The organism is Paraburkholderia sp. GAS206C (assembly GCF_050435645.1).
GTDB classification, from domain to species: domain Bacteria; phylum Pseudomonadota; class Gammaproteobacteria; order Burkholderiales; family Burkholderiaceae; genus Paraburkholderia; species Paraburkholderia phenazinium_B.
Window position 1 is genome coordinate 57302 of record NZ_JBNDKR010000003.1, and the last position, 55852, is coordinate 113153.

Annotated in this window: 56 protein-coding genes (2 of these 56 cut by a window edge); 32 read left to right on the forward strand and 24 right to left on the reverse strand. The window is 62.8% G+C overall.

What is annotated here, in order from left to right:
- The 3 genes from can to P3T20_RS08545 form a co-directional block, all read right to left on the reverse strand.
- A protein-coding gene (gene can, locus P3T20_RS08535; RefSeq protein WP_074263188.1) for a carbonate dehydratase crosses the window boundary here: on the reverse strand, window positions 1-594 show its 5' portion. The gene continues 183 nt to the left of window position 1, outside the view; 594 of the gene's 777 nt are visible here — the first part of the coding sequence; the start codon lies at window positions 592-594; its stop codon lies beyond the left edge, outside the window.
- Between the two features lie 83 nt (window positions 595-677).
- Window positions 678-2561, reverse strand: coding sequence for a bifunctional isocitrate dehydrogenase kinase/phosphatase (gene aceK / locus P3T20_RS08540; protein WP_429286700.1), 1884 nt, complete (start codon window positions 2559-2561; stop codon window positions 678-680).
- A complete protein-coding gene (locus P3T20_RS08545) occupies window positions 2558-2983 on the reverse strand; it encodes a MerR family transcriptional regulator (RefSeq protein ID WP_074263189.1) in 426 nt (141 codons plus the stop codon). The genes aceK and P3T20_RS08545 overlap by 4 nt, the downstream gene beginning before the upstream one ends.
- Window positions 2984-3140: 157 nt before the next feature.
- On the opposite strand from P3T20_RS08545, the gene P3T20_RS08550 reads away from it, so the two are divergent.
- Window positions 3141-4214 carry an MBL fold metallo-hydrolase gene (locus tag P3T20_RS08550; protein ID WP_429286701.1) on the forward strand — a complete coding sequence of 358 codons (1074 nt, stop codon included), beginning with the start codon at window positions 3141-3143 and terminating at the stop codon, window positions 4212-4214.
- A gap of 99 nt (window positions 4215-4313) precedes the next feature.
- On the opposite strand, the gene P3T20_RS08555 is transcribed toward P3T20_RS08550, so the two are convergent.
- The 5 genes from P3T20_RS08555 to argS form a co-directional block, all read right to left on the reverse strand.
- Complete coding sequence (locus P3T20_RS08555; protein WP_429286702.1) at window positions 4314-5909, reverse strand: ABC transporter substrate-binding protein; 1596 nt, start codon at window positions 5907-5909, stop codon at window positions 4314-4316.
- A gap of 217 nt (window positions 5910-6126) precedes the next feature.
- Entirely contained in the window at window positions 6127-6897 is a 771-nt protein-coding gene (locus P3T20_RS08560; protein ID WP_429286703.1) for an SDR family oxidoreductase, read from the reverse strand.
- Between the two features lie 16 nt (window positions 6898-6913).
- Window positions 6914-7552: a thiol:disulfide interchange protein DsbA/DsbL gene (locus tag P3T20_RS08565; protein ID WP_074263193.1), complete on the reverse strand. Its 639-nt coding sequence runs from the start codon at window positions 7550-7552 to the stop codon at window positions 6914-6916.
- 150 nt (window positions 7553-7702) lie between these two features.
- A complete protein-coding gene (locus P3T20_RS08570) occupies window positions 7703-8440 on the reverse strand; it encodes an SPOR domain-containing protein (RefSeq protein ID WP_074263194.1) in 738 nt (245 codons plus the stop codon).
- A 79-nt stretch (window positions 8441-8519) separates the two neighbouring features.
- The gene (gene argS, locus P3T20_RS08575) at window positions 8520-10310 is read right to left on the reverse strand and encodes an arginine--tRNA ligase (RefSeq protein ID WP_074263195.1); all 1791 of its coding nucleotides are present in this window, start codon (window positions 10308-10310) and stop codon (window positions 8520-8522) included.
- A gap of 274 nt (window positions 10311-10584) precedes the next feature.
- Here argS and P3T20_RS08580 point away from each other — a divergent pair, with 274 nt between their 5' ends.
- On the forward strand, window positions 10585-10911 hold the full coding sequence (locus tag P3T20_RS08580) for a DUF1840 domain-containing protein (RefSeq protein WP_074263196.1): 327 nt from the start codon (window positions 10585-10587) through the stop codon (window positions 10909-10911).
- Between the two features lie 242 nt (window positions 10912-11153).
- Here P3T20_RS08580 and P3T20_RS08585 read toward each other — a convergent pair whose 3' ends face one another.
- The 7 genes from P3T20_RS08585 to P3T20_RS08615 all read right to left on the reverse strand — a co-directional run bounded on the left by P3T20_RS08585 (window position 11154) and on the right by P3T20_RS08615 (window position 19388).
- A complete protein-coding gene (locus tag P3T20_RS08585) occupies window positions 11154-11357 on the reverse strand; it encodes an acid-shock protein (protein WP_074263197.1) in 204 nt (67 codons plus the stop codon).
- 168 nt (window positions 11358-11525) lie between these two features.
- Window positions 11526-14243: a methionine synthase gene (gene metH / locus P3T20_RS08590; RefSeq protein ID WP_429286704.1), complete on the reverse strand. Its 2718-nt coding sequence runs from the start codon at window positions 14241-14243 to the stop codon at window positions 11526-11528.
- A 59-nt stretch (window positions 14244-14302) separates the two neighbouring features.
- On the reverse strand, window positions 14303-15373 hold the full coding sequence (locus tag P3T20_RS08595; protein WP_074263199.1) for a homocysteine S-methyltransferase family protein: 1071 nt from the start codon (window positions 15371-15373) through the stop codon (window positions 14303-14305).
- A gap of 294 nt (window positions 15374-15667) precedes the next feature.
- Entirely contained in the window at window positions 15668-15925 is a 258-nt protein-coding gene (locus tag P3T20_RS08600) for a BTH_I0359 family protein (RefSeq protein WP_074263200.1), read from the reverse strand.
- Window positions 15926-16043: 118 nt separating this feature from the next.
- The gene (gene pcaD / locus P3T20_RS08605) at window positions 16044-16832 is read right to left on the reverse strand and encodes a 3-oxoadipate enol-lactonase (RefSeq protein ID WP_429286705.1); all 789 of its coding nucleotides are present in this window, start codon (window positions 16830-16832) and stop codon (window positions 16044-16046) included.
- 216 nt (window positions 16833-17048) lie between these two features.
- Window positions 17049-18383, reverse strand: a complete 1335-nt coding sequence (locus tag P3T20_RS08610; RefSeq protein WP_429286706.1) for a DUF3108 domain-containing protein — start codon at window positions 18381-18383, stop codon at window positions 17049-17051.
- 138 nt (window positions 18384-18521) lie between these two features.
- Window positions 18522-19388, reverse strand: coding sequence for an IclR family transcriptional regulator (locus tag P3T20_RS08615; RefSeq protein WP_429286707.1), 867 nt, complete (start codon window positions 19386-19388; stop codon window positions 18522-18524).
- A 163-nt stretch (window positions 19389-19551) separates the two neighbouring features.
- Between P3T20_RS08615 and P3T20_RS08620 the strand changes: the two genes are divergently transcribed.
- The 6 genes from P3T20_RS08620 to rfaE2 all read left to right on the forward strand — a co-directional run bounded on the left by P3T20_RS08620 (window position 19552) and on the right by rfaE2 (window position 25729).
- Window positions 19552-20544, forward strand: a complete 993-nt coding sequence (locus tag P3T20_RS08620; RefSeq protein WP_074263204.1) for a fumarylacetoacetate hydrolase family protein — start codon at window positions 19552-19554, stop codon at window positions 20542-20544.
- 218 nt (window positions 20545-20762) lie between these two features.
- Window positions 20763-21653 (forward strand): enoyl-CoA hydratase/isomerase family protein, encoded by an 891-nt coding sequence (locus tag P3T20_RS08625; RefSeq protein WP_074263205.1) that lies wholly within the window; start codon window positions 20763-20765, stop codon window positions 21651-21653.
- 109 nt (window positions 21654-21762) lie between these two features.
- Window positions 21763-22530 carry a PhaM family polyhydroxyalkanoate granule multifunctional regulatory protein gene (locus tag P3T20_RS08630; protein ID WP_074263206.1) on the forward strand — a complete coding sequence of 256 codons (768 nt, stop codon included), beginning with the start codon at window positions 21763-21765 and terminating at the stop codon, window positions 22528-22530.
- A gap of 34 nt (window positions 22531-22564) precedes the next feature.
- A complete protein-coding gene (locus tag P3T20_RS08635; RefSeq protein ID WP_074263207.1) occupies window positions 22565-23755 on the forward strand; it encodes a patatin-like phospholipase family protein in 1191 nt (396 codons plus the stop codon).
- 500 nt (window positions 23756-24255) lie between these two features.
- Entirely contained in the window at window positions 24256-25128 is an 873-nt protein-coding gene (locus P3T20_RS08640; RefSeq protein ID WP_074263208.1) for a ferritin, read from the forward strand.
- 118 nt (window positions 25129-25246) lie between these two features.
- Entirely contained in the window at window positions 25247-25729 is a 483-nt protein-coding gene (gene rfaE2, locus P3T20_RS08645; RefSeq protein WP_074263209.1) for a D-glycero-beta-D-manno-heptose 1-phosphate adenylyltransferase, read from the forward strand.
- Between the two features lie 9 nt (window positions 25730-25738).
- Here rfaE2 and P3T20_RS08650 read toward each other — a convergent pair whose 3' ends face one another.
- From P3T20_RS08650 to P3T20_RS08660, 3 genes are read right to left on the reverse strand one after another with little or no spacing between them, the layout of a single operon-like run.
- Window positions 25739-25978, reverse strand: coding sequence for a hypothetical protein (locus tag P3T20_RS08650; RefSeq protein WP_074263210.1), 240 nt, complete (start codon window positions 25976-25978; stop codon window positions 25739-25741).
- Between the two features lie 47 nt (window positions 25979-26025).
- Window positions 26026-26949 (reverse strand): type III pantothenate kinase, encoded by a 924-nt coding sequence (locus P3T20_RS08655; protein ID WP_074263211.1) that lies wholly within the window; start codon window positions 26947-26949, stop codon window positions 26026-26028.
- Entirely contained in the window at window positions 26946-27851 is a 906-nt protein-coding gene (locus P3T20_RS08660) for a biotin--[acetyl-CoA-carboxylase] ligase (protein ID WP_074263212.1), read from the reverse strand. Before P3T20_RS08660 ends, P3T20_RS08655 begins: the two co-directional genes overlap by 4 nt.
- A 117-nt stretch (window positions 27852-27968) precedes the next feature.
- On the opposite strand from P3T20_RS08660, the gene P3T20_RS08665 reads away from it, so the two are divergent.
- The 8 genes from P3T20_RS08665 to P3T20_RS08700 all read left to right on the forward strand — a co-directional run bounded on the left by P3T20_RS08665 (window position 27969) and on the right by P3T20_RS08700 (window position 34729).
- Window positions 27969-29102 carry an MlaE family ABC transporter permease gene (locus P3T20_RS08665; protein ID WP_074263213.1) on the forward strand — a complete coding sequence of 378 codons (1134 nt, stop codon included), beginning with the start codon at window positions 27969-27971 and terminating at the stop codon, window positions 29100-29102.
- On the forward strand, window positions 29099-29977 hold the full coding sequence (locus tag P3T20_RS08670; RefSeq protein ID WP_074263214.1) for an ABC transporter ATP-binding protein: 879 nt from the start codon (window positions 29099-29101) through the stop codon (window positions 29975-29977). The genes P3T20_RS08665 and P3T20_RS08670 overlap by 4 nt, the downstream gene beginning before the upstream one ends.
- A 15-nt stretch (window positions 29978-29992) precedes the next feature.
- Window positions 29993-30955, forward strand: a complete 963-nt coding sequence (locus P3T20_RS08675; RefSeq protein WP_074263215.1) for an MlaD family protein — start codon at window positions 29993-29995, stop codon at window positions 30953-30955.
- 18 nt (window positions 30956-30973) lie between these two features.
- Window positions 30974-31669, forward strand: a complete 696-nt coding sequence (locus P3T20_RS08680) for an ABC-type transport auxiliary lipoprotein family protein (protein ID WP_083611345.1) — start codon at window positions 30974-30976, stop codon at window positions 31667-31669.
- A 173-nt stretch (window positions 31670-31842) separates the two neighbouring features.
- Window positions 31843-32166, forward strand: a complete 324-nt coding sequence (locus P3T20_RS08685; protein ID WP_074263216.1) for a (2Fe-2S) ferredoxin domain-containing protein — start codon at window positions 31843-31845, stop codon at window positions 32164-32166.
- Between the two features lie 8 nt (window positions 32167-32174).
- Window positions 32175-32819, forward strand: coding sequence for an alpha/beta hydrolase (locus tag P3T20_RS08690; protein ID WP_074263217.1), 645 nt, complete (start codon window positions 32175-32177; stop codon window positions 32817-32819).
- Between the two features lie 324 nt (window positions 32820-33143).
- Entirely contained in the window at window positions 33144-34367 is a 1224-nt protein-coding gene (locus P3T20_RS08695; RefSeq protein WP_074263218.1) for a D-alanyl-D-alanine carboxypeptidase family protein, read from the forward strand.
- 92 nt (window positions 34368-34459) lie between these two features.
- Window positions 34460-34729: a DUF493 family protein gene (locus P3T20_RS08700; protein WP_074263219.1), complete on the forward strand. Its 270-nt coding sequence runs from the start codon at window positions 34460-34462 to the stop codon at window positions 34727-34729.
- A 33-nt stretch (window positions 34730-34762) separates the two neighbouring features.
- Here the strand turns inward: P3T20_RS08700 and P3T20_RS08705 are convergent, their stop codons facing one another.
- Complete coding sequence (locus P3T20_RS08705) at window positions 34763-35719, reverse strand: transcriptional regulator GcvA (protein WP_074263220.1); 957 nt, start codon at window positions 35717-35719, stop codon at window positions 34763-34765.
- Between the two features lie 98 nt (window positions 35720-35817).
- On the opposite strand from P3T20_RS08705, the gene P3T20_RS08710 reads away from it, so the two are divergent.
- Genes P3T20_RS08710 through lipA form a run of 3 tightly spaced genes read left to right on the forward strand, consistent with a single transcriptional unit; the run spans window position 35818 to window position 38043 of the window.
- The gene (locus P3T20_RS08710; RefSeq protein ID WP_074263221.1) at window positions 35818-36144 is read left to right on the forward strand and encodes a DUF2917 domain-containing protein; all 327 of its coding nucleotides are present in this window, start codon (window positions 35818-35820) and stop codon (window positions 36142-36144) included.
- 59 nt (window positions 36145-36203) lie between these two features.
- The gene (gene lipB, locus P3T20_RS08715; RefSeq protein WP_429286708.1) at window positions 36204-37025 is read left to right on the forward strand and encodes a lipoyl(octanoyl) transferase LipB; all 822 of its coding nucleotides are present in this window, start codon (window positions 36204-36206) and stop codon (window positions 37023-37025) included.
- Between the two features lie 13 nt (window positions 37026-37038).
- Window positions 37039-38043, forward strand: a complete 1005-nt coding sequence (gene lipA / locus P3T20_RS08720) for a lipoyl synthase (RefSeq protein ID WP_074263223.1) — start codon at window positions 37039-37041, stop codon at window positions 38041-38043.
- A 114-nt stretch (window positions 38044-38157) separates the two neighbouring features.
- Here lipA and P3T20_RS08725 read toward each other — a convergent pair whose 3' ends face one another.
- A complete protein-coding gene (locus P3T20_RS08725) occupies window positions 38158-38298 on the reverse strand; it encodes a hypothetical protein (RefSeq protein ID WP_167379370.1) in 141 nt (46 codons plus the stop codon).
- 51 nt (window positions 38299-38349) lie between these two features.
- Entirely contained in the window at window positions 38350-38796 is a 447-nt protein-coding gene (locus P3T20_RS08730; protein ID WP_074263224.1) for a hypothetical protein, read from the reverse strand.
- A 278-nt stretch (window positions 38797-39074) separates the two neighbouring features.
- Here P3T20_RS08730 and tauA point away from each other — a divergent pair, with 278 nt between their 5' ends.
- From tauA to P3T20_RS08745, 3 genes are all read left to right on the forward strand, one after another.
- Window positions 39075-40100 carry a taurine ABC transporter substrate-binding protein gene (tauA, locus tag P3T20_RS08735; protein ID WP_074263225.1) on the forward strand — a complete coding sequence of 342 codons (1026 nt, stop codon included), beginning with the start codon at window positions 39075-39077 and terminating at the stop codon, window positions 40098-40100.
- Window positions 40101-40168: 68 nt separating this feature from the next.
- Entirely contained in the window at window positions 40169-40966 is a 798-nt protein-coding gene (locus tag P3T20_RS08740) for a taurine ABC transporter ATP-binding protein (RefSeq protein ID WP_074263226.1), read from the forward strand.
- Entirely contained in the window at window positions 40963-41874 is a 912-nt protein-coding gene (locus P3T20_RS08745; protein ID WP_074263227.1) for an ABC transporter permease subunit, read from the forward strand. Before P3T20_RS08740 ends, P3T20_RS08745 begins: the two co-directional genes overlap by 4 nt.
- 15 nt (window positions 41875-41889) lie before the next feature.
- Here P3T20_RS08745 and P3T20_RS08750 read toward each other — a convergent pair whose 3' ends face one another.
- Complete coding sequence (locus tag P3T20_RS08750; RefSeq protein ID WP_429286709.1) at window positions 41890-42573, reverse strand: HAD family hydrolase; 684 nt, start codon at window positions 42571-42573, stop codon at window positions 41890-41892.
- Between the two features lie 206 nt (window positions 42574-42779).
- Here P3T20_RS08750 and P3T20_RS08755 point away from each other — a divergent pair, with 206 nt between their 5' ends.
- Window positions 42780-44447: a Na/Pi cotransporter family protein gene (locus P3T20_RS08755; RefSeq protein WP_074263229.1), complete on the forward strand. Its 1668-nt coding sequence runs from the start codon at window positions 42780-42782 to the stop codon at window positions 44445-44447.
- A 12-nt stretch (window positions 44448-44459) separates the two neighbouring features.
- Here the strand turns inward: P3T20_RS08755 and P3T20_RS08760 are convergent, their stop codons facing one another.
- Window positions 44460-45233, reverse strand: a complete 774-nt coding sequence (locus tag P3T20_RS08760; protein WP_429286710.1) for a DeoR/GlpR family DNA-binding transcription regulator — start codon at window positions 45231-45233, stop codon at window positions 44460-44462.
- Between the two features lie 432 nt (window positions 45234-45665).
- On the opposite strand from P3T20_RS08760, the gene ugpQ reads away from it, so the two are divergent.
- The 6 genes from ugpQ (at window position 45666) to P3T20_RS08790 (ending at window position 51195) form a co-directional block, all read left to right on the forward strand.
- Window positions 45666-46448 (forward strand): glycerophosphodiester phosphodiesterase, encoded by a 783-nt coding sequence (gene ugpQ, locus P3T20_RS08765; RefSeq protein WP_429286711.1) that lies wholly within the window; start codon window positions 45666-45668, stop codon window positions 46446-46448.
- A 119-nt stretch (window positions 46449-46567) separates the two neighbouring features.
- The gene (locus tag P3T20_RS08770; protein WP_429286712.1) at window positions 46568-47680 is read left to right on the forward strand and encodes an ABC transporter substrate-binding protein; all 1113 of its coding nucleotides are present in this window, start codon (window positions 46568-46570) and stop codon (window positions 47678-47680) included.
- Window positions 47681-47749: 69 nt separating this feature from the next.
- Window positions 47750-48682, forward strand: coding sequence for an ABC transporter permease (locus tag P3T20_RS08775; RefSeq protein ID WP_074263233.1), 933 nt, complete (start codon window positions 47750-47752; stop codon window positions 48680-48682).
- The gene (locus P3T20_RS08780) at window positions 48679-49482 is read left to right on the forward strand and encodes an ABC transporter permease (RefSeq protein WP_429286713.1); all 804 of its coding nucleotides are present in this window, start codon (window positions 48679-48681) and stop codon (window positions 49480-49482) included. The genes P3T20_RS08775 and P3T20_RS08780 overlap by 4 nt, the downstream gene beginning before the upstream one ends.
- Before the next feature lie 19 nt (window positions 49483-49501).
- On the forward strand, window positions 49502-50572 hold the full coding sequence (locus tag P3T20_RS08785; RefSeq protein WP_429286714.1) for an ABC transporter ATP-binding protein: 1071 nt from the start codon (window positions 49502-49504) through the stop codon (window positions 50570-50572).
- A gap of 161 nt (window positions 50573-50733) precedes the next feature.
- Window positions 50734-51195 (forward strand): TerB family tellurite resistance protein, encoded by a 462-nt coding sequence (locus P3T20_RS08790; protein ID WP_429286715.1) that lies wholly within the window; start codon window positions 50734-50736, stop codon window positions 51193-51195.
- Here the strand turns inward: P3T20_RS08790 and P3T20_RS08795 are convergent.
- Window positions 51168-52049 (reverse strand): LysR family transcriptional regulator, encoded by an 882-nt coding sequence (locus P3T20_RS08795; protein WP_429286716.1) that lies wholly within the window; start codon window positions 52047-52049, stop codon window positions 51168-51170. The two genes, P3T20_RS08790 and P3T20_RS08795, sit on opposite strands and share 28 nt — an antisense overlap.
- Before the next feature lie 407 nt (window positions 52050-52456).
- On the opposite strand from P3T20_RS08795, the gene P3T20_RS08800 reads away from it, so the two are divergent.
- The 3 genes from P3T20_RS08800 to P3T20_RS08810 form a co-directional block, all read left to right on the forward strand.
- Window positions 52457-53746 carry a dicarboxylate/amino acid:cation symporter gene (locus P3T20_RS08800; RefSeq protein WP_429286717.1) on the forward strand — a complete coding sequence of 430 codons (1290 nt, stop codon included), beginning with the start codon at window positions 52457-52459 and terminating at the stop codon, window positions 53744-53746.
- Window positions 53747-53836: 90 nt separating this feature from the next.
- Entirely contained in the window at window positions 53837-55768 is a 1932-nt protein-coding gene (locus P3T20_RS08805) for a sensor histidine kinase (protein ID WP_429286718.1), read from the forward strand.
- 48 nt (window positions 55769-55816) lie between these two features.
- Window positions 55817-55852, forward strand: the beginning of a protein-coding gene (locus tag P3T20_RS08810) for a sigma-54-dependent transcriptional regulator (RefSeq protein WP_429286719.1). The gene runs 1317 nt beyond the window's last position; the window shows 36 of its 1353 coding nt (coding positions 1-36); its start codon is at window positions 55817-55819; the stop codon falls past the right edge of the window.

Consider the following 55852-nt stretch of genomic DNA (forward strand, 5'->3'; position numbering starts at 1 on the left):
GCGCACCTTGCCGTCGTGCACGCCATAGGCCCAGCCGTGCACGGTGAGTTCCTGGCCGCGCGCCCAGGCGTCGTTGACGATGGTCGTGCGGCATACATTGACGACCTGTTCGATCGTGTTCAGCTCCACGAGACGCCGGTGACGCGCTTCGCCCATTGGCCATTCTTCGAGCAGCGTCGCGTGTTTGGTGCGCACATCCTGCACGTGATGCAGCCAGTTGTCAGCCAGACCGACACGCCGGCCGTGCAGTGCGGCGCCCACGCCCGAGCAGCCGTAGTGGCCCACCACCATGATGTGCTTGACCTTCAGCAGATCGACCGCGAACTGGATCACGGAGAGGCAGTTCAGATCGGTGTGCACGACGACGTTCGCAATGTTTCTATGGACGAACACTTCGCCCGGCGGCAGGCCGATGATCTGGTTGGCCGGCACGCGTGAATCCGAGCAGCCGATCCACAGGTATTCAGGCGTCTGCTGGTGGGCAAGGCGCGAGAAATACTCGGGGTCCTCGGCGAGTTGGCGGGCTACCCACTTGTCGTTGTTGTCGAACAGGTGAGAGAGCGGGTTGGGCAGAGAAGAAGCGTTTGCGTTCATGGTGAGTCGAGTCGGTTGTTGGACCGATGGACCGGTCGGTGTCGTTGCAGGAGGGGCGGGCGTAGAACGGGGTCCATGTTCGTTCACGCCGCGCGAGCGGCAGATTCGCGCGTTGCCGTTGTGTCGTTTGTGTTGTTTGCGTCGCTTGAGCCGCTTGAGTCGTTTGCACCGGCAGCGTTCTGCACGCCGGTTCCGGGAGCGAAACGCTCCGGATAGCGGATGCAGAAGCGCACACTGCTGTCGTAGGGAAAGAAGTCGGGCAGTTCGCCTTTCAGTAAGTGATCCTTATGTCGTTGCCACAGCGCCGGATCGAAGAAGTCTGCGTGATGCTGCATGAAAGCGCGGCGCACGCGTGGGTCGCCGAGCAGGAAGGTACCGTAGGTTTCGGGAAAAATGTCATGCGAGCCAACCGCGTACCACGGCTCGCCGGACATCTCGTCTTCCTCGTTGCGCGGCGGCGGCACCGCGCGCACATTGCAATCGGTCAGGTATTCGATCTCGTCGTAGTCGTAGAACACGACGCGGCCATGACGTGTCACGCCGAAGTTCTTGTACAGCATGTCGCCGGGGAAGATGTTCGCCTGCATCAGCTCCTTCACCGCGTCACCGTATTCGCGGATGCCGTGATCGACGTCCTCGTCGCTGCCATTTTGCAGATAGAGGTTCAACGGCATCATGCGGCGCTCGATGTACAGATGGCGGATCACGAGGTTGTCGCCCTCGTATTCGAGCATCGACGGCACTTCCTTTTCGAGTTCGTGCAACAGCGCTTCGTCGAGGCGCGAGACAGGCAGCGCCACGCTCGAATACTCCAGCGTATCGGCCATACGTCCTAAACGGTCGTGTCGTTTGACGAGCTGATATTTGCCCTGAATCTGTTCGCGCGAAGTTTCCTTGGGCGGCGGGAAATTGTCCTTGATCAGCTTGAACACATAGGGAAACGAGGGCAGCGTGAACACCAGCATCACCATCCCTTTGATGCCGGGCGCGATGATGAACTGATCGCTCGAATGCGACAGGTGATGCAGCAGGTCGCGATAGAACAGATTCTTGCCCTGCTTCTGCAAGCCGAGCGAGGTATAGATTTCCGCCTTGGGCTTGCCCGGCATGACGGTGCCGAGAAACTCCACGTACGCGGACGGCACTTCCATATCCACCAGAAAATATGAGTGCGAGAAGCTGAAGATGATCAGCAACTGGTCGCGCTTGAGCAGCACGGTGTCGAGCGCGAGCAGACCGGGCTTTACGTGACGCAGCGGCACGGCGAATGGGAGCAGCGCGTCACCGTTGATGATGCGCCCCACGATATACGCCGACTTGTTGCGATAGAACAGCGACGACAGCACATGAATCTGGAAATTGGCGGCTTCGTCGAAGGTGCCGAACGCGCCGTGAATGGACTGCATCACGCAGCCGACATCGCGCTGCAGATCCTCAAATGGGGGTTCCAGCTGGAAGTTGGTGACGACGCGCTCGAGCGTTGCAGCGAGACCGTCCTTACCAGGGTAATACGCGCGATAGGTCGGTTTGGCCGCGGGTTCGTCGTTCTCGATGTATTCGGTCGAGATGGCGGGCCGCACAAAAATAAAGTCATTGTTGAAATACGAGCGATGCAGAATCTTGCAGCACACCGAATTGAAAAACGTTTCTGCGCACTCGGGCTGATGATGCGTGGTCAAGAGGCCGATGTAGTGCAGCTTGATCTGCTGCCACACCTCGTCGTCGATATTTTCGGCATCGTATTCGTCTTCGAGCAGTTTGACGCATTCCGCGACCCGTTCGTCATACGAAGTAATCCGTTCCCGCGCAAGGCGTTGCAGGCCATGCCAGTCACCGGCTTCGAACAGGGCCTTCGCGTGAATTGCGGCCTCGCGGAAGACGCGGTAGTGGCGATCGAACCCTTCGAGCATCGTCTGCGCAAGATCGAAGCCAATCTGTGACGACAGCAGTTTGGGAAAGTGATTCATGTCGAGCGGGCGTCCGACACCAACCCTTGCGGCTCGCGTTCGCCGCTTTCAAGCAGCGCGCGCGCCTGGGCTTCGTATTGCGCGAGGTCTTCGAGCGTCGCGTTCAGGTCTTCGAGCTGGCGCTCCAGCACTTCGCGATGCCGTGTCACCGTGGCGAGAAACGCGTGCAATTGCGGAGCCGTGTCGGTCGGCGATTCGTACAGATCGAGCAGATCGCGGATTTCCGACAACGTAAAGCCGAGCCGCTTGCCCCGCAACGTGAGTTTCAGACGAGTCCGGTCGCGGCCCGAGTAGACGCGCCGCAGTCCGCTCGACCCTTCACGGCTTGGTGAGAGTAAACCCTGGTCTTCGTAGAAGCGGATCGCTCGCGGGGTGACGTCGAATTCACGCGCGAGCTCGGTGATGGTGTATTGCGTGTTCATGGGACGCCCCGTGGCCGGGCAGAAAAACCGATTGGACGATAGAATCGACGTTTACGTTATCGTCAACTTGAGTAAAGCGCAACCAGGGCGCGCGGCGACGAAGTGGCGGCTATTGCCGCGACTCCGACCGCATGACCGATGGAAAAAGACCCCCACAATGAATGCTCTCGAACACCAGCTCGACTACCCGTTCAACGACACCTTGCCGGACGCCGGCCACGCATTCGAAGTGACGCCTGGCGTGTTCTGGCTGCGCATGCCGCTGCCGTTTGCGCTGGACCACATCAACCTGTGGGTGCTGCGCGATGAGATCGATGGTCAGAAGGGTTGGACGGTGATCGATTGCGGCATCACCTCGGACACGATCAAGGCAAACTGGGAGCAGGTGTTCGACACGGTGCTCGAAGGCCTGCCGGTGCTGCGTGTGATCGTCACGCATTGCCATCCGGATCACATCGGTCTTGCACACTGGATCTGTAAGGGCGGCGACAAGCAGCGCTGGGACGTGCGTCTGTGGATGACGCTTGGCGAATACATGCAGGCGCGCGTGATGGCGTCAGGCGACGGCTCGAACGCGGGTGGCGCCGGCGCAGCGCGCCACTTCGCACTGCATGGGCTCACCGACGAGGCCTCACTCGACAAACTGCGCAATCGCACGAGCTACTACTCGAACCTCGTTCCGGCGATACCGGGCCAGTATCGGCGCGTGCGTGAAGGACAGGGCATCGATATTGGCGGCAAGACGTGGCGCGTCGTGACCGGCTTTGGTCACTCGCCGGAACACTGCGCGCTGCATAACGAAGCGGACGGCGTGCTGATTTCGGGTGACATGGTATTGCCGCGTATCTCTACCAACGTTTCGGTGTTCGACATGGAGCCGGAAGGTACGCCGCTGGCGCTATATCTGGAATCGCTCGGCCGCTACGAGACGATGGCTGAGGATACGCTCGTACTGCCGTCGCACGGCAAGCCGTTTCGCGGCGTGCGAACCCGTATCAGGCAACTGCGCGAACATCACGATGCCCGGCTCGCCGAAGTGCGCGAAGCCTGTGCGCGGAAGCCGCAAAGTGCCGCGGATATCGTGCCGTTGATGTTCAAGCGGCAGCTCGATATCCATCAGATGACGTTCGCCATGGGCGAGGCGCTCGCGCATTTGCATCTGCTGTGGCTTGCGGGCGAGTTGAAGCGCACGCACGACGCGGACGGCGTGATCCGGTTCTCGCCGCTCTAGACTCTTTGCTGGTCTGGTCCACGAAAAGAGAAAGGCCCGGTGCAACGCAACCGGGCCTTGTTGTTTGTGCTGGCAGCTTTTCGGCTCGGCGCCGCAGTCTTACTGCACGACCACTGACGTAAAGTTCTGCCGCCCAAACGGACTCACGTGATACCCGCTCACATCGGTCCGTGTGATAGCCGCAGCCGTCGGATACCCAAGCGGAATCCACAACGCCTGATCGTGGATGAGCTGCTGCGCAGCTTCATATGCCTTCGCGCGTTTGGCCTGATCCGGCGTGGCCTTCGCATCGGCGATCAGCTTGTCGAGATCGGCGTCGCAAAAGCGCGCGAAGTTGATGCCCGACTTCACCGCGTTGCAGCTAAACAGCGGCGACAGGAAGTTGTCCGGGTCGCCGTTGTCGCCGGCCCAACCCATAAACAGCGTGTCGTGCTGGCCCTGCTTGGCTTCCTTGATCAACTCGCCCCACTCGATCACCTTCACCTCCGCCTTCACGCCGATCTTCGCGAAGTCGGCCTGCAGCAGTTCGGCGCCGGCCTTCGGATTCGGATTGAGCACGCTGCCCGTCGGCCGCACCCAGATGGTGGTCGAGAAGCCGTTCGGAAAGCCTGCCTCGGCGAGGAGGTTCTTCGCCTTCACCGGGTCGTACGGCCACGCCTTGACTGATTTGTTGTAGCTCCAGGTGTTCGGCGGATACGGATTCACAGCCGGCGTCGCCGTATTGTCGAACACGGTCTTCAGATACGTCGTGCGGTCGAACGCCATGTTCAGCGCGGCGCGAACCTTCTGGTTGTCGAGCGGCTTCTTGTCCGTATTCAGCGCGACGAACGCCGTCATGAACGCGGGCGTCTGCACGATCGCGAGCGACTTGTCAGTCTTCGCGTCGGCCACATCCTGCGGCTTCGGCGAGAGGGCGATCTGGCATTCGCCGGTCTTCACCTTCTGCGCCCGCACCGTGGCATCCGGCGTGATCGCGTAGATCAGACGGTCGACCTTCGGCTTGGGACCCCAGTACGTCGGATTCACGTCATAGCGGATCACGGCGTCCTTCGTGTAGCTCTTCAGCACGAACGGCCCGGTGCCAATAGGTTTGGCATTCAGGTCGACCTGCTTGCCCGCTTTCAGCAGCTGATCGGCGTATTCGGCGGAGTAGATCGAGGCGAAGCCCATCGTCAGGATCGAAACAAACGTCGCGTCCGGCTGGTTCAGCTCGAACTTCACCGTGTTGTCGTCGACCTTCGCGACCGATTTGATCAGCTTCGGCAGCCCCATCGATTGCGCGTGCGGGAAACCGCTCGCTCCCGTCACCTTGTGCCACGGGTTGCTGTCGTCGAGCATCCGGCTGAAGGTGAACACGACGTCGTCGGCATTCAGCGCATGGGTGGGCTTGAAGTAGTCAGTGGTCTGGAACTGCACGTTGGGGCGCAGATGGAACGTATAGGTGAGGCCGTCGGCGCTCACCTCCCAGTTCTGCGCCAGCGCGGGCACCACCTTCTTCGCGGCCTCGTCGTAGGCGACCAGCGAGTTGAAAATCACGTCGGCTGACGCATTGGTCGTCACGAGCGAATTGAACTGGACGACATCGAAACCGTCGGGGCTCGCTTCGGTGCAGACGGTCAGCGGTTTGGCCAGCGCGAGCGCGGGCGCCGTGACGAGTAGAGCGGCGATTACGGCGACGGGCAATTTAATGCGCATAGGATCTCCCATAACAAGCGCGGCCGGGCACGCGGCCTGCGCGGACCACCGACTTCATTGTGATACGTTTCCGGCGCTGGCGCAGGTCGTGCCTGCGCGAAACCGCCAGCGCGCAAGCTTATCGAACGGTGGTTGTGCCGACAACAACCGAATCGGCATATCCATATGGACGCAGCGCCGCGGCTTTGAACACTTTCGCGCTCACGGCCTGCCTACCCTATTCGGCGGCGCGCGGCTTGCGCGGGGCCCGTTCGAAGGCGCGGTCGTAGATCCAGCGCGGCAGCACGTGCAACAGCATGGCCACGACGCGCATCTGCCACGGGAAAATCGCGAAGCGCGTGTTACGCGCAACTGCGTCGGCGACCTTCGCGGCAAAGCGGTCGGCGTCCATCAGAAACGGCATGCGATACGGATTGTGCGCGGTCATCGGCGTGCGGATGTAGCCGGGAGCGATCGTGACCACGTTGACGCCCTTGGGCCGCATCTCGACGCGCAGCGCCTCGAGATACCTGAACGCGGCGGCCTTGGAGGCGCTATAAGCGCCCGAACCGGGCAAGCCGCGCACGCCGGCCACACTCGCCACGCCGACCAGCGAGCCCTTGCCTGCCGCCATCATGGCGGCCGCGAACGGCTCGAAGGTGGCGACCATGCCGAAGTAGTTGACGTCCATGACCTCGCGGAACGCGCGCAGGTCGCCATGTCCGGTGAGCGCGCCGCGGCTGACGCCGGCATTGGCGATCACGATGTCGGGGCAGCCGTACTGCGCGATGAACTGCGCAGCGGCGGCCGCGAGCGCATCGGCGTCGCGCACGTCGGCGGGGTAAATCGAGATGGGATGATCCGGATGGGACTGCTGGAAGCTGGCGAGGGCGTCGCCGCGACGGGCAACCAGGCCAAGAATCGCGCCGCGCCGCGCGTATTCGGCGGCGAGCGCGAGGCCGATGCCACTGGAAGCGCCGGTGATAAAAACCTTGAGAGTCGTACTCATACCGGCGCCTCAGGCTTTACATCTTCTTTGCGCGGACCTGTGCGACGAGATAATCGAGGACCTGGAGCGTGCCCGGCAGGCTGTTGGTCGCAGCCGGGCCGGTTTCATACTTGCCCTGTACGGCCAGCGTCGGCACACCGTCGATCTTGTAGTCGTCCAGCATCTTCTTGTCGCGCTGGATCTCGCTTTGCGTCGAGAACGAGTTGTACGCGTCCATGTACTTCTTCGGATCCACGCCGTTCTTGGCAAGGAATTTCTGCTGGTCTTCCGGCGTCAGCAGATAGTCCTTGTTGACGTGGATTTCGTTGAAGACCACCGGCGTGAGCTTTTCTGCAAGACCTAGCGCGTCGAGCGCGTGGTACATCTTCGAATGGGGGATGAAGTCGTCGCGGAAGGCCACCGGCACACGTTTGAACACGACGTCGGGGCCTTGCTTCTTGATCCACGTTTCGAGGTACGGGTTGAATTCGTTGCAGTGCGGGCAGCCGTACCAGAAGAATTCGGTGACTTCGATCTTGCCGGCCGGCACGTCCACCGGCTGCGCCTGCGGCAGCACGGTGTAGTCCTTACCGGCGACCGGAGCACCAGGAGACGCCTCTACGGCCGCACTGACGAGGCCGATAGAGAGAAAGAGAATGCTCAGCAGTTTTTTCATGTCTTGTTGACCCAATTAGGCGGAGTAACGATGCGACGGCGGTGCGGTGACCGTCCAGGCCGCTCCGTTATGAGGTTTTGGCGGCAGGCCTCTAAGGTGCTTGAGACTCGCGCCGCACGCTGAGGTTCAGCGGCGGCGCATGACGGAACATTACTGCTTGGTAAAGCGGATCACGGCGGTATCGACTCCGGCGTCGGACAGACGCTGGCGGGCCGAATTCATGTCCTCGAACTTCGAGAACGGTCCAATGCGCACGCGGTAGTACGTGACTCCGCCGGCATCGCGCTGCGTGACCTTCGATTCGAAGCCCTGGAAGGCGAGGCGGGCACGCTGCTGCTCCGCATCCGCCGACGTCTTGTACGCGCCAACCTGCAGGAAATAGCCGCTGTTCGCATCGGCTGCGTTCGAGGCCGGCGCGGCCGCCGTGCTGGGCGGAGCGCTAGTGGCCTGCTGAGGTTTCTTCACGGTACCGGAGGCGGCCTGATCCTGTGCGGGCTGCGGCGCAACCGCGACGCCGTTGTTCGCTGCCGGGCTGCTGGCCGGCGGCACTTCGACGATTTGCGGTTCCTGCAACATGCCGCCCGGCGGATTCACGCCATTGGTCTGGCCCGGCGCGGTGTTCGGCGGCGCCGGCTGGTTAGCCTGCGGCACCGGCTGGCCTGGCGTTTTGCCTTGCAGCGGACGGTTCGGATCGTATTGCGCATCGCTCGCGCTGGTGTCGGAAGCCGCAGGCGGGGCAACCTTGGCGACGAATGGCGTAGGCGCCCGGGTGATATATAGCGCCACCACTACCGCGATTGCCAGGCCGACAATCAGGCCCAGTACGATGCCGAGAAATGTGCCCCCGGTTTGTTTCGACTGCTTTGTTGTGCGGCGTGGTTTTGCCATCGTCTAAATCACCTGCAAAAAGAATCCTGGAACGGTCGTCGATTATAACGACGGCCGAGTGCATGTCGTGCCGGAGGACTTACATCTTTTCGGGAGCAGAGACGCCGATCGTCGCAAGGCCGTTTGCCAGCACCTGGCGCGTGGCGGCGAGCAATGCAACGCGGGCGTTACGCGCCGCTTCGTCGTCGACGAGGACGCGTTCAGCCTTGTCATTGTAGAACGAGTGGAATTCGCCCGCGAGGTCGCGCAGATAGAAGGCGACCGCGTGCGGCGCGAGTTCGTCGGCGGCGTGTTGCAGCATGTCGGGGAATTCCGCGAGTTTTTGCAGCAATGCCATGGCGCGCTCGCTGGTCAGCAACGATACGTCCACCGACGGCAGAATGGCCTCGTCGGCGTTGTAGCGCGTCTTCCACTCGCTGATGACCGAGCATATCCGGGCGTGCGCGTATTGCACGTAGTGCACCGGATTTTCGTCGTTTTGCTTGAGCGCCAGGTCGATATCGAACACAAATTCCGTGTCGGCTTTGCGCGAGATCAGGAAGAACCGCACGGCGTCGCGGCCACGGCGAATCGTTGCTTCGTCGAGCAGATCCGGCGAGGTTTCCGAGCCCGGCGTTGCGCCGCCCGACCATTCGATCAGGTCGCGCACCGTCACATAGCTGCCCGCGCGCTTCGAAATCTTCACTTCCTCGCCATCGCGCATCACCGTGACCATCTTGTGCAGGATGTAGTCGGGATAGCCCTTCGGAATGCCGATGCCGAGACCCTGCAGACCGGCGCGCACGCGAGCGATCGTGCCGTGATGGTCCGAGCCCTGCACGTTGATGACCTTGGTGAAGCCGCGTTCCCACTTGGCTACGTGATATGCGACGTCCGGCACGAAGTAGGTATAGGTGCCGTCGGTCTTGCGCATGACGCGGTCTTTGTCGTCGCCGTCGTCGGTCGTGCGCAGCCACAGCGCGCCTTCCTGCTCGTAGGTCTTGCCGGCGGCGATCAGCGCCTTCACCGTTTTCTCGACGCGGCCTTCCGCATACAGCGACGATTCGAGATAGTACTGGTCGAATTTCACGCCGAAGGCCTGCAGGTCCATGTCCTGCTCGTGGCGCAGGTAGGCTACCGCAAAGCGGCGGATGGCCTCCAGGTTGTCCACGTCGCCTTCGCCCTTGACCGGCTCGACGTCTTTCGCGGCGACCGTTTCACCGTTCATGTAGTCGTGCGCAATATCGGCGATGTAGTCGCCGTTATAGGCCGACTCCGGCCAGCCGGCATCGCCCGGCTTCAGGCCGCGCGCACGCGCCTGGGTGGAGACGGCCAGCGTATGGATCTGCACGCCCGCATCGTTGTAGTAGAACTCGCGATGCACGCCGTAGCCCTGCGAAGCGAGCACGTTAGCGAGCGCATCGCCCAGCGCCGCCTGGCGGCCATGACCGACGTGCAGCGGGCCAGTTGGGTTGGCCGAGACGAATTCGATCAGCACACGCTTGCCGGCATCGCGCTGCGAGCGGCCGAACGCTTCATGTTCCGCGAATACGGCGGCGATCACTGCCTGTTTGGCCGCGGGCGAAAGGCGCAGGTTGATGAAGCCGGGGCCGGCCACTTCTGCGGCTTCCACGAGACCTTGCGCTTGCGGATGGGTGAGCACTGCATCGACGATCTGCTGCGCGAGCTGGCGCGGATTCGCGCGCAGCGGCTTGGCGAGCTGCATCGCGACGTTGCAGGCGACATCGCCGTGAGCGGCGACCTTCGGGCGTTCCAGCGTGATGGTGGGGGCGACGAAGGCGGCTTCGGCCGTGCCTTGGGTCGCTTCGGCGACCTGCTTCACGGTGTCGGCGAGGAGTAGTTCGAGCGTTTGTTTCTGTGCGGGCAGCATGCTTGTTGCGAGTCCAGTGAGGCAGTGCGGTGAAACGGGAGCAGCGCGCGAGGCGGGGGCAGACCACGGCCGATCGGCCGCGCGAACCATGGTCCGGCACGGAGCGGCGCGCTTTTGCGTCAGGACGGATTTTAGCAGGTGCTAATATGTCCAATGAGATGCCCAACACAGGGCCGTGGCCGCCGGCGCTCGCCGGCCCGCCAACGAAACGCACGCTGACGGTCGTCCCACGGCCATCGGCGCGTAAATCAAACAAATGAAAAAGGGAACTGTCATGCTGATTACTTTCAAATGCCGCGCCGCTCCGGACGTGATGATGCTGGAAAATCTGGCGCAATACCTTGTTGGCATTGTCGGCAAACGTCTTGGTGAGCGAGGGGTCATCATGCACGATGAACTGGGCGAAGCAATCACCAAACTGGAATCGGCCATCAGTTCCGACAAGCAGGAACGTGCCGAGCACGAGGGCCACTTTCACGAAGGCGAAGAGGGCCACGAGCACCACGAGATTCCGGTCGGTCTGGCGCAACGGGCCTATCCGTTCCTCGACATGCTTCGCGCCGCGCAAAAGGAAAACGCCGATATCGTCTGGGGCGTTTGACGGGCGTCAGCGCGCTGCTGCGGCGTTGCCGCGCGGCTCCTGCGCGATAGCTCCGAGGTCGGCGCCTGGGCCGGACCTTGCCCCGCGTAATCGACACATCCAAACACAAGAGCCCGCTTCAAGCGGGCTCTTGTGTTTTATGCAACCGCATAAGCCAGCTATCCGTCTCGCTGCAACAACAACGAGCGTGACAGCGACGGGCTGCGGGCGCGCGACTGTCCAGCCTTTCGGGCCGGCGCGGCTTATTGGCTGGCGGCCGGTGCGGGTGCTGCGGACGAGGCACCCTTCTTCATCTTCTGCTTCTTCGGCTTTTTGACGTGCTTCTGGGTAGGCGGCGAGTACGAGCTGACCGCACTGCTGCCACCCGGAGCGGCTGTCTGCGCGAAGGCTACGGAAGTGCCGACTGCAAGCGAAAGACCAGCCAAAATCAACGTCAGCTTTTTCATGCGAGATTCTCCGTGTCGGTTGCAAGTAGTTGAGCCGACGCGTTTTATGGCCGCGTCTGGCAGGTAAAGCGCTTGCAGTCTACAAAGCCGAAAATCTGCCTGCCTGAAATATTCAGCCTTACGTTCTGGATATAGTGGGGCGATTTTTGGCGGTGCTATGCCGCGACCTTACAGCAGCGGGGCCAAGGCCCGTTCCGCGTCCTGCTTCGACAAGGCCATCCGTTTCGCGAAGTCTTCCACCTGATCCGCGGCAATCTTTCCGACCGAAAAATAGGTGCTTTCCGGATGCGCCAGATAAAAGCCCGAGACGCTCGCTGCCGGCAACATGGCGAGCGATTCCGTGACGCTCATGCCGATTTCGCTCGCATGGAGCACCTCGAACATGTCGCGTTTCACGAGGTGATCCGGGCAGGCCGGGTAACCGGGCGCGGGACGGATGCCGCGATACTTTTCACCGATCAGCTCGTCGTTGGAGAGCGTTTCGTTCGTCGCGTAGCCCCACAGGTCGCGGCGCACGCGGGCGTGCATCGCTTCGGCGAAGGCTTCTGCGAAGCGGTCGGCGAGCGCCTTCAGCATGATTGCGCTGTAGTCGTCGTGATCCTTTTCGAACTGCTTTTCCTTCACGTCGACGCCGAGTCCCGCCGTCACCGCGAACATGCCGATGTAGTCGGCGACGCCCGAATCCTTTGGCGCAATGAAGTCGGCGAGCGCCCGGTTCGGCCGCATCACGCCGTCCACCACTGGCCGCACGCTTTGCTGGCGCAGGTTGCGCCACGTCAGCGCGACTTCCGAGCGCGATTCGTCCGTGTAGATCTCGATGTCGTCGTCGTTCACCGTATTGGCCGGCAACAACGCGATCACACCATTGGCCTGCAGCCAGCGACCCTGGATCAGGCGTGCGAGCATCGCCTTGCCGTCGGAGAACACGCGCCGCGCCGATTCGCCGACGATCTCGTCATTCAGAATCGCAGGGTATGGGCCGGCCAGATCCCAGGTCTGGAAGAACGGCGCCCAGTCGATATAGTTCGCCAGCTCGCTGAGGTCGAAATTCTTGAAGACGCGACGGCCGATGAACTTCGGCTTGACCGGCTGGTAGCTGGCCCAGTCGATCTTCGTCTTGTTGGCGCGAGCTTCGGCCAGCGTGACCATAGGCTGCGCCTTGCGGTTGGCGTGCTGGTCGCGGATACGGTCGTAGTCGGTCTTCAGTTCTTCCAGGTATCTTGCGGCGCCTTCGTCGGACAGCAGGCTCGAGGCCACCGAGACCGAGCGCGACGCGTCGGGTACATATACCACCGGCCCTTCGTAGTGCGGTGCGATCTTCACGGCCGTGTGCACGCGCGAGGTCGTTGCGCCGCCAATCAGCAGCGGAATCTTCTTGATGCGGAAGTAGTCGTCGCGCTGCATTTCCGATGCGACGTACGCCATTTCTTCGAGGCTCGGCGTAATCAGACCGGACAGCCCGATGATGTCCGCGCCTTCGACCTTCGCTTTCGCGAGGATGTCGTTGCACGGGACCATCACGCCCATGTTGACCACTTCGAAGTTATTGCACTGAAGCACCACCGAGACGATGTTCTTGCCGATGTCGTGCACGTCGCCCTTCACCGTGGCGATGACGATTTTGCCCTTGGCGCGCACGTCGGCGCCGGCTTCGGCCATCAGCTTCTTTTCTTCTTCGATGTACGGGATCAGATGCGCGACTGCCTGCTTCATCACGCGCGCTGACTTCACCACTTGCGGCAGGAACATCTTGCCCTGACCGAACAGGTCGCCGACAACGTTCATGCCGTCCATCAGCGGGCCTTCGATCACGTTGATCGGACGCCCGCCTGCAGCGGCGATCTTCGCGCGTACTTCCTCGGTATCTTCGACGATGAAGTTGGTAATGCCGTGCACCAGCGCGTGCGAGAGGCGTTTCTCGACGGGCTGGTTGCGCCACTCGAGGTTCTCTTCCTTCTTCGCTGCGCCCGTCTTGAACTTGTCAGCAATTTCGAGCAGACGGTCGGTGCCGTCTGCTCGGCGGTTCAGAACGACGTCTTCAACACGCTCGCGCAGTTCGGGATCGAGGTCTGCGTACACGCCGAGCTGGCCGGCGTTGACGATGCCCATGTCCATCCCCGCCTGGATCGCGTGGTAGAGGAACACGGTGTGGATCGCTTCGCGCACCGGGTCGTTACCGCGGAACGAAAACGACACGTTCGAAACGCCGCCGCTGACCTTCGCGTAGGGCAGGTTTTCCTTGATCCAGCGCGTGGCGTTGATGAAGTCGACTGCGTAGTTGTTGTGCTCTTCGATGCCGGTGGCGACCGCGAAGATGTTCGGGTCGAAGATGATGTCTTCGGGCGGGAAGCCGACTTCATTGACGAGGAAGTCGTACGAGCGTTTGCAGATCTCGGTCTTACGCTGGTAGGTATCGGCCTGGCCTTTTTCGTCGAAGGCCATCACGACGGCGGCGGCGCCGTAGCGGCGGATCAGTTTGGCGTGATGACGGAACGCATCCTCGCCTTCCTTGAGCGAGATCGAGTTGACGATCGCTTTGCCTTGCACGCACTTCAGGCCCGCTTCGATCACTTCCCACTTCGACGAGTCGATCATGATCGGCACGCGCGCGATGTCCGGCTCCGATGCGATCAGATTCATGAAACGGACCATCGCCGCTTTCGAATCGAGCATGGCCTCGTCCATATTGACGTCGATGATCTGCGCGCCGTTTTCGACCTGCTGACGCGCGACCGCGATCGCGTCGTCGAACTGGTCGTTCAGGATCATTCGCGCGAATGCCTTCGAGCCGGTCACGTTGGTGCGCTCGCCGACGTTGATGAAGAGCGTCCCGGATGTGACGTTGAACGGCTCGAGGCCGGAAAGGCGCATGGTGTGATCGGTCATGGCGTGTGTGCGGTTCGGTTGCTTGCGTCGACTACTTCGGGCGGGTGATGCGGCGCGGCTCAGGCCGCGTCCCGGTACTGACCGGGCCATTTGCGCGGTTTGATTTCGGCGAGCGCTTTCGCAATCGCCGCAATATGCTCCGGCGTCGTCCCGCAGCAACCGCCCGCAATATTCACGAGCCCCGCGCTGGCAAACTCCTTTAGGAGCCCAGACGTATCCGCGGGCAATTCGTCAAAGCCCGTATCGCTCATTGGATTGGGCAAGCCCGCGTTCGGATAGCACGACACGTACGTATCGCACAGCTTCGCCAATTCCGCGACATACGGGCGCATCAACGCCGCGCCGAGCGCGCAGTTCAAACCAAAGGTGAGCGGCTTCGCATGACGCAGCGAATTCCAGAACGCTTCGACCGTCTGCCCAGACAGGATGCGCCCCGACGCGTCGGTGACCGTGCCCGAGATCATGATCGGCAAACGCTCGCCGGTATTTTCAAACAGTTCATCGAGCGCAAACAGCGCGGCCTTCGCGTTGAGCGTATCGAAGATCGTTTCGACGAGGAACAGGTCCGAGCCGCCATCGAGCAACGCCTTGGCCTGCTCGTAGTAGGCCGCGCGCAGTTCGTCGAAGGTCACGTTGCGCGCGCCCGGATCGTTCACGTCAGGCGAAATGCTCGCTGTCTTCGGCGTCGGTCCGATTGCGCCCGCAACGAAGCGTGGCTTGTCCGGCGTCGAGTATTTATCGCAAGCCGCTCGCGCGATTTTTGCCGATTCGAGATTCATCTCGACCGCGAGATCTTCCATCCCGTAGTCGGCCTGCGCGACAGTGGTGGCGCCGAACGTGTTGGTTTCGATGATGTCGGCGCCCGCCGCCAGATACTGCTCGTGGATCTCGCTGATGATCTGGGGTTGCGTGATCGACAACAGTTCGTTGTTGCCTTTGATGTCGCGCCCGTAGTCCTTGAAGCGCTCGCCGCGATAGCGGGCCTCGTCGAGCTTGTACCGCTGGATCATCGTGCCCATCGCCCCGTCCAGAATGAGGATGCGCGATTGCAGAAGCGCGGGCAACGCCGTACCGCGCGTATAAGCGGTCTGGCGGCGGGCTGAGCTGACGGTCGGGGCGGGCTGGTTCATGGCAGAAGTAGGCTTGCGCGAGTCTTTTTCAGGGAACCCGTCATTGTATCCGCAGCGCGAAGGCCTCGCCGGTCTTGAGCGCGCGGTGAAAGGGCTTATCAAAGCTTCCAGGCGGAGACGCAGCGCGCTGCAGGCGGTAAAAGATGCCACCTTGCATGCATCGGGACGCGCTTCGGGATTCAATCCCCCTATGAATGGCGAAAACTGAAACGCCGTATTCCTTCGACAATAACAAAAAACCCCGCCCGGCAAGCCGGACAGGGTTTCAGGTACGTGTCGCCGAGGCGTTGCGTGTCAGTGGAGGATCACCGGTTGATGCATCAAACTGTCGAATTGACCGAGGAATTCGTCTACTTCGTCCAGCGACGGTTCTTCTTCGATCAGCTTGGTGACGTGCTCGCGAAAGCGTGCCGCCATAGCGCCATCAATGTAGATCTCGCGTTGCATGTTTTTGTCGACGATCTCGTAACCACCTGACTTCATGGCGAGAGGACCGTCCTGCGGTGGGAACTCGACGACACAATAATTGGGGCTGTTGTAGATCATTTGCATGGCGACACTCCTTATTTCCGTTGGCTCCTGGCCGTTCCTGCGCCATAAGTGGAGCGTATGGTGTGGAATTCAAGGGGTGGGTCCGGAGTGACGCTGGTAAAAATCCCGGACCTTCAAGTTAGACCCGTGCTTCGAGAAACGTTTCAAGCAACGCAGCAAAACGGTGAGATTGTTCGACCGGCGCCAGATGTGCCGCATCCAGCAGTTCGTATTGTGCACCCTGAATCGATTTCGCGATCAATTGTGTTGCAGCAGGTGGCGTACCCGTGTCGTGGCGGCCTGCAATTGTCAACGTGGGTAGACGAATTTCATGCAACCGCTCGTGCACATTGAAGTCGCGCAATGCCTCGCAGGCAAGGGCATAGCCTTCGGGCCGCGTGTGCAGCAGAACCTCGTGGATCGGCTCGACGGCTTCCGGATGCGACCTCTGGAAATCCGGCGTCAACCATCGTTCCAATGTGGCGGGCACCAGTGAGGCCATGCCGTCGCGACGTGCGGTGGCGGCGCGCTGATCCCAGACGGCGCGATTCTCGGGCAGGGTGCCGGCGCTCGTGTCGGCGAGGACGAGCGTGTCGATGCGCGATGGATGATCGAGCGCGAACTGCTGCGCAATCATGCCGCCCATCGACATGCCGACCAGATGCGTATGCGGGGCGCCGAGCGCGTCGAGTAATGCGGCCAGGTCGTTCGAGAGGTCAGCGATGCTGAAGGGTTGATCAGGCACGGCAGTGTGGCCGTGTCCCCTTACGTCGTAACGTAGCACGGTGAAATCGTCGCGGAAGTAACCGGCGAGCTGGTCCCATACGGACAGATCGCCGCCCAGTTGATGGACGAGCGTCAGCCAGGGGCCGCCGCCTTCATTGTCGAGGACGTAGCGCGTGTCGATACCGTTGAGTTTCACTTGCATGCAGGCTCCTGTCAGCGGTGATGCGGTGGAAGGCCGGGCGCGGCGCTGCGGCGCTTGCCGCGCTGGTAATAAACGGTGATGCACGGCGGGTGATCCACAGCGGACTTTGTACGTCAGCAAACCGTGTTCCCATCGGCGCGGCGCAACGGCGCCGCTTGTCGTGCGAGTCGTGACGGCGATGGAAGTTTCGGCAGATTGTCGAATATCTGCTCGGCTTTAGGGCTTGTCTGCGGTGGGGGGTGAGGTGGTGTCGGGTGCGGGTGGCGACAGGGCTGCTGCGGGTGGCGTTGAGGGTTCTGTCGGCGCAGGGCTGGAGGGAGCGGTCGTGGGGTTGACCGGTGGGTACGACGCTGGGTTTTCGGCGGGACTCGCTACGGGACCGTCGCCTGAAGCCGATACGCCACCTCCCTGGCTTCCCTGAGAATTCGCACTGCCCGCATTGCCGCTACCGCCCGCGAGGTTCAGCGGTCCGCGCCACAGCAGTTCAACTTCAGTGCCATTCGGCTCAGTCTGTACAAGCCGCGCGGGCAACCACCCAAGTGACGGCGCGAGCCATACATCGATGCGTCGTTGATCCCCCGCATGACGCGGCAGACGCATGAAGTGGCGCGCGCTCAGGTAGCCATCCTGAGTGCGGATCGTTTCGTCGCCGATCGTCTCGACCGGCCAGATCTCGCCGCTATCGTTGTCTACGACGAAGAACTGCCGGGTAACGCCAGGTTTGTAGGCATCCGGATTGCCACGCACGAGGCTGGCGAGTTGCATGACCATGCTGAAACGGTCCTGTGCGCCATCGCTGAGCGGCAGGGACGCGGGCGTACGGGTGAACACGATCTGCTTTGTCGTGCGGTTGAAGATCGACACGTCTTCCGGCCGATGCCCGCGCTTTTCGACGTACTGGTCCGGCGCGAGTCCGAAGGCGTCGATATGGCCGTGGCTCGAGTAAGTGAACGAGCCGATGAACGGCACGGGCAGCGATACGACCATGTCGTAGGTTTTGCCGTCGCTTGACCAGTGGATCGTGCCGGGCTGGTTGCGCACACCGTTATAGAACGTGTCGTACTGCAGATCGCCCGAAGGTGGCACCGAGAATTTCACGCCCGCATCGGCTTTTGCCGCCGCCGCTTGCGCGCTGGCTGCGGCGCTTGCTGCTGCTGCGCTCGCCTGCGCCGCGGATGCTGCCTCCGCTGCGACGGCAGACGCCGCCGCGACTGCGGCCGCGCGCTGCGTGGACGTCGCAGTGAGCACCCGCTCGCGCGGCTTGCTCGCCGCCGCTGCGGGCCTGGGTTTAGCCGGTGCGGCCGGATGTGGCGTCGACGCGGCCGGTTGTCGCTCGATTCGCTCGGGCGTCAGCAGCGCAATCTGCACGGGCACATGGGCCGTGTTCTCGGGCGTGAATGTGGTTCGGTTGCGCTCGATCCACTGAGCCGCAATCCAGTGCAGGCACAGCACGACCGCCAGCACGGCGAGCCAGCGCCATGCCCGCGTGCGGCGGGGCCCGGCGTGAGGTAGCGTGCGTTCGGAGCGGCTGACTGCGGAGGGAAACGACATCGAGCGGCGCGGTTTTAACGGGTAAAAATGCGATGGAGCGTGTCGCGCCAGCGAGATGCCGGCGCTGGGCGCAGTGAACGGGTTTGACAGGCAGGCTACCGGCGATGTTCCGCGGCAATCGTGTCGTTGTCTTACATCCTAACGTGGCGCGGGGCTATACCCCAGTTCGTACGACAATTTTCGAGCGCACTCGCGCAGTGCCGTGTCGACTTCACCGTCCCAGCGGATATCGAATGCGCCTTCGTGACCAAGCGCAATCAGCCCGAGTGCGAGATCGCCGGTCGAGTCGAAAACCGGCATGCAGAACGCGTGAATGGTCGCCAGCAGCACTCCTTCGACGCGTGCGGCCTGGTGAGCGCGTACTTCCTCGAGCACACGCTCAACCTCCTCGTGCGTGCGCGGACCGGCCGTTTGCGACGAGCGTCGCGAATCGGTCAGTTCACGTTCGATCATCGTCGCGGTCTTGCTGGCCGGCAGATAGGCGGCGAACAACAGGCCGGTGGCGGAACCGAGCAACGGCATCACGTCGCCGAGCTTGAGCGAGGCCTTTGCCGGATGGCTCGATTCCATCCAGTGCACGACTGTTGGCCCCTGATTACCCCACACGGCGATGCCCACCGTCAGGTCGAGCCGGTCGCGCAGCTCCGCCAGCGCAATCCGCGCGAGCTTCACGCCGTCAACCCTCGCAAGCCGCGCCAGGCCCAGTTGCAAGGCGAAGCCGCCCAGTTCATAGCGTCCCGAAAGCGCGTCCTGCGCGACCACGCCGAGACGAAGGAAGCTCACCAGATATCGATGCGCCTTCGCCGGGCTCATGCCCGCGCGTTGCGCGAGGTCGCGCAGCATCATCGCGCGCGGCTCGTGGGTCAGCACCTCGAGCAGCCGAAAGCCCACCTCGATCGACTGGATGCCTGAGCGCAGTTTCTCCTCGCCGGTATCGGCGGTATCGTCGTCCGAAGCGTCGAGCGGATCGGCTGGGTCGGCGTCGGAGCGGGCAATCGAAGGCATAGGCAAGGCGCACGGAGCGCGAACGGTGCATTGAAACGAAGGGAGGCTGCGCGGCACGGCGAGTCGCGCAAACCGCGTCCTCAAACCAGCCTGTTTGGGGCAGGGCGATTCACCATCGTAGAATAGATTCCCTCTATCGTCACTAACACGGCTCATTCCTCCTATGAAACTTGCCACGCTGAAGGACGGCACGCGCGACGGCCAGCTGATCGTCGTGTCGCGCGACCTGCAAACTGCGGCCATCGCCGATGCGATCGCGCCGACGCTGCAACGCGTCCTCGACGACTGGACCTTCTACGCGCCGCAACTGCAGGATCTGTACGACACGCTCAATCAGGGCCGCGCGCGCAACAGTTTTCCGTTCGAGGCCAAGGAATGCATGGCGCCCCTGCCGCGCGCGTTCCAGTGGGCCGATGGTTCGTCGTACGTGAACCACGTCGAACTGGTGCGTCGCGCGCGCGGCGCGGAAATGCCGCCGGAATTCTGGACCGATCCGTTGATGTACCAGGGCGGCAGCGACGACTTCATTGGCCCGAAGGACGACGTGGTTTGTGCCTCGGAGGACTTCGGCATCGACTTCGAAGCGGAAGTCGCGGTGATCACCACCGACGTGCCGATGGGCGCGAGCCCCGAGCAGGCGCTCAAGGGCGTGCGGTTGATCACGCTCGTGAACGACGTCTCGCTGCGCAACCTGATCCCGGCGGAGCTGGCTAAGGGCTTCGGTTTCTTCCAGGGCAAGCCGGCCAGCTCCTTTGCGCCGGTTGCCGTTACGCCCGACGAACTGGGTGAGCACTGGCGCGAAGGCCGCGTGCATCGTCCGATGATCGTCCATTGGAACGGCAAGAAAGTCGGCCAGCCGGACGCCGGCACGGACATGGTGTTCCACTTCGGCCAGCTGATCGCGCACGCCGCGAAGACGCGCAACCTGCGCGCGGGGTCGATCGTGGGCTCAGGGACCGTCTCGAACAAGGATGCGAAGCGCGGCTACTGCTGCATCGCCGAGAAGCGTTGTCTCGAGACCATCGAGCATGGCGCACCCCAGACCGAATTCATGAAATACGGCGACACGGTGAAGATCGAGATGTTCGACGAAGCAGGCAAGTCGATCTTCGGTTCGATCGAACAGGGCATCGCACCGGTCGACGGCGCGCGCTGACCCGCCGTCGGCTAAGGCCTGTGCAATCCGCAGCTCGAACCAGGCCTTCAGCGAATTCGTCCAGCACTGCCAGGAGGGTTTCGCCCGATACCGGCGCGGTCGGGCGCCGCTACACTGACTGACGCGCGGTGGCCCGCAGGCCAGCCCACGGCGGCGGCGCAGCCGACACCGACATATCAATCTGCCGCGCTTCCGATCTACCGGACCAAGCGACCACCATGTCTCACGACTCACCGATCAACGATCCCGCCTTCTATGCGCACTACCGCTCGCTGCGGTTGCGGCGGCATCCGCATGGCATCCTCGAAGTCATCATGAGCGGCGAGGGCGCCAACAAGAGCGCACTGGCGACTGCCGACGCGCGGATGCATTTCGAGCTCGCCGAGATCTGGCGCGATATCGACCGCGATCCGGACACGCGCGTCGCGGTGATTCGCGGCGAAGGCAAGGGCTTTTCGGCGGGGGGCGACCTGCATCTCGTCGAGCAGATGGCGACCGACTTCGAAGTCCGCACGCGCGTCTGGCGTGAGGCGCGCGATCTCGTCTACAACGTGATCAACTGCAGCAAGCCGATCGTCTCGGCCATGCACGGGCCTGCGGTAGGGGCGGGGCTGGTGGCGGGTTTGCTCGCCGATATCTCGATTGCGACGAAGAGTGCACGCATCATCGACGGCCACACGCGGCTAGGCGTCGCGGCGGGCGATCACGCGGCGATCGTCTGGCCTCTGCTGTGCGGCATGGCGAAGGCCAAGTACTACCTGCTGCTGTGCGAACCGGTCAGCGGTGAGGAGGCCGAGCGGATCGGACTGGTGTCGCTAGCCGTCGACGAACATGATCTGCTGCCCAAAGCATTCGAAGTGGCCGGGAAACTTGCACATGGCTCGCAGACGGCGATTCGCTGGACCAAATATGCGTTGAACAACTGGCTGCGCTCGGCGGGGCCCGCTTTCGATACCTCGCTCGCGCTCGAGTTCATGGGCTTTGCCGGACCGGATGTGCGCGAAGGCGTGAGCTCGCTGCGTGAGCGCCGTGCACCGGATTTCCACGGCGGCGGCGGGGCGCCGGGCGGCGCCACGGGACGCGGTTCATCCGGCGGGCATTCGGCCTGATCCACCTGACTTAGGCGCGCGACAACCCCGTCGCGCGCGGTATGATCGGACGAAACGCGCGTGGTGGACCTGCGCCATTTCCATCCCTGTCTGCTGCGAGGAGAAAAACATGACCGATACACCTGGCTCCACGCCGCCCTTCCCCGGTTTCCCGGGTTTCCCGCCTGGCGAGATGATGGACCGCATGTGGGACATGATGCGGCTCACGCCTTTCGGCTCAGCTTTCCCGGGTGTCCAGACAGGCGCGGCCCATGGCCTCGGACCATCGCTGTCGATGATGTCCGACATGATGGCGCCGCTTACCAACGTCGAAGAACTCGACAAGCGCATCACCGATATGCGAGCGGTCGAACAATGGCTCAAGCTGAATCTGAACATGCTGCAATCGGCGATTCAGGCGCTCGAAGTGCAGCGCGCCACGCTTGCGACGCTGCGGGCGTTTGGAGCCTTTGCGCAGCAGTCGATGGCGCAGCCTGCTGCTGCGGCGGCTCCGTCTCCAGCGGCAAGGCCTCGCCCCGAGCCTGCCGCTGCGCCGCGTCCCGAAGCTGCTGGCGCAGCAGGCGCCGCGGAACCGGAAGCAGGTGATAACGCGAACGCGCCGGGCTTCGATGCGTCCAGCTGGTGGAACCTGCTGCAATCGCAATTCAACCAGATCGCGCAGTTCGCGATGGCACAACCGGCGGCGGGCGGCGACGCTGCTGCCGATTCGCCAGTGTCAGCGGGTAAACCGAAGACGGAAGCCACAAAGGAACCCGCCGACGGATCTGCCGCCGACAAGTCCACCGCAAAGGAACCGGCCGCGAAGCGCGCGCCTGCGAGTGGCGGTTCGGCAAGCCGGCCGCGCACCGTCAGAAAGACGCCGTCGCAACCCGAGTGAAGCGTCCCGGCGTGACCAACAGCGGGTCCCGCGCATGCGGCTCGCATTAGTTCTGATGGGCGGCGGTGCACGCGCCGCTTACCAGGCGGGCGCGCTGCAGGCACTTGCCGAGATCGCGCGCGAAGTCGCTCCAGCGTCTCGCGCGTCGCCGTTCAGCGTGATCTGCGGCACATCGGCTGGCGCGATCAACGCCACCTCGATTGCAAGCCATGCCGACGACTTCTCGCGTGGCGCGGACCGGCTTGTGCGCGTCTGGTCGGATATGCATGCGCATCACGTGTACCGCACCGACTGGCCCGGCGTCGTCGCCGCGGGCGCCCGCTGGCTCGCTGCGATGAGCTTCGGCTGGGCCGCGCGCCGTTCGCCGCGTGCGTTGCTTGATAACTCGCCGCTGGCCCGGCTGCTGCGCGATGCGCTCAGTTTTCGCCGTATCGAGCAGATGCTCGATACGCGCGCGCTGCATGCGCTGTCCATCACTGCGCTCAGCTATTCGTCAGGACAACATCTGACTTTTTACCAGGCGAGCGAGCCGATCCAGGCCTGGCGGCGCGCGCAACGCACTGCACGGATGGTTGAGCTCACGCCTGCCCACCTGCTTGCGTCGTCAGCGATTCCTTATGTGTTTCCCGCTGTGCCGCTAGAGCTGGACGGACATCACGAATACTTCGGCGACGGCTCGATACGCCAGATCGCACCGCTTAGTCCTGCGATTCACTTCGGCGCGCACCGCATCCTCGTGATCGGCGCGGCGACGCCGCGGCCGGAAGTGCCGGCGGACGGGCGCGACGACGCCTACCCCTCGCTTGCGCAGATCGGTCAGCAGGTGATGGCGAGCGTGTTTCTCGATGCGCTCGGCGCGGACATCGAGCGCATCGAGCACGTCAACCGGATGGTGTTGCATCTTCCCCACGTGGTCGAGCCGGAAAGCGGCTGGCGCCATATCGACGTGCTGGCGATTGCGCCGAGCGAGCGCATCGAGCTGATTGCGGCGCGCCACCTGCAGCGTCTGCCGCTTACGGTCCGTGGGCTGCTGGGTGCCGTGGGCGGCAACCGGGCGTCGGGGGCGTCGTTTGCCAGTTACCTGCTGTTCGAAAGTGAATTCACGCGTGAACTGATCGAACTTGGGCGCCGCGACGCGCTCGCGAAGCGCGCCGAGATCGCGGCTTGGATCGCCGCTCCGGCATTGGACGGCACCTCCGGACCGGCGGGATGCGAGGCAAGCTGACGGGACGGAATCATGCAGGCTCAAGCACACCTAAACAGGTTTCGTCACAAGCGGAACATGAATCTCAGCTACTTTGTTGCGAACGATCAAGGTGGCGAACCCTTGTGACCCTATGTAAGGAAAAGGTGTCAGGGCAGCGTGCTATCATGATGTAAGCTTGTTTGGCCCTTGGGCGTGCTCTGAAAACAACGAATCCGCCGCCCCGTAGTCACCGGTTGTCACAGGTTCGACCGGCGCGGGGCTGGATAACGGCTTCCATCTGGCAAGGCTGGGCCGGTTGCGTTGGGCAGGTTCACGCACGGTTGGCCATGCGGCGCGAGACTTCGGTGTCCGCGCAGCACGAATGCCGCAGGACTTCTTTCCCGCACGGTGCGTCCGGGTGGCCGATTCCCGCGTAAAATTGAATGCTTGGCTCGTGAACGCGTGTGTTTCGTTCGCCGTTAGCAAGAGTTGCAAAAGACACAAACAGACGTCGCAATGCGCAGAACAGGGGTGGGACTATGAACACCATGCTTTATCCGGAACTTTATAAATCGCTCGAATCCGTTCGATGGGACATGGAGAAAGACATTCCCTGGGACACGTTCGATGCATCGCTCTTGACCGACGAGCAGGCCGCAACGATCAAGATGAACGCGATCACCGAATGGTCTGCGTTGCCCGCAACGGAAATGTTTCTGCGCGACAACCATCATGACAGCGATTTCTCCGCCTTCATGAGCGTGTGGTTCTTCGAAGAACAGAAACACTCGCTGGTGCTGATGGAGTATCTGCGCCGCTTCAAGCCGGAAATGTGCCCGACCGAAGAGGAGCTGCACGCGGTGCGCTTCGAGTTCGATCCGGCACCTCCGCTGGAAACGCTGATGCTGCACTTCTGCGGCGAGATCCGCCTGAACCACTGGTATCGCCGCGCGGCCGAATGGCACACGGAACCGGTGATCAAGGCGATCTACGAAACCATCTCGCGCGACGAAGCGCGTCATGGCGGCGCCTATCTGCGTTACATGAAGAAGGCCATGTCGAATTTCGGTGACGTTGCGCGCGCGGCGTTTGCGAAGATCGGCGTGCTGATGGCGTCAGCGCGTCGTACGGAAAAGCCGCTGCACCCGACCAATCTGCACGTGAATCAGGCGCTGTTCCCGCGCGACACGATCCAGTCGCGCCTGCCCGATCCGGAGTGGCTCGAACGCTGGCTCGACGAACAGATCCGTTTCGACGACGGCTGGGAGAAGAAGGTGGTGGAGCGCATCCTGCACAACCTGTCCATCCTGTTCGAGCGCACTTTCAATACGGCGCAGGAATTGAACCGCTATCGCAAGGAAGTGGTGGCACGTTTGCAGGCCGATCAGAAGTCGGCTGAGCAGCCGGCCTGACGGTCCCGCGTTGCGCCTTGGCGCGAGTCGCCAGTGACACGTAACGCATGAAATGACGGCCCGACAGGTGCAAGCCTGCCGGGCCGTTTGCATGATTTCTCTTTTTCTCTGATTTCCCATGGCCGCCACTTTCGAACGCAAGCTCACGACCCGCGATGCCCTGGCGCAACTGCGCCCCTCGCTTACCGGACCGGTGGTGTTCACGAACGGTGTGTTCGACATCCTGCATCGTGGTCACGTGACCTATCTGGCCGATGCGAAGGCTCTGGGCGCCTGCCTGATTGTTGGCGTGAACAGCGACGCGTCGGTACGCAGACTAGGTAAAGGCGATGACAGGCCCATCAACAACCAGGCCGACCGGATGGCCTTGCTCGCGGCGCTGGAAAGTGTCGATTGGGTGGTGTGCTTCGAAGAGCAGACGCCGGTGTCATTGATCGAAGCGCTGCATCCCGATGTTCTCGTCAAGGGCGGCGACTACGATATGGACAAGCTTCCTGAGTCGGCGCTGGTACGCGGCTGGGGTGGCCGTGCGCTGGCCATTCCGTTCGAGCACGATCGCTCGACGACCGCGCTGCTCAAGAAGGTCCGCGCGCAGGGCTGAGAGGGCAGGCTACTGCCCCAGCTCTGACGCCGCTATGGCCGGCGTCGGAGCGGGCCCGCCGACCACGGCGAGATCCGCTGCGTCGGCCGCCGAAACGGGCTGCACCTTCAGCATCTCCGGATGAAGCTGGCGATTCAGGTGATTCGACTCACGCGCGCCCGCAAGGGGCGTCGGCCCGAACGCGCCGCGTACCGTCGCGAACGCGAGCAGGTTGGCAAGAAACAGAATAGCGATCAGCCAGCGCAGCATTGTTGGAGTCTCCGTCTAAAGGGTGCGGCCTGCGTTCATGGCGAATCTCAATGGTGCGCGGCCGGTGCGCTTTCGGCGGCAATCAGCGCGAGGCCGGACAACACGAGCGAATCGTGGCGAGTATGCGGCACTTTGAGGGCGGCTGTCACTTCGTCGAGGGCGCCGCCACCCACTACCAGGCGCACGGGCATCCCCCACGCCTCCTGCAGGTCGCTCCACATCCGCTCGATCAACCCGGCCTGCGCCAGCGCGCAACCGGCGGAGAGCGAGCGTGGGGTGTCCGTGGCGAAGAATGGGCCGCGGCGCGGTTGGTCACCGGCGGGTGTGCTTGCGCCGGGCGTTAGCAGACCGCGGGCCGCGTTAGCATCGAGCGTGGGCAGTTGGGCGGTGTGCTCGCCGAGCGAGCGCATCATCAGCGACCAGCCGGGCGCGATCAGGCCGCCGACGAATACGCCGTCGGCGCGCAACGCTTCCAGGGTGGTGGCCGTGCCGAATGTCGCGATCAACAGCGGCTCGCCTGGAAATGCCGCGTGCGCGCCGATCAGCCCGGCCCAGCGGTCGCTGCCCAGCGCGGAAGGCGTTGTGTAGCTGTTGGTCACGCCGCATTGCCGCTCGCGGGCGCGAATCGTTGTGCGCGGCAGGCTGGGCCAGTGGGCGTCCAGCAAGGCGGTGAGGCGTTGCGCGACTGCCTCGCCGGCGACGTTGGAAAGCCACGCGCTGGCAGGGGCTGGCAGGCTGGACCAGTCGGGCTCGTCGGTGCGGGAGGCTTGATCTGAGGGCAACAAAGTAGCCGAGGCCGTTGTCGAAAGCGCGCCGGGCCTGGCAGAAGCAGCAGAATTCACTGAAGCACCCGCGCCTGATCCACCGTGCGCAAACGCACCCGCATGACTCTGCGAGCCATCGGCCTGCACCAGCGCCCACTTGACGCGGCTATTGCCGGCGTCGATCAGCAGAAAAGGCGCGCCGCTCATGCGGCCCCGTCGGCGAGGCGCAACGAGACGTCGCCGGTCGCAATGGCCTGGCGTCCCGACGGCGTGTCGAGCAACAACTGCCCGAGTTCGTCGACGCCCGCTGCCACACCGCGCGTCACTTCAACCCCTTGCTCGAGCAGTACCACTTCACGGCCCGCATAGGCATGACAGGCGTTCCAGCGCGGCTGGAACGGCTCGAAGCCGTCCTCGGCGAAGCGCTTGAGCGCCGGTTCGAGCGCGTTCAGTTCGGCCGCGAGCGTATCCGTCAGATTGGCGGTGAGCAGCGCCCGCGATAGCGCCGTCGGCACCGTGCCGCGCGCCTGTGGCGGCACATCCGTATTCAGTGCGCCGACCTTGGCAGCCAGTTCGTCCGCGCCCTTGACGTTAGTGCCGATGCCGATCACCACCGCGCTTGCGTAGTCGGTACTCCAGGCCGTTTCGATCAGGATGCCAGCCAGCTTATCGCCTTCCAGCAACACATCGTTGGGCCATTTGAGGGCGATCTGGCCAGGTCCTGCGACCGGTAGCGAGCGCAGTCCGTCCACCAGTGCGACGCCCACCGCCAGACTCAGGCCCGCGAGTTCTTCGAGCGGCCGTGGCAGCACGCAGGCCACCGAAAACAGCAGCGCATTGCCCGGCTCCGCATACCATGTGCGTCCGCGCCGGCCGCGGCCGGCGGTCTGCAGATAGGCGACCCGTACGATCGGCCGAGGCAGTGCATTCGAGCGGCGCGGCAGCGCCTTGACGCGGGCCATCAGGTCGGCGTTGGTCGAGCCGGTTTCCTCGACGATTTCGATCGGCCAGTGTTGCGCGTGAGCACCGAACAGCGCGACAGCGCGCTCGCGGTCAATGCGCCAGTCGCCCGATGGGCTGGGTTGGGATGAGGTCTTGGAGGCGTTCATGCCGCATATTGTAGCGACAGGGGACGCGCGAGAACCACTCGAAACGCAGTAGCACCTCTGCTGCGCGCCGCGTTCGCTACAATGGCCCCTGATCCGACAACCAGAATCCCGCGATCCTTGAACTACGACACTCCGCCCGGCCTTGAAGTCGCGGCAGGCAGCCAAGGCAAGATCGTCCGGCTCTCCGGCCAGTGGACGGCGCTCGCGCTTGCGCGCGACCGCGCCACCGGCAAGGTCGTACCCCGTCTGCGCTCGCTGATCGGGGTCGAGGGGATGCATTGGGATCTATCGCGCATCGAGCGCATGGACCACGTCGGCGGCCAGGCGCTGTGGCGCGTCTGGGGCCACAAGTTGCCACCCCAACTGGTCGAACTGAACGACACCCAGCGCGACATTTTCAATCGCATCGCCTTGCTCGATTCGATGCGCGATTCGCCTGAGCCGGTGGTGAAGTTCGATCCGTTCACCCGGCTCGGCCTGGGGTTGTTCTCCTTCTTCGAGCACCTGTACGGCGGCATTGCCATGCTCGGGCGCTTCGTGCTCGACCTGCTGGCGATTGCGCGCAATCCGAAGATCACGCCGTGGACCGAAATCTCGGCGAACGTCTACAACGCGGGCGCGAGGGCGCTGCCCATCACTGCGCTGGTCGCGTTTCTGATCGGTATCGTGTTGAGCTATCTGTCCGCGCAGCAGCTGCGGCTGTTCGGCGCGAACCAGTACATCGTCAACATTCTCGGCCTGTCGGTGATCCGCGAACTTGGGCCGGTGCTTTCGGCGATTCTGGTGGCCGGCCGCTCGGGTTCTGCGATCACCGCGCAGATCGGTGTGATGCGCGTCACGGAGGAACTCGATGCAATGCGCGTGATGGGCATCCCACATGGCTTGCGGCTGATCTTGCCGCGCGTGATTGCGCTCGGCGTAGCGATGCCGCTGCTCGTGATGTGGACCAACATCGTCGCGCTCGCCGGCGGGGCGCTCTCGGCACAAGTCGTGCTGGGCATCGACATGGGTTATTTCTTCCGGGCGCTGCCGAGTGTGGTGCCGATCGCAAACCTGTGGATCGGCCTGGGCAAAGGCGTGGCCTTTGGCATGCTGATCGCCATCGTCGGTTGCCATTTCGGCTTCCGTATCAAGGCAAATTCGCAAAGCCTCGGCGAGGGCACGACCACCTCGGTGGTGTCTTCGATCACTATCGTGATCCTTGCCGACGCGGTGTTCGCGATCCTGTTCCAGAACGTGGGACTCGGATGAGCGCGCCGCTTGCCCAATCCGTGCGCGGCCAGCCGCTGCCCTCGATTGCCGAGCCGGTGATCGAGGTGCGCGATCTGACCAAGCGCTACGGCCGAAACATCGTGCACCAGCACCTGAACTTCGAGGTGCGGCGCGGCGAGATCGTGTCGATCGTCGGCGGTTCGGGCTCCGGCAAGACCACGCTCGTGCGGCAGATTCTCGGCCTCGAGAGGCCGTCGTCCGGCACGATCAGGCTGTTCGGCGAGGACCTCGCGACCATCTCGCCTGACACCGCGCTGCTGATGCGCAGCCGTTCCGGCATGCTGTTCCAGCGCGGTGCGCTGTTCTCGTCGCTGTCCGTGTTCGACAACGTCGCGCAGCCGCTGCGCGAACTCGGCAAGATCCCCGAAGACCTGCTGCGCGACATCGTCATGCTGAAGCTCGAGATGGTCGGCCTGCCGTGCAAGCATGCGTCGAAGATGCCGTCGGCGTTATCGGGCGGGATGATCAAGCGGGTGGGCATCGCCCGCGCAATCGCGCTCGAACCGGAACTGCTGTTTCTCGACGAGCCGACTGCAGGACTCGATCCGCAGGCGTCCGATGAGTTCGTCGAACTGATCGGCACGCTGCATCGCGCGCTTGGCCTGACCGTCGTGATGGTGACGCACGATCTCGACACCATGGTCGCGCTGTCGACCCGCGTTGCCGTGCTGGCCGACCGCAAGGTGCTGGTCGCGGCGCCGGTAGAGGAAGCCGCGGGTGTCGATCATCCGTTTATCCGCGAGTACTTCCTCGGCCTGCGCGGCCGCCGCGCGCTGCAGGCGTTGCCGCCGGAGCGCCGCGCGAAGCTGCCGCCCGCGGCGCTCGAACCCGCATCGTCCGAATTGCCGCTGTGAAAGAGGGAATCTGAAATGGAAAACAAATCACATGCGTTCTGGGCTGGACTCTTCACGGTGGTGCTGCTGGTGGCGATCGCGGCGACGGTGTTTCTGTTCAAGGTCGACCGTTCGGTGCGCGTGCCGTACGACCTGATCGCGCGCACCAACGTCACCGGGCTGTATACGGACGCTGCGGTGCGCTATCGCGGTCTCGACGTGGGCAAGGTGGCGTCGATCAAGTTCGACCGCGACCATCCCGGGCAGATCCTGATCCGCATTCTGGTGGACACGCACGCACCGATCACGCATTCGACCTTCGGCAGCCTCGGCTTTCAGGGCGTGACGGGGCTTGCGTTCATCCAGCTCGACGACACGGGGCGCGATATGGAGCCGTTGGCGTCGTCGGAAAAGCAGGTGGCGCAACTGCCGATGCGGCCTGGTCTGCTAGACCAGTTGCAGCAGCGTGGCGATATTCTGCTGCGCAAGCTGGAACGTATCGCGGACGACGTCAACGATACGCTGTCGCCGCAAATGCGCGATCAGTTGCTGGCCACGGCGGCAAGCCTGCAGCACGCCGCCGATGGCGTAACGACGTTGACGAAGCAGATGCAGCCGGCCGCGGGCAAGCTGCCGCAGACGATTGACGAGCTGAATCGCACGCTTGCCTCGACCAATCAGTTGATCACGGGCCTGAATCGCCCTGACGGCCCGTTCGAATCCAATCTGAACAAGGTCGGCACGGCGGCCCAGCAGGCCGGCGACGCGCTGACCTCGATGAATGCGTCGGTGCAGGAACTGTCGGCGCGGGTCGGTTACGACACCTTGCCGCGCGTCAATTCGCTGGCTGACGATGTGCGTTCCGCCGCGCGTTCGGTGGATCGCGCCGCCGACATGTTCAGCACCAGTCCGCGCAGTGTGCTGTTCGGCGCGCCGGCCGCTGCGCCTGGCCCGGGTGAGCCCGGATTTTCGTGGCCCACAGCCGGCACGGCAAAGTGATCTGAAAGGAAGAATGTCATGGCACGCTCGCTTTCCAGTCTGCTTCATCGCTCGCTTTGCGGCGGGCCTTTTAGCCCAGCTCGTAGCGCGACGCTTCGGCCAACTCAGCGTGTGCGCTCCGCTGGCGCTGCGCTAGCCGTCGCGCTCGCCTTCGGAGTGTTGGGCGGCTGCGCGGGCAATCCGGCGGTGCATGCCGACGCCCGCTATGACTTTGGGCCGCCCCCGCAAGTGGCCACCTCGGGTCCGATGCCGGCCGTCAAGGTGCTCGATGTGACCGCACCCGCGACGCTGGCGTCGGACAAGCTGGTCTACCGTTTGAGCTACGCCGACGCGCAGCAGACCGCGTCCTATGCGAACAGTCACTGGACCATGGAGCCGTCCGCGTTGCTCACGCAGCGCCTGCGCGATGTGCTGTCGCAGCGCGGCACGGTGCTGACGGGCTCCGATGGCGTGCGTGCGCCGGTGCTGCGGGTGGAGCTGATCGAGTTCGAACAGGTTTTCGACAGCCAGACGCAAAGTCATGGCGCCGTCGCCGCGCGCGTGACCTTGACGCAGAGCGGCAAGGTCGTCGCGCAGCGCAGCTTCACCGCGCAGGCGCCGGCCAGTTCTGCCGATGCGGCCGGCGGTGCGCGAGCGCTCGCTACGGCAGGCGACGATCTGGTGGCGCAGATCTCCGCATGGTTGAGTTCCCAGGCGCTGGTTGCCGGGCAGTGAGCGGCTCGCCCGGGCGTGTAACTTGCGTTGGGGCTTAACAGAACTAGACAGCGCGGGCGCGAACAGCGGGCCCAGGCCCCGCTCGCTATAATCGTTTGCTACAGGCGCGCCGCGGTGCTTGCACACGCTTGCGGCCATCGAATTTCCCCTGATACGGTCTCTCCCCGGACACCATGGATTCTTTCTACAAGTACCACGTCTTCTTCTGTCTCAATCAGCGCGATCCCGGTGCTGAGCGCCCGAGTTGCGCGAATTGCAACTCGCAGGCCATGCAGGAGCATGCGAAAAAGCGCGTGAAGCAACTGGGCCTTGCGGGCCCGGGCCAGGTGCGCATCAACAAGGCGGGTTGCCTCGATCGCTGCGAGGAAGGTCCGGCGCTTGTGATCTATCCGGAAGGCACGTGGTACACCTATGTCGACGAGAGCGACATCGACGAGATCGTCGAATCGCATCTTGCGAACGGCAAGGTCGTCGACCGTCTGAAAATCGATCAATAAGCGGCACCATGAACGTTCATACGAAACAGTTCCTGATCGATGGTCCGGTCGGCAAGATCGAGGTTGCGCTCGATCTGCCCGATGAAACGCGCGACAACGGCGCGGCGCCGCGCGGGATTGCGCTGGTGGCGCATCCGCACCCGCTGTTCGGCGGCACGATGGACAACAAGGTCGCGCAGACGCTTGCCCGCACCCTCGTGCAACTGAATTACGTGACCTATCGCTCGAACTTCCGCGGAGTGGGGCAGACCCAGGGTGAACACGACGCGGGTGTCGGCGAGCGCGACGACTTGCGCGCAGTGCTCGATTACATGCGCGCACAACCGGGACAGGCCGATCTGCCCCTCGTGCTGGCGGGCTTTTCGTTCGGGACCTTCGTGCTCTCGCATGTGGCGGCGCGGCTCCTCGAAGAAGGCCAGGCGATCGAACGCATCGTGTTCGTCGGCACGGCGGCGAGCCGCTGGGAAGTGGCGCCCGTGCCGGAAAACACGCTGGTGATTCACGGCGAAATCGACGATACGGTGCCCATCCAGTCGGTGTACGACTGGGCGCGGCCGCAGGAATTACCGGTGGTGGTGATCCCCGGTGCCGAGCATTTTCTGCATCGCAAACTGCACGTTCTGAAGCGCATCATCATCGACGCCTGGCGTTGACGGCTGGGGTGGCACGCGTTTTCCGGGGTACAGGTACGCGTCAAATGAAAATTTATCCGCACGCGATGCGCAAAGTTGGCTCCCCGGCGCGCGTATAATGAGCGCTCTTTTTTGGGCGCAGCGCGGCCCGTCCGGTTGATTGGCGCATCGTCAGCGCCGTTGCTTGATTGCAAGGCCGGATTGTGGGGCGCGTTGCGCGAACCGATCGTGTGGCCGGAAGTCCAACGGGCGCCGCGTTGCGTTTACGCGGCCAGCGCTCGCCGACCGGCTCTTCCAATCTGCGCGCCCCCGGGCGCGATGCAAATTTCTGCCCGAATCGATCCTATGCGTTTTTCCACCTCCGGCTTTTCGTCACTCTCGTCCTTCGTTCCCCATACCATCAGCCGTGCTGTGACGCTCGGCGTGCTGCTGCCGGCCGCGCTGGTGGCTAGCACCGCGGCCCTCGCGCAGGTCCCGCCGCCGGCGGTGAATGCGCGCTCGTGGGTACTCGTCGATGCGACCAGCAATCAGGTGCTCGCGTCCGGCAACGCCGATGAGCGCGTCGAACCGGCTTCGCTGACCAAGCTGATGACCGCGTATCTGGTCTTCGAAGCGCTGCAGACGAAGAAGATCACGATGGAGCAGATCGTTAACCCGAGCGAAGCGGTGCGCCGCGTCAAGACAGACGAATCGCGCATGTTCATCGAGGCGAACAAGCCGGTCTCCGTGCATGACCTGGTCTACGGCATGATCGTGCAGTCGGGCAACGACGCCGCAATCGCGCTGGCAGAACTGGTGGGCGGCAGCGAATCCCAGTTCGTCAACATGATGAACACCGAAGCGCAGCGCCTCGGCATGACGCATACCCACTTCGCCGACGTGAATGGTATGCCCGACGCGCAGCACTACACGAGCGCGGGCGATCTGGCGATCCTGTCGGCGCGCCTGATCCGCGACTATCCCGACTACTACAACATTTTCTCGGTCAAGGAATTCACCTACAACAAGATCAAGCAGCCGAACCGCAATCGTCTGCTGTGGATCGATCCGACGGTCGACGGTCTGAAGACCGGTCACACCGAGGCCGCCGGTTATTGCCTGATCGCGAGCGCCAAGCGGCCGCTGCCGGGCGCGCCGGACGCATCGCGTCGTCTGGTTTCGGTGATGATGGGTGAAGTGAAAGAGCACGACCGTGTCGAAGACAGCCTGAAGATGCTGAACTACGGTTACAGCGCGTACGACACGGTGCGTCTGTACAAGGCCGGCCAGGTGATCGAGACCCCGCGCGTCTACAAGGGTGCGGAAGACACGGTGAAGATCGGCGTGAAGGCCGACCAGTACATCACGGTGCCGAAGGGTCTCGCCGACAAGGCCAAGCCGCAGGTCGAGCATATCGATCCGCTGATCGCACCGATCACCGAGGGCCAGCAGGTCGGCACGGTGAAGCTGGTGGCAGATGGCAAGGTGGTCTCGCAGTTCCCGATCGTGGCGCTTCAGGCCGTGCCGCAAGCCGGCGTGGTGGGCCGCGTGTGGGATTCGCTGATGCTGATGTTCAACAAGAAGAAGTAAGCGCTGATGCGCGCGGGTGCGTGCAGTTGTGCGCATTCGCGTGACAGCGGCTCCGGCAGGCATGCTGCCGGGCCGTTGCCGAGGAGTGAAAGATGCAACCCGACAATGATTCGCTGTTTGAGTTTCCCTGCGATTTCCCGATCAAGGTGATGGGCAAGTCGCATCCCGAATTCGCCGAGACGATCGTGACGGTGGTCAAGCAGTTCGATTCCGAGGTCGACCCGTCGCGTGTCGAGATGCGGCCGTCGAGCGGTGGTAACTACACGGGCCTCACGGTGACGGTGCGCGCCACCAGTCGTGCCCATCTCGACGATATCTATCGCGCGCTCACCGGCCATCCGATGGTGAAGGTCGTGCTGTAAGCAGCGGGGCGCGCCTCGCGTCCCCAGTTGCGTTTATGGCGTGACGTGCAATGCGTCCGCCGCGCTTTGCGGCCCTGCCGAGCAGGCCCGTTCGAAGAGCAGTTTGAAGCTTCTCACCTCGTCGAACACCCAGTCCCGGAATGCCCGTACCCGCTCCGTCTGCAGACTTTGCGGCGTGCAGATGAAGTAGTACTGCCACGGGCTTGGGCCGTCCACATCGAAAAGCCTGACCAGCCGTCCTGACGCGACCTCGTGCATCGCCAGCGAGCGGCGCGTGAGTGCAACCCCTTGTCCGTCGATCGCCGCCTGCAGCAGGTTCGACGAGTCCTGGTACAACACGCCGCGTTTCGGTTCCGGCCATTCGGTCAGGCCCGCGGCGTCGAACCAGGGGCGCCACAATTCGTCATCGGAGCGCAGCAGCGGGACCTTGGCCAGATCGGCCGGTACTTTCGGCAGATTGCCGCCGTTGAAATTCGGCGCGCAGGCGGGAAAGAAGATTTCTTCGAGCAGCAGCTCGGCGTGCAGGCCCGGGTATTTGCCGAAACCGAAGCGGATCGCCGCATCGACGTCGTCGCGGGCGAAGTCCGTCAGCGAATTGGTGGAGAGCAGCTCGAGATCCCATTGGGGGTGAGCTTCGATGAAACTGCCGATGCGCGGCGTCACCCAGCGCGCCGCGAACGACGTCAGCATCGACACCACCAGACGCCGCTCGCGGTCGCCGGCGCGCAGTTCGCGGGTGGCGTCGGCGAGCGCGGTCAGCGCCGCGCGCACCTGCCCCGCGTAACGGCGGCCGACTTCCGTCAGGCGCACGCGCTTGCCGTCGCGGGCGAACAGCGTCACGCCCAGCTCGGCCTCGAGCGCGCGAATCTGATGGCTGACCGCGCCGTGGGTCACGAACAGTTCGTCCGCGGCACGCGAGAAGCTTTCGTGGCGGGCCGCGGCCTCGAATGCCTTGATGGCGTTCAGCGCTGGGAGTTGTCGTAGGTCCATCGCAATTTTTCTCACATAGAGGTGAAATTTGATCGTTTTGCGTAAACCCTTGCTGCGCCTACGATTGTAGTCACGAAACGGCTTTTTGCGAGGTTGTCATGCGAGAAATTTCCTCTAGTATCACATTTGAAATCAGGTCTGGCGAGACGGTTCCGATGAAGGTTGTGCGCAGCACGCGGCTGGCGGTGAGCGGTTCTGCGGTATGGGTAACACGCAGCGACGACACCGAAGACTATTGGCTCGAACCGGGCCATACGTTGCGCCTGCGGCGCGGAGAACGGCTGTGGCTGAGCGTAGAAGCGGATTCGCAGGCGCGGGTGGCGTTCGACGTTCCGGCGCGCGCCGATGTGCGGGCGGTCGACTGGCTGGTGCGTCTTGCCGACCGGTTCGGTATGCGTTTGCGCGACGGCTGGCGGACCGTTTGAGGGTGAGTGCGGCGAGGGTTCCGGCGGGGATTTCAGTATTTCGGTAAACTACCGGGATCATGTGTGCCACGCCGGTTTCTTCGCCTTCTCTGTCCTCCGAGCTCGTTCCAGCTGACCTGGCTGATCCGGTGGCGCCGGTTTCGGCCGGTCTCGTTCCCTCTACGCAGGCCGAACCGGTCGCAGTGGGTTTGCCCACTCCCGTTCCAACGCTGCGCTGGCGCGGTGTCGAATCCTACGAAATCAGTTTCGAGGCGATGCGAGCTTTCACGGACGCGCGCACTTCAGAAACCGCGGACGAAATCTGGCTGGTCGAACATCCCCCTGTTTTCACCCTGGGCCAGGCCGGCAATCCGGCGCATCTGCTATCCGCAGACAGCGGCATTCCGCTGGTCAAGGTCGACCGCGGCGGACAGATCACGTATCACGGGCCAGGGCAGGTGGTCGCTTACCTGCTGCTCGACTTGCGCCGCCGCAAGCTGATGGTGCGCGAACTGGTGACGCGCATCGAGCAGGCCGTGATCGACACGCTCGCGGCGTATAATCTCGCCGGAGAACGCAAGGCGGGCGCCCCTGGTATCTACGTGGCGCCCGGTCCGGATGCCGGGTCGCATGCGGGCGCCAAGATCGCCGCGCTGGGCCTGAAAATCCGTAACGGTTGCAGTTATCACGGGGTCAGTCTGAACGTGAAGATGGATCTGCAGCCGTTTCTGGCCATCAACCCATGCGGGTACGCGGGGCTCGAAACCGTCGATATGGCGACGCTCGGCGTCGCTGCCGGCTGGGACGACGTAGCCCGGACCTTTGCTGCATGCCTCACCGCAAACATCGACGGCACGCCCGCGGCCGTCGCCCAACCGCAGGCTGGTGTCGTGACCGCCTGACTGGATCGAACCAATGACTGACGTTACCGCGAACCTCGCCGGCACTGCCACTCCTGACGCCGCTACCGCACCGGCTGCTTACGATGCTACGGCGAAGCAGAAGGCGCAGGCGAAGACTGCACGCATTCCGATCAAGATCATCCCGATCGAAAAGCTGAAAAAGCCGGACTGGATTCGCGTGAAAGCGGCCACCGGTAATTCGCGCTTCTACGAGATCAAGCAGATTCTGCGCGAGCACAATCTCCACACGGTCTGTGAGGAAGCGAGCTGCCCGAACATCGGCGAGTGCTTCGGCAAGGGCACCGCCACGTTCATGATCATGGGCGACAAGTGCACGCGCCGTTGCCCGTTCTGCGACGTCGGCCACGGCCGTCCTGATCCTCTGGATACCGAAGAGCCGGGCAATCTCGCCCGCACGATTGCTGCGCTGAAGCTGAAGTATGTGGTGATCACCAGCGTGGACCGCGACGATCTGCGTGACGGCGGTGCGGCTCACTTCGTTGAATGCATCCGTCAGACGCGCGAACTGTCGCCGGAGACGCGCATCGAAATTCTGACGCCGGATTTCCGTGGCCGTCTGGATCGCGCGCTGGGCATTCTCAATGCCGCTCCGCCCGATGTGATGAACCACAACCTCGAAACGGTGCCGCGTCTGTACAAGGAAGCGCGCCCAGGGTCGGACTACGCACACTCACTGAAGCTGCTGAAGGACTTCAAGGCGCTGCATCCGCATGTCGCCACCAAGTCGGGCCTGATGGTCGGTCTTGGCGAGACGGAAGAAGAGATCCTCCAGGTGATGCGCGATCTGCGCGAGCACGACGTCGATATGCTGACGATTGGGCAATACCTGCAACCGTCTGAGCACCACCTGCCGGTTCGCTCGTACGTGCATCCGGACACCTTTAAGATGTACGAGGAAGAAGCGTACAAGATGGGCTTCACGCACGCGGCCGTTGGCGCGATGGTGCGTTCGAGCTATCACGCGGATCTGCAGGCGCACGGAGCTGGGGTGGTCTGAGGTTCTTGCCGGTAGTTTGCTTAGATATAAAGCCCGCACGTGTTGCGGGCTTTTTTACGTCTGCGGCCACTCGAGGATTTGAGGCGCTGAGCTGGGCTTTGCTGCTTGCGCCCGTTAGTGCCAGAAGAAGAGCCGGGCGATCAGCAGGCTGACGGAGTAGATACCGCTTCCAATAAACATGAAGTAGGCGATGTACATCATGGCGCGATGTCGAACATCGTCGTTCTCGAGGAGGTAGTCGATAAGATTAGGCATGTTAAGTTCTCGCTTGACTGGTTGTTATTATAGCTCGATTGGTTTAAATATTTAGCTCAACGCAAAATGGGATATCGAGAAGCTCGTCGCGACGAATGCTGTCGCGAGGAACGACACCCACATAAGCGTTCTGCTGGGAACGTCGCTGCTGGCCGGATCGCTGAAATATTTCCGCGCGTCGGCGGCGCCAAAGACGACGAGTACAGACGATCCAATGATGAACGCTACGTGCCACACGAGGCCAATCCGCACCCACGCATAGCTTCCAGTTGACATCGGTTGGTCGAGAGCACAACCCAGTTCGTAGCATGCGGCGGCACTCATCGCGATGACGGTCCAGAACAGTTGGCCGTGTTGCAATGCGGCCTTCAAAACATCGCCGGCAATCTCGCGATAGGCAAGTGAGAAATTCAGCAGTGGCAGCAGGGCGATGGGCGCAAGAATGGGCACCGCGATATTGGATAAGAGCCAGCTTAAGTGAGCTAAAAATTCGATCATGGTTTGAAGCGCATAGTGAAGAGATCTAACCCATGATCCGGTCCAGGCCATACGGCGGTCAATCGACCGAACGACCAGCTTGCGCTCCACCGCCAACCATGCTGCGTTCCGCGCCAAGCCACTACGCGTGCATCGCAACGGACTTACCCATCCAACCCAACGTAAAAAGCAATGCCCAGGCAGCGTGATTAGCAATCGTGAATTCGTTAGAACCGCCTGTCTCCAAACTCCCTATAGTCGAAAGCCTCCCAAACACCTTATTAAAACGGGGCTTCTCGATGAACCGATTCTTCCGTCCGCTGGCCGCACTCGTCACGCTGCTTGCTGTTTCCGCGCCTTTCGCGAGCGCCGCTCACGCCGATACCAAAGAGGTTGTGATCGCCTATCAGGACATGGTCTTGCCGTGGCGATACGCGCAGGCCACCGGCGAGGTCGAGAAGGAAACGGGCTACAAGGTGGTCTACCGTCAACTGGGCAGCGGCGCGGAAGTGGTCCGTGCGTTGGCCTCGGGTTCGGTGCAACTCGGTGAAGCCGGTTCCAGTCCGATTGCGGCAGGCCTGTCGCAGGGCGTCGATATTTCGCTGTTCTGGATTCTCGACAACATCAACAATGCCGAGGCCCTGGTGGTGCGCGACGGTTCGGGCGTGACGAGCATCGCCGGTCTCAAGGGTAAAAAGATCGGCGTGCCGTTCGTGTCCACCTCGCATTTTCATACGCTGGTCGCGCTGCAAAACGCGGGCGTGAATCCGGCTGACGTGAAGATCGTCAATCTGCGTCCGCAAGAAGTAGCGGCTGCGTGGGACCGCGGCGACATCGACGCAACCTACATCTGGGACCCGGTGCTCGCCAAGGTGAAGAAGAACGGCAAGGTACTGATTACCTCAGGTCAGGTTGCAGAGGAGACGGGTAAGGCGACCTTCGACGGCTTCGTGGTCGACCGCAAGTTTGCCCAGCAAAACCCCGAGTTTGTCGCACGCTTCGTCAAGGTGCTAGCTGAAAGCGATGCAAGCTATCGCGATCACACCTCGGCATGGTCCGCCGCTTCGCCGCAGGTTGCAGCCGTTGCCAAGGAGTCCGGAGCGAATGCCCAGGATGTACCGGCGAGCCTCGCACTGTATGCCTTCCCGTCGGCAGCCCAGCAGGCGTCCAGCACGTGGCTCGGTGGCGGCGCGCAATCCGGGGCGGCGAAATCGCTGGCGGCCACGGCAGTGTTTCTGAAGACCCAGGGGACGATTCAAAATGTGCTGCCCGACTATTCGGCGGGTGTCGATCCGCACTTCGTTCAGCAGGCGGCGCACGAGTAATGCGGTAATGATGGCGCGTCCTCAGGTCGCGCCTGTACCGCATCCTATTGGGAACCCACAGGCATTTTATGAGTAGTCTGGAGATCCGGCGGCTGCACGTCGCCTACGAAGGTGCACGTGGCGCGCTCCCTCACGTCGCGCTGGCCGATGTCGATCTGAGCATCGAGTCCGGTGAGTTCGTCGTGGCGCTTGGCGCGTCCGGCTGCGGCAAGACGACCTTGCTCAATTGCATTGCTGGCTTTATCCAGCCAAGCGGCGGTGAAGTCCGTCTGAGCGGTGAGCTGGTCAATGGCCCGGGCGCCGATCGCGGCGTGGTGTTCCAGAAATACGCGTTATTGCCGTGGCTCGACGTGCTCGACAACGTCGCGCTCGGTCTTCGTTTTCAGCGTGTGCCGAAAGCGCAGCGCGAACGTATCGCGCTGCAGATGCTTGCGCTCGTCGGACTGGAGCAACATGCTCGCTCAAGGGTGTACGCCTTGTCGGGCGGGATGCAGCAACGCGTGGGGATCGCGCGGGCGCTCGCCAGCGATCCGCAGGTACTGCTGATGGACGAGCCGATGGGCGCACTCGATGCCATGACGAGAGAGTCGATGCAGGAACTGGTGCTCGACGTCTGGGGCCGAACCCACAAGACCGTCTTCTTCATCACGCATAGCGTCGAAGAAGCCCTGTTTCTGGCGACGCGCCTCGTCGTGATGACACCCGGACCCGGGCGCATTGCCGAGAGCTACGATCTGCCGTTCGCCCGGCGTTTTCTGGAGACGCGCGACGCACGCGCAGTGAAGTCGTCGCCGGAATTTATCGAGTGGCGTGAGCGGTTGGTGCGGCGCCTGCATCAGCGCGCACCGGAAGAGGTGCTCTCGTGACTGTGTCGAATGATTCACTTAACCAGGTGCCCCTGGCCTCGTCCGGCGTTACCGTGAAAGATTCGCCGCTTGCATCGTCGTCATCCGCGCCGCTCCCGGAGAGGCGCGTGAGACCGGTACGCGCATGGCGCATGCCGGGTGAAGGGCCGACCGCGGCGCTGAGCATCGCTTCGGTGATTGCGCTGACGGCGTTGTGGTGGATCGCGACGCATCTGCACTGGCTGCCGCCGCTGTTCCTGCCGACGCCGGAAGCCGTCTGGAGCGCATTCATCGACGCTTGTCATGGACGCATCCAGGGCGGCCTGCCCTTGTCGCAACACCTTGCGTGGAGCGCGCTGCGTGTGTTTGGCGCTTTTGCGCTGGCTACGGTGACGGCGATTCCGGTCGGCATCCTGATGGGCGTGAGCCGGGTGGCGCGCGGGTTACTTGATCCGCCGCTGGAGTTTTACCGGCCGCTGCCGCCGCTCGCTTACCTGCCGCTCGTGGTGATCTGGTTCGGCATCGACGAGACGGCGAAGATCGTCGTCATTTACCTCGCTTGCTTCGCGCCGATCGCCATGGCTGCGCGTGCCGGCGCGCGCAGCGCCACCGTCGAGCAGATTCATGCGGCTTACTCGCTCGGCGGTTCGTTCGCGCAGATCGTGCGCCATGTGGTCTTGCCCGCAGCATTGCCGGAGATTCTGACCGGACTGCGGATTGCAATCGGCTTTGGCTGGACCACGCTTGTCGCCGCCGAGATGGTGGCCGCGACCGCGGGCCTCGGTCAGATGGTGCTCAACGCGTCGAGCTTTTTGCGCACTGACGTCGTGGTAATGGGCATCGTGCTGATTGGTCTGATCGCGTGGATTTTCGATCTGGGCATGCGAGCGCTGGAACGGCGTCTGGTGCCCTGGAAGGGGCGGGTGTAATGCGTCTTGTGGCTCTTAGACAAACAACTCAATCACCGGCCAGTTCCGTTCCAGCGCAATCGCGCGCAGCCGCTCGTCCGGATTGGTCGCCACCGGGTCGGTGACGCGCTCGAGCAGCGGCACGTCGTTGATTGAATCGCTGTAGAAGTAGCTTTTCGGAAAGTCCTGCAACGCGTACCCGAGCGATGCCAGCCAGCTTTCCGTGCGCACGATCTTGCCTTCGCGGAACGTCGGCACGCCGACGGCCGCGCCGGTATAGCGGCCGCGCGGATCGCCACCCTCGGTGCAGAGTTCGATGCCGAGCAGATGCTCAAACCCGAGTGCCTTGCCGATCGGCGCCGTCACGAACACATTCGTCGCGGTGACGATGCAGCACAGGTCGCCGGCATCGAGGTGCCGCTGGATCAGTTCGCGGGCGGCCGGCCGGATCGCCGGCACAATCACTTCGCTCATGAACAACGCATGCCATGCATCGAGTTGTGCGCGTGAATGACGTGTCAGCGGGGCGAGCGTGTAGTTCAGGAAATCGCTCATATCGAGTGTGCCCGCCACGTATTGGCGGTAGTACGCGTCGATCTCGTGCGCGTGCCGCTCGGCGCCTTCCACACCCAGCTTCGCCATGAAGTGGGCCCAGGCCTGATCGCTGTCGAGCGGCAGCAGCGTATGGTCCAGATCGAACAGCGCGAGGTTACGACTCATCCCAGGATTCCTTGCATCCAACGCTTCGACACCAACCCCATTGCTGGATCGGCACGCTTTTCCCATCCTCGCAGATCGTATATTTAAGTGCACAAAATTACAATAAACCAAATTTGTGCAACACTATCGTCATATTTCTCCGGATGTCGCCAGGTGGCCGCATGCGGGTCGGGTTACGGTTAGAGCATTGAGAAGCGTCGTGCCTTATGTTGATTCTCCTGAACCTTCTCTCCGGTGTGGCTTTGCTCGTATGGGGGTCGCACATCGTCCGCACGGGCATCCTGCGCGTGCTCGGCGCGGATCTGCGCAGCGCCCTCGGGCGTAGCACCGGCAGCCGCCTGCGCGCGTTCGGGTCCGGCATCGCGGTGACCAGCCTCGTGCAAAGCAGCAATGCCACTGCGGTGATTGTGACGTCGTTCGCAGCCCAGGGTTTGCTACCGCTTGCCAGTGGTCTTGCCATCATGTTGGGCGCGGATGTCGGCACGGCCTTGATGGCGCGGGTGCTCACGCTCGATCTGTCGTGGCTGTCGCCAATCCTCTTGCTGCTCGGCGTACCGTTGTTCCTGACGCGCAAGCAGACGCGTGTGGGCCAGGCGGGCCGTACGGCGATCGGCCTTGGGCTCATCCTGCTGGCGCTGCATCTGATCGTCGAAGCCGCGCAGCCGATGATGCAAGGCGCCGGCGTACGCGTGATGTTCGGTGCCTTGACCGGCGACACGATGCTCGATGCCCTGGTTGGCGCCGCCTTCGCGGTGATTTCCTACTCGAGTCTCGCGGCCGTGCTGTTGACGGCGACGCTGGCATCGTCCGGAGTGATTTCGCTGAAAGTGGCGTTGTGCCTCGTGATTGGTGCCAATCTGGGCAGCGGCCTGCTGGCGTTGAGCGGCACGTTGGCGCAAAACGCCGCGGCACGGCGCCTCGCACTCGGCAGTCTGGTGTTCAAGCTCGCGGGTGCGTTGCTCATCCTGCCATTCGCTTCCCTGTTGGCGCGTGGCTTGCCGGTGCTCATCGGCAATCCGCGTGAGGCGGTGGTCGGGTTCCATTTGATCTACAACGCGCTGCGTTGCTGCGCGTGCCTCGCGCTGATCGACCCGGTTGCACGCGTCTGCAGCCGGCTGCTGCCGGACCGGCCGCAGCAGGACGGCGCACTGCGGGCGCTACATCTCGACGTGGCCGCACTTTCCACGCCGTCTCTGGCACTGGCCAATTCGGCGCGCGAAGTGCTGCGCATCGGCGACATCGTCCGGACCATGCTCGACAACGTCGCCGGGCTGCTTCATCACAATGATCTTGCCAAGGCACGCGAGACGATTCGTATGGACGACGACATCGACCAGCTTTATGCCGCGGTCAAAAGCTACCTCGCCAGGATCTCCCGCGAGCAGCTCGACGAGGCGGACAGTCGGCGCTGGACCGACATCATCGCGCTCACCATCAATCTTGAGCACGCGGGCGACATCATCGAGCGTATCGTCAACAATATCGAAGAGAAAAAGATCGCCCACCGGCTTGCGTTTTCGGAGCAGGGTCTCGGCGAACTGGAGGATCTGCACGCTCGCCTCGTCAGCAATCTGCAACTCGGGTTATCGGTGTTTCTCAACAATGACCTGCGTTGCGCGGAGAGTTTGCTGGCTGAGAAGGAGCGCTTCCGGGATCTCGAGCGGGTCTACTCCTATGCCCACCTCGACCGCCTGGCCGGGCAAACCTTGCGCAGCGTCGAGACGAGCGCGCTGCATCTCGACATGATCAGCGACATGAAGCGGCTAAATTCGCTGTTCTGCTCGACGGCCTATCCTGTGCTCGACGCAGCCGGCGCGCTACACGATACGCGCTTGCGCAAACGCGTCCTGGATACCCTGCACGCGCCGGAATAGCCGCCATCGCATCTACGCGAGAATGACCCGCGCCACCTTCTTCTTCAGCGGCGCGAATTCGGTGGACTCGGCCGCCTTCTTGTTGGTGATCAGCACGTCGACGTCCTCAGCCGGGCAGTACGAGATGCGGCTGCGCTGACCGATCTTGCTGTAATCGGCGAGGATCACTACGCGTTGCGCGTTGGCGACCATCGCCCGCGCCACCTCGGTTTCTTCGTGATCATAATTGGTGGCGCCATGCCGATGATCGATGCCGACTGGCGACAGCAATGCCACGTCGGCCCGGTAGCGATGAATGTCCATGATTGTCGTGCTGCCGCCCGTCGCCATGGCCCGGTCGCTGATCGATCCGCCGAGCAGTATGACCTCGTTGCGGGCTTCGGCCTGCTGCTCGGCGGCGCCACGCATTTTCAGCGCGACGTCAATCGAATTGGTCACGACCGTCAGATTGGCGAGCTTCGCCAACTCTTCCGCCAGGGCCGAGGTCGTCGTGCCGGCGTCGATAAACAAGGTCTGGCCGCTGGAGATGACCCCCATCGCAGCCTTGGCGATCGCCGTCTTCGATTTGACCCGGGTGTGGGCGCGTTCGGCGATGGGTGCTTCGTCAGCGGGCTTGATTGCACCACCATGCACCCTCCGCAACTCGCCGAGTGCTTCCAGGTCGAGCAGGTCGCGCCGCACGGTTTCGCGCGAGACACCGAGATCCGCCATGATCCGTTCGGTCGACACCCGTTGCAGTGTCGAGAGCAGCGCGCGAATTCTCTGATGACGGTCTTCCTGCCACATGCATTTCCCTCTGCGATCAAGTCGTCTGGACGGTTTTTCTACGTAACATCACTGACATGATTGTGTGTCGCCCCGATGTCATTGGCCCCACTTTAACCGTTTTGCGTTGTATTTTTTTGGTCCCTTGCAAATTTGTGTATTTAAATTTAGCCTTCGCAGATTGGACGACTGTCATCGAATCCGAACACGGAATGTTCGAAAAGGAATTGAAGTGTCCCGTTTTCGAACATCGGTTGTCGCTTTTGCAGGCAAGCGACTGTATGCTGCCTCCATCCTAAGCCAGGTGGCCCATTTCGCCGTCCGTTTCGATGCCGTGCCGCAGCATGACAGCTTGCTGACGAATAATACCGTTCGGTTCGTCATCCTGACGACCAGACGATGTGCCTGGTGAAGCGTGCGGTACATAAGAGACCATTTCGAAGGTGCGTAGACGTGGGAACTGGAATTGATCGTACTGTTGCCGACTGGCCGTATCCGCGGCTCGTCGCGCACCGCTGCGGCGGAACGCTCGCACCGGAAAATACGCTAGCGGGCTTCGACGCCTGCAAGCGTTATGGGTATCGCATGGTCGAATTCGACGCCAAGCTATCGGCGGACGACCAGCTCTTCCTGCTCCACGACGACACGCTCGAGCGCACGACCAACGGCCACGGCCCTGCCGCTGAGCAGACGTGGGAACAGTTGGCGAAGCTCGATGCCGGCTCATGGCGCGACGCCGCGTTCGCCGGCGAACGCCTGCCGACACTCGCCGAGGTTGCCGCACGCTGCAAGCAGGACGGCATCGCCGCCAACATCGAAATCAAACCGTGTCCCGGCCGAGATACCATCACCGGTCAGCTCGTCGCAGCCGCTGCGCTGGAGCTCTGGCAGGGCCAGACGCAGCCGCTGCTGTCATCCTTCTCGTACGAAGCGCTCGCCGCCGCGCGAGATGCCGCGCCGTCGCTGCCGCGCGGGATGTTGTTCGAAGCGGTGCCGGACGACTGGCTGCGCATTGTGCGCGAACTCGATTGCGTGTCGCTGCACGCCAGCCACAAATATCTGACTGCTGAACAGGTCGCCGAGATTCGCGCCGCAGGTTTGCGCGTGCTCGTCTACACCGTCAACGACCCGGAGCGCGCGGAGCTGCTGGCGCAATGGGGTGTCGACATGTTTTGCACCGATCGACTCGATCTGCTCGCGCACGACATGCTGTCCACGCCGAATAGCCCGGCCTAACGCGGCTCGCGGCGTAACCGGCAGACATGGCAGGCAGGCGCCCGGAATCGGGCGCCGAAGACAACTATCAGATGCAGTTTTCCTAACGTACTAATTTTCGGCAAAGGATGGGGAATACTATGAACCGCACGTGGCTAAGCCGAGTTCTCTCGATGTCAACGGTTGCGGGCGTCGCCGCAGCGGGTGCAGGCAGCGCGTTAGCCGCGCCGCCCGATGCGCTGGTTGCCGCCGCCAAACAGGAAGGTCAACTGACCGTAATCGCGTTGCCGCACGACTGGTGCGGCTACGGCCCGATGATCGCCGCCTTCGAAAAGAAATACGGCATCAAGGTGAACGAACTGAATCCGGACGCGGGCTCGGGCGATGAAGTCGAAGCCATCAAGGCCAATAAGGGCAACAAGGGTCCGCAAGCACCCGACACGATCGACGTGGGCCTGTCCTTTGGCCCCACCGCGAAGACCGAAGGCCTGCTGCAACCGTACAAGGTGTCGACGTGGAAGGAGATTCCGGATTCAGCCAAGGATGCTGACGGCTATTGGTACGGTGACTACTACGGCGTGCTGTCGTTCGAAGTGAACGCCGACATGATCGACAAGGCGCCGGCCGACTGGAGCGATCTGCTCAAGTCCGACTACAAGAACGCCGTGTCGCTCGCAGGCGATCCGCGCTCGGCCAACCAGGCCATCCAGGCGGTCTACGCTGCCGGTCTGGCTTCGGGCAAGGGCGATGCCGCCAAGGCCGCGGACGCTGGTTTGAAGTACTTCGCGGACCTGAACAAGAGCGGCAATTTCGTACCGGTGATCGGCAAGGCGGCTTCGCTGGCGCAAGGTACGACGCCGATCGTCGTGCGCTGGGACTACAACGCGCTGGCTGACCGCGACACGCTCAAGGGCAACCCGAAGGTGCAGGTCATCGTGCCGAAGACGGGCGTCGTAGCGGGCGTCTATGTGCAGGCGATCAGCGCGTACGCCCCGCATCCGAACGCAGCAAAGCTGTGGATGGAATACCTGTACTCGGACGAAGGCCAGATCGGCTGGCTGGCGGGCTATTGCCACCCGATGCGCTACACCCAACTGGTGGCCGCGAAGAAGGTGCCGCAGGCGCTGCTCGACAAATTGCCGCCGGCATCGGCGTACAAGAATGCCGTGTTCCCGACGCTGTCGCAGCAGGATGCGTACAAGGACACGATCACCAAGCATTGGGATGAAGTGGTCGGCGCGAACGTCAAGTAAGCTCCGTAACGCCTGAGAGGGTCGCCTTGCGCGGCCCTCGCTTTAGCCTGATTGCTCCAGGGGTGACCTATGACCGCTTCATCGGATATCGGGTCGGCGCAGCCGGAACACCTGGTTCCCCCGGCGCCTCCGTCCCACGTGAAGGGACCGGCAGAATCGTCCCAGTTCCTGACCTGGCTCGGCGTCGCGCCATTCTTCATCTTTGCGTTGCTGTTTCTGATCCTGCCCACTGGCTTTCTGATGGTAGGCGCGTTTCAGGATCCGCAGGGGCACTTCACCCTCGCAAACTTCCGCGACCTGTTCCAGCCGGGCGTGCTGGAAGCCTACTGGATCAGCTTCAAGGTGAGCGCCGCGTCGGCGATCGGTGGTGCTGTGATCGGCTCGCTACTGGCGTGGGCAGCGGTGCAAGGACGCCTGCCAGGCTGGATTCGTCCGACGCTGATGACATTCTCCGGCGTCGCCTCGAATTTTGCCGGCGTGCCGCTTGCGTTTGCATTCATCTGCACATTGGGCCGGGTCGGGCTCGTCACGGTGCTGTTGAAGAAGTATGTCGGCATCAATCTGTACTCGACGGGTTTCAGCATTCTGAGTTTCACCGGCCTGACGGTGACCTATCTGTACTTCCAGATTCCGTTGATGGTGCTGATCGTCACGCCGGCGCTCGACGGCCTGAAGCGCGAATGGCGCGAAGCCTGCGACTGCCTCGGTGGCACCTCGTTCCACTACTGGCGCTATGTCGCACTGCCGGTACTGTGGCCGAGCGTGCTTGGCGCGACGCTGCTGCTGTTTGCGAATTCGTTCGGCGCGGTGGCGACGGCTTATGCGTTGACCGGTAGCTCGCTGAACATCGTGACCATCCTGCTGTACGCACAGATTCGCGGCGACGTACTGCACAACCAGAACCTCGGCTATGCACTCGCGCTGGGGATGATCCTCGTGACGGGGCTGTCTAACGGCGGCTACATCTGGCTGCGTTCGCGAGCCGAAAGGGGCCGCAGATGAAAAGTCAATCGCGTGTAGGTGCATGGACCGCGATGATCGTGGGCGCGCTGTATTTCCTGATCCCGCTCGCTGCCACCGTCGAATTCAGCCTGCGCATGCGGCGCGGCGTCTATAGCTTCGACGCTTACAGAGTGGTGCTATCCGACCCGCGTTTTCAGGCCTCGTTTGGTTATTCGATGTTAATGGCAGTCCTGACGATTGTGATTGGCGTGCTGCTGGTGGTGCCGACGGCCTATTGGGTGCGGCTGCGCTTACCGAAGCTGCGGCCCGTGGTGGAATTCATCACGCTGCTGCCGCTGGTGATTCCCGCCATCGTGATCGTGTTCGGCTATCTGCGTATCTATAACAGCAGCTCGATCCTGCCGCTGACCGGCAACGAGCGCGCCACAGATCTGCTGCTGGTGTTCGGCTACGTAACGCTGGCGTTGCCGTACATGTACCGCTCCGTCGACGCAGGTCTCGCCGCGGTCGACGTGCGTTCCTTGACCGAGGCCGCCGAATGTCTCGGCGCCAGTTGGCCGACCATTCTGTTCAAGGTGATCTTTCCGAATATCCGCTCGGGGATTCTGTCCGGGGCGTTCCTTACCTTTGCGGTGGTGATCGGCGAGTTCACGCTGGCTAGCCTGCTCGACCGGCCGGCGTTCGGTCCTTACCTGCAACTGATCGGCGCGAACCGCGCCTATGAGCCGTCAGCACTCGCGATCATCGCGTTCGTCATCACCTGGGCGTCGATGGGGTTGATCCAGGTATTTGGCTCGGCGCGCGGCTCGGCCCGCGCGCTGGTCGGACACAAACCCTGAAGAATCGAGGCGTCGAATCATGGCATTCCTTGAAATCGAAAATCTGCACAAGTCGTTCGGGGCGAACACCGCGCTGCATCACTTCGACATGAAGATCGAGCGAGGCGAGTTCATCACCTTTCTCGGGCCGTCGGGCTGCGGCAAGACGACGGTGCTGCGCATGATCGCAGGCTTCGAAAGCCCGACGCGCGGCGTGATCCGTCTCGATGGCCGGGACGTCACGCATCTGCGTACGCGTCAGCGTAAGGTCGGCATGGTGTTCCAGTCGTACGCGCTGTTTCCGAACATGACGGTTGCCGACAACATCGGCTTTAGCCTGCGTGTGGAGCGTCGTCCGCAGGACGAGATTCGCAAGCGCGTCGGTGAGATGCTGGATCTGATTAAACTGCCCAATATCGCGGAGCGCTACCCGTGGCAGCTTTCGGGCGGTCAGCAGCAGCGTGTGGCACTCGCCCGGGCGCTGGCTGGCAAGCCGCAGGTTCTGCTGCTCGACGAACCGCTATCGGCGCTCGACGCGAAAATCCGCATCTCGCTGCGGCAGGACATTCGCGCGCTGCAACGCGAGCTTGGCATCACATCGATTTTCGTGACGCACGATCAGGAGGAGGCGCTGTCCATCTCCGATCGCATCGTGGTGATGAACGAGGGGCGCGTCGAGCAGGTCGGAACCTCCTCGGAGATCTACAACTATCCGCGTACGCGATTCGTGGCGTCGTTCGTGGGCACGCTCAATATTCTGTCCGGACATGTGGTGGATCCGGCGAACGGCAAGATGGCCGTCGACGGGCAGGAACTGGTGACCACGCAAAGGCTTGCACCGGACGACGTCGGCAAGAAGCGCCTGCTGGCGCTGCGCCCGGAGGCGATCGTGCTGGAAGCGCCGGCGGCCGGACGCAATACCTTGGCGGCGACGGTCGAGGAAGTGAATTTCCTTGGCGCGGTGGTGCGGATCAGGACGCGGGTGAAGGAGGCGGTGATTTCTCTCGACGTCTTCAACGATCCGAATCGCCGTTTGCCGGAACGCGGTCAGCCGGTTGCATTGGGTTTTTCGCACGAGAACCTGCTGGTACTGGAGGAGGGGGCGGCGTAGGGGGCTGGCTGTGTGCTCTGAGCAGAAGCTGTGCCCCGTATGGCCAGACTTCGGCTTTCCCGAACAAATGCTCCCGGATTAACAGGTTTATCCGATTCAACGTCTGACGCAGACTAGGGCTCATCACCACTGCGGACATCGTCCGCGAAAGGAGCCCAGTCATGCGAAGCTATCCCCGCAACAGTCCTCAGGCAGCCGCGCGCATTGTCGCGCTGGTGCTAACCTCCGACGGGCACGTTTGCAGTTCCGAGGAGCGCGCACTCGACAAGCTCGACATCGCCGGGCAGCTCGGCCTCGCGCCGACCGAATTCGCGCAGATCGTGCAGACGCTGTACGAGGATCACTCAATCGCCCACGCGCCCCTCATGCCGGCGGTCGGCCAGATCGACACGAACCTGCTTGGCTCGCTGATCGGCGAGATCGACGACCCGGCATTGCGCAGCAAGGTGATCCGGCTGTGCGTTGCCGTCGCGACCGCCGACGACCATCTTGCCGATGGCGAAATCGCCGTGCTGGCGGGCATTCTTGGCGCTTGGGGAACCACTCCGGCAGCTGTCACGGTTCGCCGCGATGCCACGCCGGCCGTCTTGCGTGGTCACGGACGCACGGCGTCAATCACCTGAGAAGCGAGCGCATGATGCTGGCCGCGCCGCGAGCGGATGGCGTGGATCTCTTCGATCACGCCGTCCGCACGTCCAAGCAGGCGCAGTCCGCGCAGCAAGGACACATCGCCGGCACCTAGCTCTGCGAGAGGAAACACGCCGAGCCCGCGCGCGGCGAACACCGCCATCAACGCGCTGTCTTCGAATTCTCCGGCGATCCGCGGCCGGATTCCCGCCGCCTCGAACCAGCGGTCCAGTCGTGCGCGTAGCGCGCCATGGCCGGTGGGCAAGAGCACGGGCAGATCGGCAAGGCATTGCGGGAAGCTGGCGCGAGACGCCTTCTGGACGATTGTCGTGGGCCCATACCAGTCGACGGGCGAGCCGACGAGGCGCTGACTCACCAGACGCAGGTCTGTGTTGTGCAGCGCCGGCTGGCATGCCAGCACCAGATCGAGCCGATGCAACGCGAGTTCCGACAGCAGTTGCGCATGTTCACCCTCGTGGCACAGAAGCCTGAGCGATGGCGTGTCGAGCACGGGCGCGAGTAGCGCATGCGCGGCGAGCTTTGAAATTCCATCGGACAGACCCACGGCGAGCCGTGCAACGCGCTCGGCACCCGCTTCGCGCATTTCGTCGAGCAGCGTCTCGCCGATCTGAAAGATCTGCTCCGCGCGATTGAAGGCCGCCTCACCGGCCTCCGTCATGACGACGCCGCGCCCCGCGGGTTTCAGTAACTGGCGCCCGACCGATTTTTCCAGCTCGCGCACCTGGGCGCTGATGGTCTGCACGGCCATGTCGAGGCGCTCGGCCGCACGCGCGAAGCCACCTTCCTTTACGACGATCCAGAAATAGTAAAGATGGCGGTAGTTCAGCATGGGCGGCGTAAGTTCGATAAAAACGATCCGTCTTTCAGCTTATCACTGAGTTATTCGAACTCATGAGGCCGCAGTCCGAACCAGGGTCTGCGTCGTCCGGAATCCCCGACGCCTGCCGTCCAGATTTCCGGAAAGCTGGACGTCCCGTTCGCCGGAATTTCAAAAACCCTTTATAAATCAAAGCGAAAGACTCGCTATCCAGCTGGCATCGACCTTGCAAAGTAGAAGCGCGGCCGCACAGGCCCGACAACTAAAGCATGGAGACAACGATGTCCGATTTCCCCTCCCGGTATTTCTGAATTCGTCGTCTTGTCGCGGCCCGATGCCGTGCACAGGCGATACGTCTAGTCGTTCGCATGATGCGCAGCGTGGCAGGCCATTGGCTCATCCACATCGCAGGAATCGTCATGAAGAAATCCTTACATAAAGTGCTCTATGTCCAGGTGATCGCCGCGATCATCGTCGGCATTGCCCTCGGCCATTTTTCACCCGCTCTCGCTATCGACATGAAGCCGTTCGGCGATGCCTTCATCAAGCTGATCAAGATGGTGATCGGGCCGATCATCTTCTGTACCGTCGTGACCGGCATCGCCGGCATGCAGGATATGAAGAAGGTTGGACGGGTCGGCGGCAAGGCGCTGCTGTACTTCGAAATCGTTTCGTCGTTTGCGCTGGTGCTCGGTCTGCTGGCCACGCACCTGCTGAAGCCGGGCGCTGGCTTTAACGTCGATCCTGCGACGCTCGACGGCAAGGAAGTCGCTTCGTACGCCGCCAAGGCGCACGGCCAAAGCACCGTCGATTTCCTGATGCACATCATTCCGAACACGATCACGGATGCGTTCGCCCAGGGTGAGATCCTGCAGATCCTGCTGATTGCGATGCTGTTCGGCAGCGTGCTCGCAACGCTCGGCCAGCGTGGCAAGGTGGTTACGGATCTGGTCGAAAGCCTGTCGAGCGTGCTGTTCGGCGTGGTGCGCATCATCACGAAGCTCGCACCGATCGGCGCGTTCGGCGCGATGGCCTTCACCATCGGCAAATACGGTATCGGTTCGCTGCTGCCGATGCTCAAGCTGATCGGCACGTTCTATCTGACCTCGATCGTGTTCGTGGTGGTCGTGCTCGGCGCGATTGCACGGATGGTCGGCTTCAGCGTGCTGCGCTTCGTGGCGTACATCAAGGAAGAAATGCTGATCGTACTCGGCACGAGTTCCTCGGAAGCCGCGTTGCCGCAACTGATGCTGAAGCTTGAAAAGCTCGGTTGCTCGCGCTCGGTGGTGGGCCTGGTGGTGCCGACCGGTTACTCGTTCAACCTCGACGGCACCAACATCTATATGACGATGGCCGTGCTGTTTATTGCCCAGGCGACCAACACCGATCTGACGCTGACGCAGCAGCTCACCTTGCTGGCCGTGACCATGCTGACATCGAAGGGCGCAAGCGGTGTGACGGGCGCCGGCTTCATCACGCTGGCGGCGACGCTTGCCGTGGTGCCGACCATTCCGCTGTCGGGCATGGTGCTGATTCTCGGTATCGACCGCTTCATGAGCGAATGCCGTGCGTTGACGAATATTGTCGGCAATGGCGTGGCCACGGTGGTGGTGTCGGCGTGGGAGAAGGAACTGGATCGCAACAAGCTGCGGGCGGTGTTGCGTGGTGAAGTGGCTGCGATCAAGGAAACGGAAACCGCGGGTGCCTGAACCCGAGCAGCGCGGCGGGCGGGGCGTTGAGGTGATATACCGTCGGCATATGCCACAATAACCGTGCCCTACCGACCGGAATCCACTAACGTGACGCGCCGCCTGCTGATCCTCTTCGCGCTCGTCGCCGGGCTCGTGGCAGCGTGCGGGCTCACGTGGAGCATCACGTGGCGGGGAGGCATCGACACTTTGCGGCGCAACGCTGCCGTGCGCGTCGACCGCACGACCAACGCACTCAAGAGCACGCTTGAGCGCTACGAATCACTCCCTTATCTGCTGGCCGAGCATCCGTTCGTGCAGGACGTGCTCGTGAGTCCAACCGCGCCCAACGTCGAGCGTGCCAATCGCTACCTCGAAGATCTCAACGTCCACGCCCGGGCCACGGCAACCTACATCATCCAGACGGACGGGTTGTGTGTTGCGGCTAGCAACTGGCACGAGCCCGATAGCTTTGTCGGCGCGGGGTATCAGTTCCGGCCGTATTTTGTGGATGCGGTGAAGGGTGGCGTAGGCCGCTTCTTCGGCATCGGCACGATTTCGCACGATCCGGGCTACTACATCTCGCAGCCGGTGCGGCGGGACGGCAAGATCGTCGGCGTGGCGGTCGTCAAACTCAATCTGGAATGGTTCCAGGGTGTGGATGCCGCGGAGCCGCTGATCGTCACTGACGATCATGGGGTGATTTTCCTGTCGTCGGTGCCGGCGTGGAAATATCACACAGTGCGGCCGTTGTCGGGCGCGGTGGCCGATTCGATCTATCAGACGCGCCAGTACGCGCAGCAGGAGATTCCGCCGTTGCCGGTGACAATCGAACGCACGCTCGAAGGCGATGCGCAGATCGTGCGTGTGGGTGGCGGGCGGTATGCGCCGCGCTATCTTGCCTCGCGACGTGCGATAGGCGAGCCCGACTGGCAATTGATCACCATGGCGAGCGTCGCCCCGGTCGATGCCGATGCGCGCAACGCTGCCATCGTCACGGGCTTCGGTTACATCACGCTGTGCCTGCTCGCGTTCTACTGGAGAATGCGGCGCGCCCGTGTGCGCGAGATGATGCGCAGCCGCGAGTTGTTGCAACGCGCTTATGCGGAGTTGAATCAGCGGGTAGCGGAGCGAACGGCGGACCTGTCGCAGGCGAACGACCAGTTGAAGAAGGAAGTGAGCGAGCGCACGCGCGCCGAACAGGAGTTGCGCGCAGCGCACGATGAGCTGATCCAGGCGAGCAAGCTGGCTGCGCTCGGTCAGATGGCGGCGGGCATTACGCATGAGTTGAATCAGCCGCTTGCTGCATTGCGAGGGTTCTCGGACAACACACGCGTGCTGCTCGAGCGCGGCGATCAGGCCTCGGCGCGCGAGAATCTCGAAGCGATCGCGGCGCTCACCGAGCGCATGGGCAAGATCACCAATCAGTTGAAACTATTTGTGGGACGGGCACGGCCGCGTAGTGCGCGGGCGCCGCTCGCACGGGCGCTGCGCAATGTGCTGGCGCTGCTGCAAAAGCGTCTGCAGGGCGTGGACGTGACTTTGACGGTGGTCGAGAACGAGGCGGGCGCGCAGACCCAGACGCGGACCCGCTTCGATCCGTCTGACGAGCATCCGGAACTCATCGCAAACTGTGATGACCTGCGGCTTGAGCAGGTGTTGATCAATCTGCTTGGGAATGCATTGGATGCAACGGGGGATCTGGGGGAAGGCAATCTCGCGGCCGGGCGTCCATCGGTCACCGCAACGCTCCCTCGCATCGAGATCGAAATCGAAGCTGCCGCGGCGACGCTATCGATCTCGGTCCACGATAACGGCCCCGGCATTCCGGACGACGTCCTGCCGCGCCTCTTCGAGCCGTTCTTTACGACAAAGGAAATGGGCCAGGGATTGGGACTCGGCCTCGCGATTTCTTCGTCAATTGCGCGTGACGCCGGCGGTTCGCTCGTGGCCCGCAACGCGCCGGACGGCGGCGCGCTGTTCGTGCTGACGCTGCGCCGGGCGCGTGTGCAGGCAACCGATCCGCTCATTGCGGGGTCCTGAATTCAGACGGCTTCAGATGCGCCTGGACGCTTTTAGGTGGTGAGGACAATGGCCAACAATAGTTTGCCCGTGCTGTATATCGAG

Bases quoted from the DNA above. Each gene is read 5' to 3' on its own strand.
- P3T20_RS08685 (WP_074263216.1), top strand. From the start codon at position 31,843: ATGGATTCTTTCTACAAGTACCACGTCTTCTTCTGTCTCAATCAGCGC.
- P3T20_RS08725 (WP_167379370.1), bottom strand. From the start codon at position 38,298: ATGCCTAATCTTATCGACTACCTCCTCGAGAACGACGATGTTCGACAT.
- P3T20_RS08795 (WP_429286716.1), bottom strand. From the start codon at position 52,049: ATGCTGAACTACCGCCATCTTTACTATTTCTGGATCGTCGTAAAGGAA.
- P3T20_RS08780 (WP_429286713.1), top strand. From the start codon at position 48,679: ATGAAAAGTCAATCGCGTGTAGGTGCATGGACCGCGATGATCGTGGGC.
- P3T20_RS08670 (WP_074263214.1), top strand. From the start codon at position 29,099: ATGAGCGCGCCGCTTGCCCAATCCGTGCGCGGCCAGCCGCTGCCCTCG.
- P3T20_RS08700 (WP_074263219.1), top strand. From the start codon at position 34,460: ATGCAACCCGACAATGATTCGCTGTTTGAGTTTCCCTGCGATTTCCCG.
- P3T20_RS08635 (WP_074263207.1), top strand. From the start codon at position 22,565: ATGCGGCTCGCATTAGTTCTGATGGGCGGCGGTGCACGCGCCGCTTAC.
- P3T20_RS08690 (WP_074263217.1), top strand. From the start codon at position 32,175: ATGAACGTTCATACGAAACAGTTCCTGATCGATGGTCCGGTCGGCAAG.
- P3T20_RS08620 (WP_074263204.1), top strand. From the start codon at position 19,552: ATGAAACTTGCCACGCTGAAGGACGGCACGCGCGACGGCCAGCTGATC.
- lipB (WP_429286708.1), top strand. From the start codon at position 36,204: ATGTGTGCCACGCCGGTTTCTTCGCCTTCTCTGTCCTCCGAGCTCGTT.
- metH (WP_429286704.1), bottom strand. From the start codon at position 14,243: ATGACCGATCACACCATGCGCCTTTCCGGCCTCGAGCCGTTCAACGTC.
- P3T20_RS08570 (WP_074263194.1), bottom strand. From the start codon at position 8,440: ATGGCAAAACCACGCCGCACAACAAAGCAGTCGAAACAAACCGGGGGC.
- P3T20_RS08630 (WP_074263206.1), top strand. From the start codon at position 21,763: ATGACCGATACACCTGGCTCCACGCCGCCCTTCCCCGGTTTCCCGGGT.
- P3T20_RS08655 (WP_074263211.1), bottom strand. From the start codon at position 26,949: ATGAGCGGCGCGCCTTTTCTGCTGATCGACGCCGGCAATAGCCGCGTC.
- P3T20_RS08580 (WP_074263196.1), top strand. From the start codon at position 10,585: ATGCTGATTACTTTCAAATGCCGCGCCGCTCCGGACGTGATGATGCTG.
- P3T20_RS08790 (WP_429286715.1), top strand. From the start codon at position 50,734: ATGCGAAGCTATCCCCGCAACAGTCCTCAGGCAGCCGCGCGCATTGTC.
- P3T20_RS08785 (WP_429286714.1), top strand. From the start codon at position 49,502: ATGGCATTCCTTGAAATCGAAAATCTGCACAAGTCGTTCGGGGCGAAC.
- P3T20_RS08610 (WP_429286706.1), bottom strand. From the start codon at position 18,383: ATGTCGTTTCCCTCCGCAGTCAGCCGCTCCGAACGCACGCTACCTCAC.
- P3T20_RS08545 (WP_074263189.1), bottom strand. From the start codon at position 2,983: ATGAACACGCAATACACCATCACCGAGCTCGCGCGTGAATTCGACGTC.
- P3T20_RS08800 (WP_429286717.1), top strand. From the start codon at position 52,457: ATGAAGAAATCCTTACATAAAGTGCTCTATGTCCAGGTGATCGCCGCG.
- rfaE2 (WP_074263209.1), top strand. From the start codon at position 25,247: ATGGCCGCCACTTTCGAACGCAAGCTCACGACCCGCGATGCCCTGGCG.
- P3T20_RS08755 (WP_074263229.1), top strand. From the start codon at position 42,780: ATGTTGATTCTCCTGAACCTTCTCTCCGGTGTGGCTTTGCTCGTATGG.
- aceK (WP_429286700.1), bottom strand. From the start codon at position 2,561: ATGAATCACTTTCCCAAACTGCTGTCGTCACAGATTGGCTTCGATCTT.
- P3T20_RS08760 (WP_429286710.1), bottom strand. From the start codon at position 45,233: ATGTGGCAGGAAGACCGTCATCAGAGAATTCGCGCGCTGCTCTCGACA.
- P3T20_RS08770 (WP_429286712.1), top strand. From the start codon at position 46,568: ATGAACCGCACGTGGCTAAGCCGAGTTCTCTCGATGTCAACGGTTGCG.
- P3T20_RS08675 (WP_074263215.1), top strand. From the start codon at position 29,993: ATGGAAAACAAATCACATGCGTTCTGGGCTGGACTCTTCACGGTGGTG.
- P3T20_RS08680 (WP_083611345.1), top strand. From the start codon at position 30,974: ATGGCACGCTCGCTTTCCAGTCTGCTTCATCGCTCGCTTTGCGGCGGG.
- P3T20_RS08730 (WP_074263224.1), bottom strand. From the start codon at position 38,796: ATGATCGAATTTTTAGCTCACTTAAGCTGGCTCTTATCCAATATCGCG.
- P3T20_RS08625 (WP_074263205.1), top strand. From the start codon at position 20,763: ATGTCTCACGACTCACCGATCAACGATCCCGCCTTCTATGCGCACTAC.
- P3T20_RS08660 (WP_074263212.1), bottom strand. From the start codon at position 27,851: ATGAACGCCTCCAAGACCTCATCCCAACCCAGCCCATCGGGCGACTGG.
- argS (WP_074263195.1), bottom strand. From the start codon at position 10,310: ATGCTGCCCGCACAGAAACAAACGCTCGAACTACTCCTCGCCGACACC.
- P3T20_RS08550 (WP_429286701.1), top strand. From the start codon at position 3,141: ATGAATGCTCTCGAACACCAGCTCGACTACCCGTTCAACGACACCTTG.
- P3T20_RS08600 (WP_074263200.1), bottom strand. From the start codon at position 15,925: ATGCAAATGATCTACAACAGCCCCAATTATTGTGTCGTCGAGTTCCCA.
- P3T20_RS08710 (WP_074263221.1), top strand. From the start codon at position 35,818: ATGCGAGAAATTTCCTCTAGTATCACATTTGAAATCAGGTCTGGCGAG.
- P3T20_RS08555 (WP_429286702.1), bottom strand. From the start codon at position 5,909: ATGCGCATTAAATTGCCCGTCGCCGTAATCGCCGCTCTACTCGTCACG.
- P3T20_RS08695 (WP_074263218.1), top strand. From the start codon at position 33,144: ATGCGTTTTTCCACCTCCGGCTTTTCGTCACTCTCGTCCTTCGTTCCC.
- P3T20_RS08740 (WP_074263226.1), top strand. From the start codon at position 40,169: ATGAGTAGTCTGGAGATCCGGCGGCTGCACGTCGCCTACGAAGGTGCA.
- pcaD (WP_429286705.1), bottom strand. From the start codon at position 16,832: ATGCAAGTGAAACTCAACGGTATCGACACGCGCTACGTCCTCGACAAT.
- P3T20_RS08615 (WP_429286707.1), bottom strand. From the start codon at position 19,388: ATGCCTTCGATTGCCCGCTCCGACGCCGACCCAGCCGATCCGCTCGAC.
- P3T20_RS08775 (WP_074263233.1), top strand. From the start codon at position 47,750: ATGACCGCTTCATCGGATATCGGGTCGGCGCAGCCGGAACACCTGGTT.
- tauA (WP_074263225.1), top strand. From the start codon at position 39,075: ATGAACCGATTCTTCCGTCCGCTGGCCGCACTCGTCACGCTGCTTGCT.
- P3T20_RS08595 (WP_074263199.1), bottom strand. From the start codon at position 15,373: ATGAACCAGCCCGCCCCGACCGTCAGCTCAGCCCGCCGCCAGACCGCT.
- P3T20_RS08705 (WP_074263220.1), bottom strand. From the start codon at position 35,719: ATGGACCTACGACAACTCCCAGCGCTGAACGCCATCAAGGCATTCGAG.
- P3T20_RS08640 (WP_074263208.1), top strand. From the start codon at position 24,256: ATGAACACCATGCTTTATCCGGAACTTTATAAATCGCTCGAATCCGTT.
- P3T20_RS08565 (WP_074263193.1), bottom strand. From the start codon at position 7,552: ATGAAAAAACTGCTGAGCATTCTCTTTCTCTCTATCGGCCTCGTCAGT.
- P3T20_RS08750 (WP_429286709.1), bottom strand. From the start codon at position 42,573: ATGAGTCGTAACCTCGCGCTGTTCGATCTGGACCATACGCTGCTGCCG.
- P3T20_RS08650 (WP_074263210.1), bottom strand. From the start codon at position 25,978: ATGCTGCGCTGGCTGATCGCTATTCTGTTTCTTGCCAACCTGCTCGCG.
- P3T20_RS08585 (WP_074263197.1), bottom strand. From the start codon at position 11,357: ATGAAAAAGCTGACGTTGATTTTGGCTGGTCTTTCGCTTGCAGTCGGC.
- P3T20_RS08560 (WP_429286703.1), bottom strand. From the start codon at position 6,897: ATGAGTACGACTCTCAAGGTTTTTATCACCGGCGCTTCCAGTGGCATC.
- lipA (WP_074263223.1), top strand. From the start codon at position 37,039: ATGACTGACGTTACCGCGAACCTCGCCGGCACTGCCACTCCTGACGCC.